Origin of the sequence: Paenibacillus sp. FSL R7-0204, from assembly GCF_038002225.1 — a bacterium.
In the GTDB taxonomy this organism is placed as follows: domain Bacteria; phylum Bacillota; class Bacilli; order Paenibacillales; family Paenibacillaceae; genus Paenibacillus_AQ.
Map to the genome: position 1 here is coordinate 4,033,432 of NZ_JBBOCA010000001.1, position 57,671 is coordinate 4,091,102.

At 52.9% G+C, this 57,671-nt stretch carries 53 protein-coding genes (2 of these 53 only partly in view); 8 read left to right on the plus strand and 45 right to left on the minus strand.

Going from position 1 to position 57,671, the window contains the following annotated elements; translation table 11 throughout:
• Positions 1 to 96, plus strand: partial view of a serine hydrolase domain-containing protein gene (locus tag MKX42_RS17775; protein WP_340753657.1) — the 3' portion only. The gene continues 1,080 nt to the left of window position 1, outside the view; only the last 96 of its 1,176 coding nucleotides appear in the window; its start codon lies beyond the left edge, outside the window; its stop codon occupies positions 94 to 96.
• A 341-nt stretch (positions 97 to 437) separates the two neighbouring features.
• Here MKX42_RS17775 and MKX42_RS17780 read toward each other — a convergent pair whose 3' ends face one another.
• From MKX42_RS17780 to aldA, 17 genes are all read right to left on the minus strand, one after another.
• Entirely contained in the window at positions 438 to 1,349 is a 912-nt protein-coding gene (locus MKX42_RS17780; RefSeq protein WP_340753658.1) for a glycerophosphodiester phosphodiesterase, read from the minus strand.
• A gap of 247 nt (positions 1,350 to 1,596) precedes the next feature.
• Entirely contained in the window at positions 1,597 to 2,367 is a 771-nt protein-coding gene (locus MKX42_RS17785) for an endonuclease/exonuclease/phosphatase family protein (RefSeq protein ID WP_340753659.1), read from the minus strand.
• Positions 2,368 to 2,567: 200 nt separating this feature from the next.
• Positions 2,568 to 3,659 carry a PRK06851 family protein gene (locus MKX42_RS17790; protein ID WP_340753660.1) on the minus strand — a complete coding sequence of 364 codons (1,092 nt, stop codon included), beginning with the start codon at positions 3,657 to 3,659 and terminating at the stop codon, positions 2,568 to 2,570.
• Between the two features lie 214 nt (positions 3,660 to 3,873).
• Positions 3,874 to 4,632, minus strand: coding sequence for an ABC transporter ATP-binding protein (locus MKX42_RS17795; protein ID WP_340753661.1), 759 nt, complete (start codon positions 4,630 to 4,632; stop codon positions 3,874 to 3,876).
• Between the two features lie 3 nt (positions 4,633 to 4,635).
• A complete protein-coding gene (locus MKX42_RS17800) occupies positions 4,636 to 6,966 on the minus strand; it encodes an ABC transporter permease (RefSeq protein WP_340753662.1) in 2,331 nt (776 codons plus the stop codon).
• Positions 6,967 to 6,999: 33 nt separating this feature from the next.
• Complete coding sequence (locus MKX42_RS17805; protein ID WP_340753663.1) at positions 7,000 to 8,118, minus strand: HAMP domain-containing sensor histidine kinase; 1,119 nt, start codon at positions 8,116 to 8,118, stop codon at positions 7,000 to 7,002.
• Positions 8,115 to 8,804 (minus strand): response regulator transcription factor, encoded by a 690-nt coding sequence (locus MKX42_RS17810; protein WP_340753664.1) that lies wholly within the window; start codon positions 8,802 to 8,804, stop codon positions 8,115 to 8,117. Before MKX42_RS17810 ends, MKX42_RS17805 begins: the two co-directional genes overlap by 4 nt.
• Positions 8,805 to 8,990: 186 nt before the next feature.
• Positions 8,991 to 9,701 (minus strand): Crp/Fnr family transcriptional regulator, encoded by a 711-nt coding sequence (locus MKX42_RS17815; protein WP_340753665.1) that lies wholly within the window; start codon positions 9,699 to 9,701, stop codon positions 8,991 to 8,993.
• 46 nt (positions 9,702 to 9,747) lie between these two features.
• Complete coding sequence (rd, locus tag MKX42_RS17820) at positions 9,748 to 9,930, minus strand: rubredoxin (protein ID WP_076075525.1); 183 nt, start codon at positions 9,928 to 9,930, stop codon at positions 9,748 to 9,750.
• A gap of 26 nt (positions 9,931 to 9,956) precedes the next feature.
• A complete protein-coding gene (locus MKX42_RS17825) occupies positions 9,957 to 11,171 on the minus strand; it encodes an NAD(P)/FAD-dependent oxidoreductase (protein WP_340753666.1) in 1,215 nt (404 codons plus the stop codon).
• A gap of 16 nt (positions 11,172 to 11,187) precedes the next feature.
• On the minus strand, positions 11,188 to 12,426 hold the full coding sequence (locus MKX42_RS17830; RefSeq protein ID WP_340753667.1) for an FprA family A-type flavoprotein: 1,239 nt from the start codon (positions 12,424 to 12,426) through the stop codon (positions 11,188 to 11,190).
• 503 nt (positions 12,427 to 12,929) lie between these two features.
• Entirely contained in the window at positions 12,930 to 13,634 is a 705-nt protein-coding gene (locus MKX42_RS17835; RefSeq protein ID WP_340753668.1) for a class I SAM-dependent methyltransferase, read from the minus strand.
• Positions 13,635 to 13,828: 194 nt separating this feature from the next.
• On the minus strand, positions 13,829 to 15,298 hold the full coding sequence (locus MKX42_RS17840) for a M56 family metallopeptidase (RefSeq protein WP_340753669.1): 1,470 nt from the start codon (positions 15,296 to 15,298) through the stop codon (positions 13,829 to 13,831).
• Positions 15,299 to 15,301: 3 nt separating this feature from the next.
• Positions 15,302 to 15,676 (minus strand): BlaI/MecI/CopY family transcriptional regulator, encoded by a 375-nt coding sequence (locus MKX42_RS17845; protein WP_340753670.1) that lies wholly within the window; start codon positions 15,674 to 15,676, stop codon positions 15,302 to 15,304.
• A gap of 89 nt (positions 15,677 to 15,765) precedes the next feature.
• Positions 15,766 to 16,656, minus strand: a complete 891-nt coding sequence (locus MKX42_RS17850; protein WP_340753671.1) for an alpha/beta fold hydrolase — start codon at positions 16,654 to 16,656, stop codon at positions 15,766 to 15,768.
• 16 nt (positions 16,657 to 16,672) lie between these two features.
• Positions 16,673 to 17,287, minus strand: coding sequence for a DUF2239 family protein (locus MKX42_RS17855; RefSeq protein WP_340753672.1), 615 nt, complete (start codon positions 17,285 to 17,287; stop codon positions 16,673 to 16,675).
• 208 nt (positions 17,288 to 17,495) lie between these two features.
• Positions 17,496 to 18,941 carry an aldehyde dehydrogenase gene (aldA, locus tag MKX42_RS17860; RefSeq protein WP_340753673.1) on the minus strand — a complete coding sequence of 482 codons (1,446 nt, stop codon included), beginning with the start codon at positions 18,939 to 18,941 and terminating at the stop codon, positions 17,496 to 17,498.
• A 191-nt stretch (positions 18,942 to 19,132) separates the two neighbouring features.
• Between aldA and MKX42_RS17865 the strand changes: the two genes are divergently transcribed.
• Genes MKX42_RS17865 through MKX42_RS17875 form a run of 3 tightly spaced genes read left to right on the plus strand, consistent with a single transcriptional unit; the run spans position 19,133 to position 21,983 of the window.
• Positions 19,133 to 19,882: a (Fe-S)-binding protein gene (locus tag MKX42_RS17865; protein WP_340753674.1), complete on the plus strand. Its 750-nt coding sequence runs from the start codon at positions 19,133 to 19,135 to the stop codon at positions 19,880 to 19,882.
• Positions 19,879 to 21,306, plus strand: coding sequence for a LutB/LldF family L-lactate oxidation iron-sulfur protein (locus MKX42_RS17870; RefSeq protein ID WP_340753675.1), 1,428 nt, complete (start codon positions 19,879 to 19,881; stop codon positions 21,304 to 21,306). The genes MKX42_RS17865 and MKX42_RS17870 overlap by 4 nt, the downstream gene beginning before the upstream one ends.
• Positions 21,303 to 21,983, plus strand: coding sequence for a LutC/YkgG family protein (locus MKX42_RS17875; protein ID WP_340753676.1), 681 nt, complete (start codon positions 21,303 to 21,305; stop codon positions 21,981 to 21,983). Before MKX42_RS17870 ends, MKX42_RS17875 begins: the two co-directional genes overlap by 4 nt.
• Before the next feature lie 38 nt (positions 21,984 to 22,021).
• Here the strand turns inward: MKX42_RS17875 and MKX42_RS17880 are convergent, their stop codons facing one another.
• From MKX42_RS17880 to MKX42_RS17890, 3 genes are read right to left on the minus strand one after another with little or no spacing between them, the layout of a single operon-like run.
• Positions 22,022 to 22,633 (minus strand): sugar O-acetyltransferase, encoded by a 612-nt coding sequence (locus tag MKX42_RS17880; RefSeq protein ID WP_340757724.1) that lies wholly within the window; start codon positions 22,631 to 22,633, stop codon positions 22,022 to 22,024.
• Positions 22,634 to 22,661: 28 nt separating this feature from the next.
• On the minus strand, positions 22,662 to 23,348 hold the full coding sequence (bshB2, locus tag MKX42_RS17885) for a bacillithiol biosynthesis deacetylase BshB2 (protein ID WP_340753677.1): 687 nt from the start codon (positions 23,346 to 23,348) through the stop codon (positions 22,662 to 22,664).
• Positions 23,349 to 23,370: 22 nt separating this feature from the next.
• Positions 23,371 to 24,243, minus strand: coding sequence for a LysR family transcriptional regulator (locus MKX42_RS17890; protein WP_340753678.1), 873 nt, complete (start codon positions 24,241 to 24,243; stop codon positions 23,371 to 23,373).
• A 110-nt stretch (positions 24,244 to 24,353) separates the two neighbouring features.
• On the opposite strand from MKX42_RS17890, the gene MKX42_RS17895 reads away from it, so the two are divergent.
• Positions 24,354 to 25,754, plus strand: a complete 1,401-nt coding sequence (locus MKX42_RS17895; protein WP_340753679.1) for an MFS transporter — start codon at positions 24,354 to 24,356, stop codon at positions 25,752 to 25,754.
• A 38-nt stretch (positions 25,755 to 25,792) separates the two neighbouring features.
• On the opposite strand, the gene MKX42_RS17900 is transcribed toward MKX42_RS17895, so the two are convergent.
• The 9 genes from MKX42_RS17900 to MKX42_RS17940 all read right to left on the minus strand — a co-directional run bounded on the left by MKX42_RS17900 (position 25,793) and on the right by MKX42_RS17940 (position 33,961).
• A complete protein-coding gene (locus MKX42_RS17900; protein ID WP_340753680.1) occupies positions 25,793 to 27,124 on the minus strand; it encodes a serine hydrolase domain-containing protein in 1,332 nt (443 codons plus the stop codon).
• Positions 27,125 to 27,219: 95 nt separating this feature from the next.
• A complete protein-coding gene (locus MKX42_RS17905; RefSeq protein WP_340753681.1) occupies positions 27,220 to 27,528 on the minus strand; it encodes a hypothetical protein in 309 nt (102 codons plus the stop codon).
• A 56-nt stretch (positions 27,529 to 27,584) separates the two neighbouring features.
• Entirely contained in the window at positions 27,585 to 28,127 is a 543-nt protein-coding gene (locus MKX42_RS17910) for a GNAT family N-acetyltransferase (protein ID WP_340753682.1), read from the minus strand.
• A 16-nt stretch (positions 28,128 to 28,143) separates the two neighbouring features.
• Positions 28,144 to 28,845 (minus strand): bacillithiol biosynthesis deacetylase BshB2, encoded by a 702-nt coding sequence (bshB2, locus tag MKX42_RS17915; RefSeq protein WP_340757725.1) that lies wholly within the window; start codon positions 28,843 to 28,845, stop codon positions 28,144 to 28,146.
• Between the two features lie 38 nt (positions 28,846 to 28,883).
• Positions 28,884 to 29,228, minus strand: coding sequence for a YojF family protein (locus MKX42_RS17920; protein WP_340753683.1), 345 nt, complete (start codon positions 29,226 to 29,228; stop codon positions 28,884 to 28,886).
• 188 nt (positions 29,229 to 29,416) lie between these two features.
• Positions 29,417 to 30,487: a hypothetical protein gene (locus tag MKX42_RS17925; protein WP_340753684.1), complete on the minus strand. Its 1,071-nt coding sequence runs from the start codon at positions 30,485 to 30,487 to the stop codon at positions 29,417 to 29,419.
• 98 nt (positions 30,488 to 30,585) lie between these two features.
• Positions 30,586 to 32,010, minus strand: a complete 1,425-nt coding sequence (locus MKX42_RS17930) for a sensor histidine kinase (RefSeq protein ID WP_340753685.1) — start codon at positions 32,008 to 32,010, stop codon at positions 30,586 to 30,588.
• Positions 31,988 to 32,695 (minus strand): response regulator transcription factor, encoded by a 708-nt coding sequence (locus MKX42_RS17935; protein ID WP_340753686.1) that lies wholly within the window; start codon positions 32,693 to 32,695, stop codon positions 31,988 to 31,990. The genes MKX42_RS17930 and MKX42_RS17935 overlap by 23 nt, the downstream gene beginning before the upstream one ends.
• Before the next feature lie 471 nt (positions 32,696 to 33,166).
• Positions 33,167 to 33,961 (minus strand): SDR family oxidoreductase, encoded by a 795-nt coding sequence (locus MKX42_RS17940; protein ID WP_340753687.1) that lies wholly within the window; start codon positions 33,959 to 33,961, stop codon positions 33,167 to 33,169.
• A gap of 156 nt (positions 33,962 to 34,117) precedes the next feature.
• On the opposite strand from MKX42_RS17940, the gene MKX42_RS17945 reads away from it, so the two are divergent.
• Positions 34,118 to 34,996: a LysR family transcriptional regulator gene (locus MKX42_RS17945; protein WP_340753688.1), complete on the plus strand. Its 879-nt coding sequence runs from the start codon at positions 34,118 to 34,120 to the stop codon at positions 34,994 to 34,996.
• Between the two features lie 52 nt (positions 34,997 to 35,048).
• Here the strand turns inward: MKX42_RS17945 and MKX42_RS17950 are convergent, their stop codons facing one another.
• Genes MKX42_RS17950 through MKX42_RS17960 form a run of 3 tightly spaced genes read right to left on the minus strand, consistent with a single transcriptional unit; the run spans position 35,049 to position 39,090 of the window.
• Positions 35,049 to 37,859 carry a glycoside hydrolase family 2 TIM barrel-domain containing protein gene (locus MKX42_RS17950; RefSeq protein WP_340753689.1) on the minus strand — a complete coding sequence of 937 codons (2,811 nt, stop codon included), beginning with the start codon at positions 37,857 to 37,859 and terminating at the stop codon, positions 35,049 to 35,051.
• A 29-nt stretch (positions 37,860 to 37,888) separates the two neighbouring features.
• The gene (locus MKX42_RS17955) at positions 37,889 to 38,113 is read right to left on the minus strand and encodes a hypothetical protein (protein ID WP_340753690.1); all 225 of its coding nucleotides are present in this window, start codon (positions 38,111 to 38,113) and stop codon (positions 37,889 to 37,891) included.
• Entirely contained in the window at positions 38,110 to 39,090 is a 981-nt protein-coding gene (locus tag MKX42_RS17960; protein ID WP_340753691.1) for an aldo/keto reductase, read from the minus strand. Before MKX42_RS17960 ends, MKX42_RS17955 begins: the two co-directional genes overlap by 4 nt.
• A 179-nt stretch (positions 39,091 to 39,269) precedes the next feature.
• Between MKX42_RS17960 and MKX42_RS17965 the strand changes: the two genes are divergently transcribed.
• On the plus strand, positions 39,270 to 40,187 hold the full coding sequence (locus tag MKX42_RS17965) for an AraC family transcriptional regulator (RefSeq protein ID WP_340753692.1): 918 nt from the start codon (positions 39,270 to 39,272) through the stop codon (positions 40,185 to 40,187).
• A gap of 7 nt (positions 40,188 to 40,194) precedes the next feature.
• Here the strand turns inward: MKX42_RS17965 and MKX42_RS17970 are convergent, their stop codons facing one another.
• The gene (locus MKX42_RS17970) at positions 40,195 to 41,676 is read right to left on the minus strand and encodes an Lsa family ABC-F type ribosomal protection protein (RefSeq protein ID WP_340753693.1); all 1,482 of its coding nucleotides are present in this window, start codon (positions 41,674 to 41,676) and stop codon (positions 40,195 to 40,197) included.
• A 299-nt stretch (positions 41,677 to 41,975) separates the two neighbouring features.
• Positions 41,976 to 42,827: an HAD family hydrolase gene (locus MKX42_RS17975; protein ID WP_340753694.1), complete on the minus strand. Its 852-nt coding sequence runs from the start codon at positions 42,825 to 42,827 to the stop codon at positions 41,976 to 41,978.
• Between the two features lie 294 nt (positions 42,828 to 43,121).
• Here MKX42_RS17975 and MKX42_RS17980 point away from each other — a divergent pair, with 294 nt between their 5' ends.
• The gene (locus tag MKX42_RS17980) at positions 43,122 to 44,054 is read left to right on the plus strand and encodes a hypothetical protein (protein WP_340753695.1); all 933 of its coding nucleotides are present in this window, start codon (positions 43,122 to 43,124) and stop codon (positions 44,052 to 44,054) included.
• Positions 44,055 to 44,363: 309 nt separating this feature from the next.
• Here MKX42_RS17980 and MKX42_RS17985 read toward each other — a convergent pair whose 3' ends face one another.
• The 11 genes from MKX42_RS17985 to MKX42_RS18035 form a co-directional block, all read right to left on the minus strand.
• Positions 44,364 to 45,515 (minus strand): amidohydrolase family protein, encoded by a 1,152-nt coding sequence (locus MKX42_RS17985; protein ID WP_340753696.1) that lies wholly within the window; start codon positions 45,513 to 45,515, stop codon positions 44,364 to 44,366.
• Entirely contained in the window at positions 45,512 to 46,576 is a 1,065-nt protein-coding gene (locus MKX42_RS17990) for a pyridoxal-phosphate-dependent aminotransferase family protein (protein ID WP_340753697.1), read from the minus strand. Before MKX42_RS17990 ends, MKX42_RS17985 begins: the two co-directional genes overlap by 4 nt.
• A 25-nt stretch (positions 46,577 to 46,601) precedes the next feature.
• Positions 46,602 to 47,354, minus strand: a complete 753-nt coding sequence (locus MKX42_RS17995; RefSeq protein ID WP_340753698.1) for an ABC transporter ATP-binding protein — start codon at positions 47,352 to 47,354, stop codon at positions 46,602 to 46,604.
• Positions 47,345 to 48,109: an ABC transporter ATP-binding protein gene (locus MKX42_RS18000; protein ID WP_340753699.1), complete on the minus strand. Its 765-nt coding sequence runs from the start codon at positions 48,107 to 48,109 to the stop codon at positions 47,345 to 47,347. Before MKX42_RS18000 ends, MKX42_RS17995 begins: the two co-directional genes overlap by 10 nt.
• The gene (locus MKX42_RS18005; RefSeq protein WP_340753700.1) at positions 48,106 to 48,975 is read right to left on the minus strand and encodes an ABC transporter permease; all 870 of its coding nucleotides are present in this window, start codon (positions 48,973 to 48,975) and stop codon (positions 48,106 to 48,108) included. The genes MKX42_RS18000 and MKX42_RS18005 overlap by 4 nt, the downstream gene beginning before the upstream one ends.
• Positions 48,972 to 49,961 carry an ABC transporter permease gene (locus MKX42_RS18010; protein WP_340753701.1) on the minus strand — a complete coding sequence of 330 codons (990 nt, stop codon included), beginning with the start codon at positions 49,959 to 49,961 and terminating at the stop codon, positions 48,972 to 48,974. The genes MKX42_RS18005 and MKX42_RS18010 overlap by 4 nt, the downstream gene beginning before the upstream one ends.
• Entirely contained in the window at positions 49,958 to 51,577 is a 1,620-nt protein-coding gene (locus MKX42_RS18015) for an ABC transporter substrate-binding protein (protein WP_340753702.1), read from the minus strand. The genes MKX42_RS18010 and MKX42_RS18015 overlap by 4 nt, the downstream gene beginning before the upstream one ends.
• Before the next feature lie 140 nt (positions 51,578 to 51,717).
• Positions 51,718 to 52,845, minus strand: a complete 1,128-nt coding sequence (locus MKX42_RS18020; RefSeq protein WP_340753703.1) for an NAD(P)/FAD-dependent oxidoreductase — start codon at positions 52,843 to 52,845, stop codon at positions 51,718 to 51,720.
• A gap of 36 nt (positions 52,846 to 52,881) precedes the next feature.
• Complete coding sequence (locus tag MKX42_RS18025) at positions 52,882 to 53,637, minus strand: alpha/beta fold hydrolase (protein WP_340753704.1); 756 nt, start codon at positions 53,635 to 53,637, stop codon at positions 52,882 to 52,884.
• Between the two features lie 540 nt (positions 53,638 to 54,177).
• Complete coding sequence (locus MKX42_RS18030; RefSeq protein ID WP_340753705.1) at positions 54,178 to 55,050, minus strand: amidohydrolase family protein; 873 nt, start codon at positions 55,048 to 55,050, stop codon at positions 54,178 to 54,180.
• Positions 55,051 to 55,070: 20 nt separating this feature from the next.
• Positions 55,071 to 57,671, minus strand: the 3' portion of a protein-coding gene (locus MKX42_RS18035; RefSeq protein ID WP_340753706.1) for a GNAT family N-acetyltransferase. The gene runs 519 nt beyond the window's last position; 2,601 of the gene's 3,120 nt are visible here — the last part of the coding sequence; the start codon falls outside the window, past its right edge; its stop codon occupies positions 55,071 to 55,073.

Genomic DNA, 57,671 nt, shown 5'->3' on the forward strand with positions numbered 1-57,671 from the left:
GAACGCCTGACCATCCTGTTCATGATCCAGAGAAAGGACTCCGGTACCCTGCCCATTACACGCAAGCTGCGTAATATTGTGTTGAGTGCATTTTAAGCACCATTAGGAACCGCACCAGAAATAGATGGATTTTCTCCACCTGCTCATGAACAGAACAGCCCTCTCCAGGGAACAGTTGGAAAAAGTGCACTTAATATACTACGGAGAGTTCAGAATAGAGGATAGGCACCAAATTAGATGGCATTTTTCCAACTATTGACCTCAGATGCTTTAAAACGTCCAAATTAAGATGCGTTTTTCCAACTAAATGTGATAGTGTATGATGTTCTAGAGTACAACATTAAGGGTCCAGTCTTTATCCGGGTATCGGACAAGAACTGGACCCTTTTTCTGGCCTTTTAGAGTAAATGAGCGGCCTGTTCCGCCCTCCTCCACTCCTACCATTTGGCATTTGCCCTGTTGGCGGCAATCACTTCAAGGAAGCGGTCGGGATAATTCGTATGCACTCCGTCTACTCCCCAGGAGTAGGCTTTATCCATATTGAGCTGGTAGTTCACTGTGTATGGGATGATCTTGAGCCCGGCCCTCTTCACCTGAGCTACATAAGCCGCGCTGATGCCCTGGAAATTCGGACTGATGCCTACGGCATAGGTCTTCACGGTATCCAGATAGGACTGCGTCACCCTCGTAGCCGCATAATCATTCCATACCAGCTGGTATAGCGGAATATCCGGGTTGATCGCATGAAGCTTCCGCAGACTGGCTGCACTGAAGGAGTGAACGGATACCCTTTTGGCGAGATCATATTTCAAAATCGTTTCATTCAGGATCGCTTCTATCCCTAATTCCGATGCAGGCTCCTTGATTTCGATCATATAGTTGATGTCCTTGCCGAATGTCTCGAATACTTCTTCAAGCGTTGGGACGGTAAGCCCTGTGTATAGATCTCTGGCGAACATCGGGTAGTCCTGATTGAACCAGGAGCCTGCATCGAGCTGCCTGATCTGCTCCAGGCTCATATTCTTCACAAAGCCCTTGCCACTCGTAGTACGGTTAACCGTCTCGTCATGAATTACGACAGGAATCAGGTCCTTGGTCAAATGGATATCGAGCTCAATCGAGTCGGCACCCATCTCACGTGCCAGCTCGAAGGCCGGTATCGTATTCTCGGGAGCATAACCGGACGCGCCGCGATGGGCAATCGTATAGACTTTGTCCGCCGGCTCGATAATCTCCTTCACCTTCACCCGGATGACCGGAGAATACGCGTACAGTGTGGAGAACAAGGAAATACACAATACAATATGCACTCCGATAAAATAACCCTTATGTCTGAATATCTTCGTCATGCTGTTGTCCCCATTTGTGTGTATTAATAAGATACTCTATTCAGATTGGGATAGCCGTGACTCCTCAGAGTGTTTGGGCTTCCATCTAAAAGCTTATCTATCGTATCAGACATTTATCGCCTTAACAATCCATTGTCTCCATCCCTCCATGTAACGCAAATAAACCAGCCCCCTTGAGGTCCGGTTTATTTGTGTTACGGGAACAGGCTCTGCCAGCGCCCGCGTTACTTCGCTGAGTTTCGCCCCGTTAGATTTCCAGAGTTGCTGTAACAGGATAATGATCCGAAGGGTATTTCCGGTCGAAGCTGTCGGTTACCGTCCGGGTCTTCAGTACCTTTACCTGCTTGTCCGTAAAAATATAATCGATCTCCTCAAGCTCATCCCACGGAATATCGTAGCGGAAACCGGTGAATGTACCCCAGGGGCCATAATGAGCATCAACCGCTCTGCGGGTATCGGTCAGGTGCGCTGTAATCTCCCGGTAGCATCTTTCGTCCGGTAAAGCATTGAAATCCCCTGTCAGTACAACCGGAAGATTCCCGCCCTGATTACGAATCCAGTCCAGAATCATCAGCGCACCGCGGTATCTGGCCTCCTCACTGATATGGTCCAAATGGGTATTCACAAAATGAATCCGGTTACCATTTCTTGTGTCCTGCAGCCTTACCCAGGTGCAGATCCGGTTGTAATCAGAGCCCCAGGACTTGGACGGAACCTCCGGCGTTTCCGACAGCCAGAAGGTGCCTCCGTCTTCTTTGGTGAATACCGACTTGTTATAAAAGACCGGGCAGTGCTCGCCATCAGGATCATGATCACGGCTGATGCCTTCCACCTCATAATCCTCAAGTGACGCCAGGTATTTCAGCTGATTGCCACGTGCCTCCTGTAGTCCGAAGACGTCCCAGCGGTAATGCCTAATTAGTCGCAGCATATGCTCCTTGCGGAACGCCCAGCGGTTCTCTCCGTCTGACGGAATATCGAGGCGGATATTAAAGGAAGCCATGGCGTAAGTACTCATCGCTGTTCTCTCCTCCCAAATTGTAGCCGTTATAATTTCTCACACTGTTACATATTGAAGTCTATAATTCTTCCGGACGCTGCGCAACCGGTATTCCGAGCAAAAGGCACCGCACCCTTTATAAGCCTTGGGGCTTACTCTACGGATGGCAAATACCTAAGCCGAGTACGCCCCAAAGCTGGTTCGGATCATTGTAACCGCTAAGCCCGCATACTTGCCAGTTCAGTGGAAATCCGGTTCCTGGCTGCATCCACCATGCTAAAATCCATTGCTGCGATATATATTTCCTTTAATTCATCCCGGTGCACCTTGGCCTCTGCCAGAGCGGCTATTGCCGTTTTCATTGTGGCCTTATATTGTGCGCTTATTTCCTCTAGCGGACCGGCGAGGCGCTCATCCGTTCCCGGTGCAACAACAGCTTCATACGTATCGATGATTACGTCTCCTTCCCGCTCCGGGTAATATTCATGCGGGCTGGTGCTGTCAAAGACCGCAAAATCAAGCTCACGCACAATAACCATATCCAGACTGTTAGGATCAAATCCGCAATGATAGATTTCCGTATCAAAGCCTCTCTTCTCTGCCTCAGCGGCGATTTTGCGGAGTATGGTTGATTTGCCTGTTCCCGCCCGGCCCTTGAGAAAGAAGCGTCTGGGCAGCCCTTCGGTCAAATTCGGTACAAAGTCAACCGACCCTGCCGGCGTAGCTGCGCCCAGAAACCGGTGCTTCAGGTAAGCATGCCTCTGAAGCTGCGCTTCGCCAAACAACTGTTCCAGCATTAAGACCGTTAATTGATCCGCCTGGCCGAAGTCCATATGCTCGAAGTAAATCTTTTCCCATTCGTCATGAATGTTCAGGGCCTCCGCAAATCTGCTGTACGCTGCCGCATAGGCCTCCGCAGCCTTCCGGTTCAGCTCCTCAATGCTCTCCCTTTGGCCGATAAGCGCTGCCGAGTCCCATGCTTCCCCCAGGTTCACATATTCCCGGGCCGCTCCGGGAGCCTTGGGCTCGATCACATGGGGCGCCGTCCCGTCAACAATGCCCACGCCAAGCGCCGGAATAATGACCCCGTCTATGGAATCCTTATCGGATGAACAATGGATCAGCTCAATAGGATATCCCCGCTCCGCCCATTCCGTGCCGATTGCTTTCATCAGCGAGGATTTGCCGGTACCGGGACCGCCTTTCAAGATGAATATCCGCCGAAGTCCTTGAAGATTTGATTCCAACAAACTGTAGAAGCCAAGAGCCGTATTCCCGTCTGCAAAATATCTTAAAATTCCCGCAGCCATACACCCACTTCCTTTCCCGTTGTCGCCTGATAGGCTTATAACCATACAATATGCGTCAGGTATTTGTAAGGTGCCTGGTGCGGGAATTCCGTCCAAATATATGAATTTATATGTTGCACACGATAAATTATCCTTCTATTTCTCGCTGAAACGGTACCGTCCTTTAAAAGGACGGCAATGCCGTTTCCACTTGATCCCACGTGAAGATGCTAAACTAAATGCCCACAGCCGCCATCCGGGCAAGCACCTTCTCCCCTCTAGCTTCCAGATCCCCGCCGCTGAACTTTGGAAGTATCAGCTCGGAAACGATGCTCCCGTCCATCGTGAACAGTACCCGCTCCGCCCTGGCGGCGACTCTCGCATCATGTGTCACAAGCATAATGGCTGTGCCCGCTTGATTGATAGCTGCCAGCAGTTCCATGATTTCCTCTGCGGTCTTCGAATTCAGTGCACCGGTTGGCTCATCGGCAAACAGAATCTCCGGCGTATTCATCAGCGCGCGGCAGATTCCGGCCCGTTGGAGCTGGCCGCCGGATACCTCCGTGGTATCCCTGTATTCCAGCCCGGCAATACCTGTCTGGATCATCAGGTGTCTCGCTTTTTGCGCGAGTTCCGCTGTGTTTCTCCTACCATCCTGCACAGCGGGAAGCATGATATTATCCAGCAGATTCAGGTTCCTCAGCATCGTAGGCTGCTGAAAAATAAACCCCATCCGGGTCCGGCGAAGATCCGCAAGTGCATTTTCCCGGAGACCGGGTAGTTCTGTATCGCCAAATTTGACCGATCCCTCTGTAATCTCATCCATGCCGCTGAGCACGAACAGCAATGTGGTTTTGCCTGAGCCTGAGGGTCCCATCACGGCAACAAATTCACCTTCTGTTATATTTACGTCTACTCCATTCAACACTGTGGCCTGTTCTATACCCTTACCGTAAGTTTTTACCATATGGGTACCTGTAATGATGCTTCTCATCTGCTAAGCCTCCTTGATATGCCCGGCGATTGGTAAGGTCTGGATGCCGGAAATGCCTAACTTGGTAGCGGCAACGACACAGCCTGCAATTAGCAGTGGCGAAATGAAATAGACAAACCACGGGTTTACCGCGAAACGGAAGGCTGCTGCACCGAAGGAAGACACGATTGCCACGCCAACAAGCTCTCCCAGCGTATTGGCCAAAAGCGTACCAGTGATGACACCCAGCACCAGCACGGTAATGGAACGCGAAAGATACTGCCTGCGAATATCCCTGCAAGTGAAGCCAATAGATTTCAATATCGCAATGAGATAACGGTCCTTCGTCACCAGCATCCTCATAAACAGCGTTGTTACCAGCAGTGTGAGCAGAGCAGTTGCCACAGTAGCGACAATGGATGCCTTTTGTATAGCCTTGCGCATAGGACCGAGCATCTGCCCGATGGTCTCGTCGATCCCGGTAATTTTGGCGGAGGGGAATTGTTCCCGGTACTGTAATATTGCCGCCTGAACACTCTGACGGTCACGGAACGTAACCGCAACCCCGATGCTAAGAATCTCCCCGTGTTGCATATTAAAATTTGCCTGTGCTGTACGCCCGCCGTTCGTAACATCGGAGTAAATCCCGCACACCTTCAGGTGCTTCTCCGTGCCGTCAACAATAACAATGAGTTCATCCCCAACATTCTGTTCAAGGTCTTCCGCATTCAGTACCGAGAGAGCGATCTCTGCTTCCGCTTGCGGCGCACGGCCTTTGGAGTACGTAATTGGAAAAGCGGCATAGTCCCCGAAAGTCACCCGCAGCTTCTCTAGCGTTCCTTCATCCGTTCTTCTCTCTAGCATCCGGCTGGTGAATAATCTATATTTCTCAACGTTCTTATCTTCATTAAGCCGAGCTGCAACCTCCTCCGCCTTCCCCTGAACATCCTCCACCTGTGTCCGCAGCACTCCGATATTCACGTCGCTGATGCCCATACCCATATTGGTGATGAAGCCGGGGGCAGAGATCGTACGGCTGATATTGTACGGCACAATCATAATGAATGAAGAGATGACCAGCACCATCGTCATGGTTACATACAGCTTTTTACGGGATAGCACATCCTTGATGCCTAAAAAGATATTTCGGGTAAACAGCCTGTTGTGACTCAGCCGGAAGCTTCTGCCCGGTTTCGAGGATTCGCGCGATGCGCCGAACCTCACCGCCTGCGCCGGGGAGATGTTACGGAAGCGCTGCAGCACACCATTCACATATAGCATGACCACCACGAAGATGAGCACTGCCCCCGCAAGCCCGCAGAGCAATCCGGGGAACCGGCTCCCGCTATCGCCCATGTACAGACGTATATTTTGCATAAAAGGCATTTGGAGCGGCAGAGAAGCCAGGAAGCCTAGCACACATGCCGCACCCGTGACCGCACCGTATTTCGCAAGGTAAAACTTCTTAATCTGTGATACCCGTATCCCGATGGCCTTCATTACGCCTATTTCCTTATAATCCTCTTCAATCGTTGCCAGTAGCGTAAAACGGATGCACAAGAATGCCACGATGATGACCAGAATGCCGATCAACACCAGCACAGCAATCATAATGCCGTCCGTAATGCCGTTAATCAGCTTCACTTGATTGTACGTGATAGCAGGCGGACCGTTGGCCGGGAGACCCGCATCCAGATACGCTGCCTCAAAAGCCGGATAGTTAACCCTCTCAGACAGCCGGAATTCAATCAGGTGCTCTAATTGTCCGAACTCACTGACCCTCTCGAAATCCGCCGGGCTCACAAGGAACCGCTTGGAGCTTACCAGCGCCGCGTTCATGGTCGAATCCCGCAAAAACCCCGCAACGTGGAAGGAAATACCATGGATCTTCACTGTATCTCCAAGTACTGCCTTTCCTTCCTGCCTGTAATAGACAGGGACATAGATTTCACCGTCAGCAGGATGGATCACCTTACCGTTTAAGTCCAGCAGGTAGTCGAATTTCTTGCCCTGTACGGAAAGACCGTTGTCCTGAATGCTTCCAGCAAGCGTATCGTTCCCGATCACAATCTCTGCACCCTCGATATTGAGGAACTCCAGCACCTGATATTCCTCAACACTTCCATTCGTGTCCGCGAAGTGCCGCAACTGGTCCATATCAACCTTGCCGGTGTGCATCTGCATGAAATGGAGTGCCTTCGCCGATCGAAGCATGTTATTCATCGCGCCGGACAGATTTACGGTCAGCGATGCGGCGAGCGAGGTTAGCATGGCGGCAACGAGGATGAATGCCATAATCGTGCCGGTGGTCAGCTTGCTTTTTCGCAGATCATTTTTGATAATTTGTAGATACATGTCACTCCTCCGTCTATTTGTGTCCTTACAGATTTAGCCTTTGGGAAAACTGAGGACGAACTCCTTGGTGTAAGGCGGAGCTGCGTCCAATACACTAACCCCGCCGGAATGCTGTTCCATCACCTTGTGCACAATAGACAGCCCGAGCCCGGTTCCACTGCTGGCGCTTCTTGAAGCGCTGCCGGATACAAACGGCTCGAACAGATTGCCGGCGATGGCCTCCGGGATCGCAGCTCCATTATCGGCAATATGGATTGTAGTCCGGTTAGGTTCATCCGTTAATCCCACATATAACAGGCTGCCTGAAGGGTTATGGCGGATTGCATTGGCCAGCAGATTGCCGATGGCCCGGCTTATTTCCAGCGGGTCTGCCATGTAAAATACTGACTGGTCCGGTAATTGCAGCTCTAAGCTCATCTGCTTGCTTTCGATTTCACCAAATAAAGCCGCGCAAGATACCCGAAGTAGCTCTACAAGGTCAACCTTCGCTAAGTTCAACTGGTAACCGGGCGCACCCAGTTTGGAGTAGGCCAGCAGTTGGTCAATCAACTGGTTCATCTGCCCCGATTTCGCTTGGATCGCCAGATGGTATTCCCGTTGTTTGTCAGGCTCCTCAACCAACCCGCCTGCCAAGGCCCCGGCATAGCCGGAGATTGTTGTCATGGGAGTTCTCAGATCATGGGCGATGTGTGAGAACAGCTGCATCCGCTCACTCTCCATGTTCATCCGCTGTTCTTCGGCATCCGTAAGCCTCTGCGCCATATAATTGAACGCATCCCGCATTTCTCCAAATTCCGTTTCCGTCTCAAAATCCAGCCTGGTATTCAAATGGCCCGAGGTCACCGCCTTGAACCCTTCTTCCATCTTCCTTACAGGCTCCATAAGCTTCCTGTTCATTCCGCGCCCGAACAAGGAAATCCCGATAAAATACACAGCAACGGTAATAAGAATCCAGATCACGGACAACGTAACCTGAAGCGATTCCGTTCCCTTGGCCAGCGGGGAAGAGGCCAGCTCCGCGAAGTTCATCCCATTCTTCCATGTCAACAGGCCAAACAATAGTTCCAGGACCAGCAGCGTCAGCGCTATGCCGAAGGTGTAGCCTATGAATCTGCGCATGATGACTCTTCTGAAGCTGCGCTTGTTCTTCATGGATGCACCTCCAGCCGATAGCCTAATCCCCGCACGGTTCCAATGGATACCCCGCTGCCGCCGGGAAGCTTGCCGCGCAGCTTACTGATAGCCACCATCACCGTATTGTCATCCACGATGGCCGTATCCTGCCATGCCGCTTCATACAGCTGCTGCTTGGTGTATACGCGACCCGGGCTTTGCATAAACAGCTTCATCATATTAAATTCGGTAGCGGTAAGGTGAATGGTCGCGTTGCCCCGGCTGAGACCGCAAGCAGAAACGTCCATACAGAGTTCCCCTACCATCAGCACCGGCGCTGCGGAATCTGTAGCACCGCCGCTATAGCGGCGTAATTGGGCTTTAATTCGCGCTAATATCTCCAATGGGTCAAACGGCTTAGTCACATAATCATCCGCGCCAAGGTCAAGCCCCAGAATTTTCTCGTGATTCTCTGTCTTGGCACTGACGACGATAATGGGAAGATTACTGTGCTCTCTCAAGCCCTTAATTAGCTGATAGCCGTCAAGCTCCGGCATCATAATGTCGATGACAGCCAGATCAACCCGTGCAGCTGCAGCCTGCTTCAGTGCTTCCCGACCGTTGCCGGCCTGGATCACGGTATATCCGTCCTTTTCAACATACAGGCGCAACAGCTCCCGGATCTCCTTCTCATCGTCCACAATCAGAATCGTTTGGTTCATCATTTCACCTCTCCTCCCGGCCATCCCGCAAGGCCGTAAGTTCATTATGTTAGCCCTACCTTTCAGTAAAACACGGGTTACCTTAACATTGCCTTAAGATTTATCATAGGAAGCGGCTGTCTAAGCCAAAAAGCGGCATTCCCCATCACCGGATGGTAGAAATGCCGCTTAGCCTATCTTTAACTCCCCTTATATTCCCATGAACCGCTCCACACCTGCCGGGTCCATGACGACCATCTGCTTGTTGCCGATCAGCTTGATCAGGCCGGAATCCTCGAATCGGGAGAACTTCCTGCTGATCGTCTCGCGGGTCACTCCGACATAACTGGCCAGCTCTTCGCGGGACAGCGGCAGGTCGATGTGTACGCGTCCGCCGTGCGGCTTGCCGTATTTCTCACTCAGTTCCATGATCATATAAGCGATCCGGATTTCCGGGTCCTTGGTCGCCAGGCTCTGCGCCAGATTCTCGGTGTGGGCGAGGCGTTTGGTTAAGCTTTTGAGCAGACGCAGGGAGATGTCGGGGTTCTCGGTCATTAACTGCTCCATATCGCTGCGGGTCAGCAGGCAGATATTGGTGTCTTTCAGCGCATACGCACTGAAGTTGCTAAGCTCATCGCTGTTGAAGATACTGAGTTCCCCGAAGAAATCCCCATTCGTCAGGATATGCAGAATCTGTTCCTTCCCTTCGGGTGTAATCTTGGATAACTTCACATGTCCCTGTTGAATAATGTACAGCGTATCGGACGGCGCTCCTTCGAGAATTAACGGCTGCCCCTTGGTGAATTTGCGGTGCTTAATCATTGCGCTGATCCGGGTAAGATCCTCATCGGTCAGCGCGGCAAAAATAGGTACCTTGCGTGTACAAGGTTCAGCGGCGTGCTGGCAGGAATGCTCTTTCATACCGTTCCCCCTGTAATGTGAAATGTGGAGCTTCATCCTTAATCCTCTAGTGGGCAATTGTGTTCTTCTCTTCAACCGGAACGAAGTGGCTGGTGTCCTCCCCGCAGACCGGGCAGACCCAGTCTTCAGGCAAATCTTCAAAGGCTGTGCCGGCTGCGACATCCTCATCGGGATCGCCTACTGCCGGATTATAGATGTAGCCGCAAGGGGTACAGATGTATTTTTTCATCGTTATCAGCTCCTAATAGGTTATGTTTAGTTCAATCTGAACTGGACTTCGGCCATAATATCTGTAATACTCCTGCCGTCAAGCTGAATCCCCGACAGAGAGGTTCCCTGCTCAATAGCAGCCTTGTAGGTCAAGGACGCAGCTGCTCCCTGCCAGGAGATCGCACCAGTAATAATGCTGTCTGTCACAAAGATACGTGTATAGGCACCGTTCTCTTCTCCGCATACCGTCCGGTCGCAGAACCGCTCATCTGTGCCGCCAATGGCGAATAGAGAACTCCCGAACGCGTTAAACAAAGTAACCGGAACGGCTCTGCGGTATACCGTCAGAGTGTCTGCCATATTGCTTCCGGCAATTTTGCCCTGTTCAATCGCTCCGCCCCACAGTCCTTCCACCAGCCCGCCATACTCGGCAACGTCACCGGCTGCATAAATGTTCGGATCACTGGTCTGCAGATGTTCATTGACAATAATGCCCTGGCCGACCTCAATATTCGAGCCGTTGACAAGGTCCGTATTCGGGACAATGCCGATGGAGTAGACCACATGATCGCAGGGGAAGCTGGAGCCGTCCTTCAGTGCTACCCCAGTAACAGAATCAGTTCCCTCTATAGAAGACACACCTGCTTGCAGCATCACCTTCACTCCCGATTGCTCAAGCGTCTGCTTCAGTCTGTCAGAAGAGTAACTGTCCAGTTGTCTGCCCATCAGGGAAGGCGCTGCTTCGACCACGGTCACTTGATGTCCCGCTTCGTGAAGCGCCCAGGCCGTCTCAATGCCCTGCACTCCACCGCCGATCACGGTCACGCGGCTGCCGTCCCTCAGGCTGTCTTTCAGCCGGTCTGCATCGGAGAGACCCCGGATCGTATGGACGTTGGCGAGTCCGGCACCTTCAATGGATAATGCGCGGTTCTTCGCTCCCATGCAGAGCAGCAGCTTATGATATTCCACGCACTGGCCGTCCTCTGTCTCTACCGTTTGCCGCTCCGGGTGGACAGACTGGATACGGGTTGAGGTCTTAACCGTTATGCGGTTATCGCGGTACCATTTCTCCTTCTTGATCAGTACCTTCTCGCTGTGCAGATCAGTGAACAGGCCTTTGGTCAGCTTAATCCGGTTGTAGGGAAGCCCGCTTTCCTCCCCGAGAATCGATATTTCGGATTCCGCGTCCTGATCGCGGATCGCTTTGGCGGCATGGACGGCGGTTACACCGCCCCCAACGATTACATAATGCTTCGTCATGTTCGCTTCCTCCTCCCTAGATTGAACTGAGCAGCAGATCCGAGACAAATTCGGTTGCATGCTTAATCTTCTGGACCTTCTCAGGCTCTCTTGGAGAGAATCTCACCCTGACGGGGAACTCCACATGGGTCATGCCGGTGGTTTTGATCACCTCAGAGGTGCTCTGTACAATCATATTCGTTCCGTTCAGGTAATCCTGAATGACTTCGATCGCTTCTCCGCTCCAGCCGTAGGAGCCAAACGCCGTAGCAAGCTTGCCTTCCAGATTCATCTCCTGCATACCCTTCAGCACTTCCTCCAGGTTCCCGATCATATCCGCATACTTTGTGGAGCTGCCGATGAAGACGGCGTCTGCCGACTCGATGCTGTGCAGGATGTCTACAGTGCTGCTTTTATCTGCGTTCCAGACTTCAGTCTCAATGTTGTTCTCCTTCAGGCAATTCTCAATGATCGCGGCCATCTTCTTCGTACTGTTCTTGATGGTGGTGTAGACAATGACAGCCTTCTTCCCCTGATTGGTCTCCCGGCTCATTGTGGCGTACAGCCCGATGAACTTAGGAATGTCCTCGCGGATCAGGAACCCGTGGGATGGCGCAATCATACGGATCTCCAGATCCTTCACTGCTTCCAGCAGCGTTCTTACATATCTTCTGTGCGGGTGGATAATCGCTGCATAATAGCCTTTGTAATCTTCGGTAATATCGAAGCCTGCTTCATCGCTGAACAGATTGTCCACCGCCACATGTGTGCTGAATATATCGCAAGGGAACAGAATCTTATCTTCCACACAGTACGTAATCATCGTTTCTGCCGTGTGGAGGTACGGCGTTTCTTTGAACAGCAGTGTTTTTCCTCCGATATCCAGCGTATCCCCGTCTTTGACAACCAGGAAGTTCCGGCTGTGCAGCTTGTACATTTCCTGTAGCTCCGGTACAGCAATTTCGGTACATACGATAGTAGCATTCAGCGCCTGCGCAGCCAGAGCCGCAAGTCCGCCGGAGTGATCAGGCTCCGTATGGTTAATGACGATGTAGTGAATATCCATAAGATCAATCATTTCGGCGAGACACTCGGCATATTCTCGGCCAAATTCCATATCCACGGTATCGATTACGGTCGGCTTGCCGGTTTTGAGGAGATAGGAATTATAGGTGGTGCCCTTGGCGAGAATCAGGCGGTGGAACGGAACTTCACGGTTGTCTATTTTGCCTACCCAGTGGATGCCCTCGGCGATTTGTCTGGTTTGTGTACTCATTTGTGTTAGCCTCCAATATTTAATTGATAATCCTTATCAGCAACCTCATTCTATTACGCCAGCTGCTTAAAAAGGAGGATTCAAATCAAATTCCGGAAGTTTGTGATAGCTTTCGTTTGGCCTACTCTTAATGTAGCCGATTCCGCAGAAGAAGGGGTGCGTGTGATCACAGGCGGAGAGAGAAATCTAATTTAAGTGGATTTGAGCAACTGCTATCTAGTTCGTACTTGTAGGTTTTCGGTTATGGGGACAGCCGTGACTCCAGAGAATGTTTGGCCCTCCGGCCGCTGTTGTCCCCAGATTTCTTGATTAAACCGCTAATCGCGGTAGAAATCCGGTGACAAAGGCGGACGCTACCGCTCCTACAGTTCCAAAATTCTCCTCCGCCACTTTTCTCTTTTTCGTATATTTTCAAGTTCAATTTATATAGTGTTTGCCTGACAAGGTTGGCATATTAAGTACCTTATCTCCATCGCTATCAAAAAAAGCCGATCTCTATAAGATCAGCTTTTCTTGGCGACAAAGGTTATGCAATCAGAGGTCAGCTTGACGGGCTGCCCGTTTCTGTTAATCTCAAATGCTAAGGGTTTTACGATCAGCTGCTCTATCTCCCATCCGGCAAACTGCTGTTTCAAAAGGTCAATCATTCTCTCAGTAGACAGATTCACTTCAAACATGGGATCCAGCTCTTGCTTATTCTCTAGAAGCATTTCCCGGATATTGGACGCGATAATAATGCAATTCGCCCCGCCCGCTCTTGTCCCGGCATTCATTTCACTCAGTTTCTGCTCCAGTACCTGTGCCGACCTCACATGTTCCAATGAAGATACGGCTACGATAATATCATATTCATTTGGCTCAATGGAGAAGTGTTCGATATCAGATAGAATGGGTATAATGTAAGGCTCGACACCGAACTGCTGACTGTAGCTCTTCAGCTTCGCTATGGCTGATTCCAGCAGGTCCACACATACAACTGTTCCATTCCTATGCTTAATAGATTCAGCAATGGGAATGCTGTTCCGGCCAACCCCGGCTCCCAGATCCAGTATGCTTATGTATTCTTGATCCTTATACTGATTAATAAGATTAATGACTGTAGTAACGGGTTTGTGCAGCCAGGAGCCTGGTTCGAATAATTTGCTGCTCTCATAACATTGGTCATGATAAATTTTCTCTTCGGATCTGATCCTTGATAACCTGTCCATTCCTTCGCCCCCAATACTTTAAATTATCCTCATTCTGAAACTCCACCCCAAAAAATTCAGAGGGGCGCGGCCGAGAGAAGTGTAACATATCTCTATAAATATAGTCAGTGTCCAATCGCAACGCAAAGAACAAGAGCCGCCCCACATGGAAGCCGCTCTTGTCATTGATAATATTCTACACAAGATATCTTATGTTACTTAGAAGGTGCTGGAACATCCTCAACAGATGCAGGAGCCGGCACCAGCTCGGGAAGCGCCTCTACAATGGCCTCTTTCTGGTCAGGGACTGGTGCAGGGGCAAGCCCGGAATCAGATTGGGCAGCGCTAACTTTCGGCACGGTTACGGGAGCGCTTTTAGCAGGAGCTGGTACAAGCTCATTGGCAGCGGCTGGTACCAGTTCAGGCAGCGGCTGGGCAGTGATCTCTGCTTGAGCAGCTCCGGGAGCCACTTCAGCGGGAACTGTTACAGAATCAGCAGATTCAGCAGGCCCGGCAACGAGTTGCCCTGCTTTATATTCCTGGGCGGGGATGGTGCTGCTCTCGGCAGGCTGGGTTCCAGAACCTTTGGCTGGCTCGGTTATTTTACCTTCGGGCACTGTAGAAGCTGCAATTTCGGAAGCGGCATTATCAGAAGAAGTATACTCCGAGTCGGCAACTACTTGCGGTGTCATCTTGGAGGCCAATGCCGCCGTAGAGGTGCCGATCCCTGCAATTAACAGGGCTGCGGTAACCGATAGGAAGAGGGTCTGTCTGTTTAGTTTTTTGACGTTAAGCATATGGGTTAATCTCCTTTGTAATTGTTTGCCGTCACCGGATAATGAGGCGTAGAAGGCTCCGGGTTGACTGGCTGGTCCTGCCATAACATTCAGAATCGTCCCGCCGTAACGTTTGCGGTCAGCATGAGACATCTCTTGCACCACCTCCTGGTCACAGGTCAGCTCGCTCCAGGTGTGAAGCTCATGACGGACCGTATGAACCAGCGGATTGTACCAGTGCAAGGTACGGACGAATAGCAATGCAGCCTTGATCCACAGATCCTTGCGCTTCAGATGAACCAATTCATGGCGCAGCACCATCTCCATATCCAGATTGCCCTGACTCTCTATAGGCAGATAGATCGCCGGTCTCCATATTCCTGCCAGAAAAGGACTGCGTGCGACAGAACTGTACGCGAGCTTCACGCTACATGTGAGGCCAAGCTCCTCCTTGATGCTCCTTAGCATCTTGGCTGGTTCACTATTCTCCGGTACCATGGTACGGTTACGCTTAAGTACTCTGGTAAACCTGCGGTACGCATACCCTTGCCAGGTGGCAAAAATGATGGCACCTGCTGCCCAAATGCCCAGCAGAATATAGGCGGTACTTGTTGTTAAAGTTAATGTTGCAGGCTGCAGAGATTCCGTTATATACCCGGTTAACCTCCCACTCTGGGGATTCTGTATACTTGTGGCTACGCGCGGCGCGCTTAGGTGTTGGGATAACCACGGCAGGATCAGAGCTATAGGGATCAAGTAAAAGACTAAGGCCAGCTTAATGAGTCCGTAACGCCATGGGGCCGGAAATTGTCCGGTCGATAACCTCCCCAGTGCGTAGATGCTGATGGTTACTACACTTCCGGCAACGGTTAGTGAAATCAGAAGATTCAGCAGAGTGTTCATCGTCATCACCTACTTTTCCGAGAACCATTGCTTCAGCTCGTCAATATCCTGGTCCGACAGCTTGTCGCCGTCATACATGGCAGAGATCAGGTTCTTGACCGAACCCTGATACAGCCCATCCAAGACATGCTGAGTCTCCACCAGCTTATAGTCCTCAGGCGAAATGCCGGGCACATATTTGTTCAGCCGCCCATGCCGGGTAGCGGTCAGAACCCCCTTATCTACTAACCGTGACAAAAAGGTAGAGATCGTCTGCGCCTTCCAATCCCTTCCCTTCTGCGTGAACTGGTTCAGCAGCTCCGTTGAAGTAACTGGCGGCGTACTCGCCCAAATGGCTTCCATTAACTCTAATTCTGTATCCGATAGCTTCTGAATCTTGTTCACTGTGAACACCTCTTAGATCTGTTATGCGTCCATAACATTATTACTACACTACGTAGTAGTTATAATCTACTACATAATGTAGTGGTTAGTCAACTGCGCTGAGCCGTCCAATCAATGGCATCGATAATTTGCTGATACAACTGGTGCGGCAGGTTATGTCCCATGCCTTCAACCAGCAGCAGCTCAGCGTCTGGGATGGAGGAAGCGGTGTCCTCCCCGCACGCCGGAACGAACAGGGGATCGTCCATCCCATGAATGACAAGGGCAGGGGCCTCTATGGCTGCCAGAAGCGGACGGCGGTCACCGGAGACCGCAATCGCGGCAACCTGCCGTCCCACGCTGCCTGGGTCATAGGCCCGCCGGACCTCCTCCGCAATGAGTGCCCGGTAAGCTTCTTCTTCAAACGGATAGCCGGTACCGGCAATACGCTTGGCAAAAGCCATACTGTGCGCCACAAATCCCGCCTCATCCTCAAACGGATTCGGTCCCGGGGCAGTCATCATCCCCATCACCTCCGGTGAAGCCTGCGGAAGAGTAGGGTTCCCGGAAGTAGACATGATAGAGGTGAGCGACAGGACCCGGTCCGGGTACTTACTGGCAACAAGCTGGGCGATCATTCCGCCCATGGACCGGCCAACGACATGTGCCCGTTCCATCCCCAAGGCGTCGAGCAATCCGATCACGTCACTGGCCATGTCATCGAGTGTGTATGGCATGTCCGGCCGTTGTCCCGACATAAGCGCAGCCGCCAAGGCATTGAAATCCATAGCCGGGTAATGGCTGTAATGGGTGGAGGAGCCCGTGTCCCGATTGTCAAAACGGATCACCCGGAAGCCCCGCACTGCCAGTTGTTCACAAAATGGAACGGTCCAGCGGATCATCTGGGTGCCCAGTCCGGCAATCAGGATGACCGCCTCGTCATTATCGTTGCCGAAGCTGTCATAAGCCAGCTCAATGCTGTTCGTTTGTATAATGTTCATAGTGGTCTGTTCTCCTTCAATTCTTCTTCTGTAATGCCTCTGCCGCTAACTGCTTCACATGGTTACGGATATCAGGTGCCCAGTCTTGGGTACATTGGTCGAAACGCTCCGCATCACCGGCATACAATGCGCGCAGAGCTTCTTCGTATTGGCTGAAATCCCCGGCCATAGCTGTCATAAAAGCATAAGCTGCTTCTTGTGACTTGCGGATGGTGCTCTGCTGTTCTCCGGCACGGCGGGCTTCATCAACCAGCTTGCGCAAGGTTACCGATGCCCCTCCAGGCTGGGCTTTGAGCCATTCCCACTGCCTTGGCAATAAAGTAACCTCACCGGATACGACCCCCAGCTTGGGCCGGCCGGCCCGGCGCGACGTTTGAGGATTCACTTCAGTAGCGGCTGGCTCACCTGAAGGTTCTGCTATCCGTGTAAGCACATCATCAGTTGTCCCGTGATGATCAACATCTATCGGCTTCCCCGTCGAGTTGTCAAAAATAAGCACCCGGGCCAGTTCACTGTCGCTTAGCGTCCCCTTCACTGTAGTAACCACATGTTGTAAGGAGCCGCTAGCAACGGTCTCCACTCCCAAAAAGGCTGTGCAGTAAGAATGCGTCTGTTCATTACTCGTACTCATGTTATGTGTTGACCTCCTTCTATTTTATTTGATTATACCCGGGTAAAAATATAATTGCAATATTACCCGGGTAAAATATCACTCAATGAGTTCGCTTTTCCGCCTACATCTGCTCCTCTAACCCCCGCGCCTCCCTCTCCGAAAAACGACAAAAAAACGGCCCCTAATAAGGGCCGCTATCTGCAAGCAGCAAACAATCTTTGCGTATTCAGTTAACCGACTTGTCATATTGCAAGTAGACGACATGTGTCTGGAGGTATTCGTTCAAGCCGTGCTTGCCGTCAGCGCCGCCGATGCCGGATTTTCTCCAGCCTGCATGGAAGCCCTGCATCGCTTCGAAATTCTCGCGGTTGATGTACGTCTCCCCGTATTTCAGCCGCTTGATTACTTTCATGGCGACATTCAGATTCTGGGTGTACAGCGATGAGGTTAAGCCGAATTCACTGTCATTGGCGAGTGCAATCGCCTCATCCAGGGTTGAGAATGAGATGACAGGAATAACCGGACCGAAAATTTCATCCTGCACAATCTCCATCTCATTCGTAGCGTCTGTGATCACTGTCGGCTCGAAGAAGCTGCCGGTTCCTGCTACTTTTTTACCGCCTAGGGCGATCTTAGCCCCTTCCTGAACGGCCCGGTCCACCTTCTGCTGTACCGATTCCTGCGCCGCCTTGTTGATGAGCGGTCCCATCTGGATGTCCGTGTCCTTGAGCGGGTCTCCGTACTTCACGGCCTTCATCGCTTCAACCAGCCGCGTGGTGAACTCCTCCTTGATCTCTTCATGGACATAGACACGCTCCGCACAGTTACAGACCTGGCCTGTATTAATGACCCGGGAAGCCACAATCGCCTGAACAGCCAGCTCCAGATCGGCATCCTTCATGACGATGGCAGGTGCTTTGCCGCCCAGCTCCAAGCTGACCTTGATGATATTCTCAGCGGCCGCCTCCATAACCTTTTGCCCCGCCGGTACGCTGCCGGTAAGACTAACCATGCCTACCTTGGCATTACTGGACAGCTCGTTGCCCACTTCCGCACCTCTGCCAGTAATAAGGTTGAATACCCCCTTAGGTAATCCAGCCTGATCCACGATCCGGCTGAACGCCATGGCATTGTTCGGGGATTCCGCGCTGGGCTTCACGACAATCGTGTTGCCGGTGATGAGCGCCGGGGCCATTTTTCTCGCGATCAGAAAGAACGGGAAGTTCCAGGGCAGAATGCCTGTGGTGACGCCAATCGCTCTTTTGAATACAAAAATATGCTCATTATCACGGTCGCTCTGCACGATCTCCCCCTCATAACGCCGTGCCCATTCCGCCATATAATCCAAATAATCCGCAGTGAAATGAACCTCTACGGCGGATAATTCCAGCGTCTTGCCGACTTCCTCCGAGATCAGTCTGGCGATGCTGTCCGCCTCTCCCCGGATACCGTCAGCAATCGCATGCAAATACTTGCCGCGCTCTACCGCCGGAGTCTCCTCCCACGCTGCCTGGGCCTGCTCTGCTGCATCAATGGCACGTATGACATCATTCCTTGTAGCCTTGGGAACCTGTGAGATCACTTCATCGGTTGCCGGATTGGTAACATCCATCCACTCTTTGCCTTCGGATTCCGTAAATTGGCCGTCGATATACATCAAATGCTTGGTCACTGTTCATCCCCCTCAAGGTAGATTATTCCATTGTATATTATTCCATTTCTCCAATTACCCACCCATAGTGTAAACGCTATCAATATTTATTGTCAATAAGTTTCACATTTTTTATTTGTTTTTGTGTTGTTTTTCATTGACTTGTTGAGTTAAGCTGTGAGTATAAGTTTTCATTGATGGGAGGGATGGGAGTGCGAGTCAGTATTTTTTCCACTTGTTTGGTAGACCTTATGAGCCCGAATGTCGGGATTGCCATGGTGGAGGTCTTGGAGCGGCTTGGCTGCGAGATCGATTACCCCGCTTCACAGGTCTGCTGCGGCCAGCCTAACTACAACAGCGGTTATCTGCAGGAATCCAAGCTTGCTATGCAGAACATGATGCTGGCCTTCGAGGCTTCGGATTATGTTGTAGGTCCCTCCGGCTCCTGCATCGCTATGTTTCATGAATATCCGAAGATCTTCAGCGGTGACCCGGACTGGGAATTGAAAGCGGTTGCGCTAAAAGAAAAATCGTATGAACTCACCCAGTTCATTGTAAAAGTGCTGGGTGTCACTGATGTCGGTGCCACGCTCGAAGGTACGGCCACCTACCACCGCTCCTGCCATATGACGAGGCTGCTGGGTGAGAAGGAGACGCCCTTCCAGCTGCTGGAGCAGGTGAAGGGACTGAAGGTTGCGCCGCTCAAGAACAGCGATAACTGCTGCGGGTTCGGTGGAACCTTTGCGGTGAAGATGCCTGACATCTCGGAGCAGATGGTGGATGAGAAATGCGGCTGTGTGCTGGATACCGGAGCTGACATCCTGATCAGTGCAGATATGGGCTGTCTGCTGAATATCGGGGGACGTCTGTCCCGTAAGGGTGAGCATGTACGGATCATGCACATTGCAGAGGTATTGAATCAACATCAGCCTGTGGTTAGCAAAGGGGGAAGCCGGACTTGAGCCTGCAAACGGATTCACGTAACTTCAGCGAGCGGACCTCGGAGGGCCTCGGGGATTCCTTCATGCGCAGTGCCGTGGGGTCGGCACAGGACAGCCTCAAGACTAGGCGGCTGACAGCCGCTACCGCACTGGGGGATTGGGAGAAGTGGCGGACGGTCGGCCAGCTTATCCGTCAGCATACGCTGGCGAATCTGGATTATTATCTGGAGCAGCTTGCCGGCAATATTGAGCGACAGGGCGGGCATATCTATTTTGCAGCGACCAAAGAAGAAGCCAGCACTTATATCCGGGATGTTATTGTGCGTAAACAAGCCACGAAGATCGTCAAATCGAAATCCATGGTCACGGAAGAAATAGAGCTGAACCGCGTTCTGCTTGAAGCAGGTTGTGAGCTGACGGAGACGGATCTCGGAGAGTATATCCTGCAGATGGATGACTGGGACCCTCCCTCCCATATCGTAGCCCCCGCCCTGCATAAAGACCGGGAGCAGATCAGGCGCGTCTTCGCAGACAAGCTCGGATACACCGGAGATGAGACGCCGGAGAAGCTGGCCGGGTTCGCCCGCAGCGTCCTGCGCCAGAAGTTTCTGGATGCGGAGGTCGGGATTACAGGCTGTAATTTCGCCATCGCCAACCTGGGAGCCATTAATCTCGTCACGAATGAAGGGAACGGCGACCTCACCGCCGCGATCCCCAAGACACATATCGCAGTTATGGGCATGGAACGGATTGTACCTACGATTGAGGAAATGGAGATTCTCGATAATCTGCTCTGCCGCAGTGCAGTCGGCCAGAAGCTGACCAGCTATATCACGGTCATGGGTCCCTCAGCGGCGGGTGAGACCGACGGACCGGAGGAATTCCATCTGGTGGTCGTCGATAACGGCCGCTCGGATATTCTGGGAAGTGAATTTGGCGAAGCCTTGCAATGTATCCGTTGCGGTGCCTGTCTGAATGTCTGTCCGGTCTACCGCCATATCGGCGGTCATGCTTACGGTTCCATCTATCCGGGTCCAATTGGTGCGGTCATTACGCCGCTGCTTGGCGGTTATGACGATTATAAGGAGCTGCCGTATGCCTCAAGCCTCTGCGGGGCGTGTACAGATGTCTGTCCGGTAAAAATCCCGCTGCATGAGCAGCTTATTATGCACCGCCAGAACATTGTGAAGCAGAAGAGAACCGGCGCTGCCGACCGATTCCAGATGAAGGCCGCCGCCAAACTGCTCTCCTCCCCCGCCCTGTTCGGCAAAACCCTCCGACTCGCCCATTCGGCCAGCCGGATCATGAGCAAGCACGGGCGTATTGTACGGGGACCGGCTATCATTCAGGGGTGGATTCATTCACGCGATTTGAAGCAGCCCGTCAAGCAGCATGACAGCTTCCGGGCATGGCTGGAGCAGCGCAAAGGAGGGGCAAAGCAATGACGGTATCCGCGAACACGAATAAGGAGGCTTTTCTGAATACCATTGCCGCCAAGCTGGGCCGGGCACGGAAATCAGAGGTTCAGCGTCCTGCGATCCAGGAGTTCATTCCTGACAGCTACGGGCCGCTTACCCAGGATGAGCTTGTAGAGATGCTTAAGGAGCAATGCTTCTTCATCCACACTCAGGTGATTGAAACGACGCGGGAGCTGCTGCAGAGAACGTTAGATGATCTGATAGAGGCAAATGGCGGCGGGAACGTGATGACTTCCGGTGATCCCCGGTTCAGGGAATACGGGCTGGCCTTCCCGGATGCTGCCGTATGGGAGGAAGCGGCGGGACGGGCGGAGAATATCAGGCGTGCTGAATCGGCGAATACAGCAATAGTCTTCGCCGACTGTGCACTTGCGGAATCTGGAACGGTTGTGGTGGAGAGCCGCCCCGGTCAGGGCCGGTCGCTCCATTTCCTGCCCGCCCATTATATTGCGGTGATTGAACGTGAGCGGCTGGTGCTTCGCTCAACGGAAGCAGCAGCTGCGCTGAACCGGAGAATCGAGGCCGGGGAGCCGGTGGGCTCCTCCATTAATTTCATCTCCGGTCCCTCCAATTCCGCGGATATTGAAATGAAGCTGGTGGTCGGGGTGCATGGGCCGCTGAGGGCAACTTATGTGCTTATTTAGAACGAATTCTGTCCGTTAAGGACGGTATAGCAGCGATTCTACACGTAGTCCGTAACGTCAAACTCGCGATCCTTATAGTAATATTTCCGGTCTTCTTCCGTGATCTCACGGATAATTCGGCACGGACTGCCTACGGCGATCACATTATCAGGGATATCCTTGGTCACTACGCTTCCAGCCCCAATGACTACATTGTTCCCGATGGTCACGCCCGGATTCACAATAACATTGCCGCCGATCCACACATTGTTGCCGATGGTGATGGCCATCCCGTATTCATAGCCTGAATTCCGGGAATCGGGATGGACGGGATGGCCTGCTGTATAGAGCGATACATTCGGAGCGAACATGACATTCTCGCCGATGACCACCTTGCCTACATCGAGAATCGTACAGTTGAAATTGGCATAGAAATTATTCCCTACAGTGATATTCGATCCATAATCGCAGCGGAAGGGAGTCTCAATATGCACAAGCTCCCCCGTTGCACCTAACAGCTTACGGATCAGCCCGTCTCTCTCCTCATGTGCGTCGGGAGAGAGCGAATTCAGCTGATGAACCAGCAGCCTGGCGGCCGTCCGTTCTTCGGTTAATCCGTCCAGCCATGCTTTATAAGGCAATCCTGCGAGCATTCTGTCTTTCTGATTCATAGGATTCATAAGGTATTCCTGCCTTCTCTTAGTGTTGTGTGTTCATGGGGTAGGTCCAGAAGACTTCCTGTCCGAAGCGGAGCTGAACCTCCTCAGCCGTCAGCACCTGATTGCCGACAAGCTCCGCCGCCTGGAATTGCGAACGGTGTGCCTGGATTGAGGCCATCTTCTTGTCCAGGAATGCGGTGACATTGACATGCACATCCGGGAGGCCGATATGCTTCTCATGGCCGATGGCGAAGGCGACGCAGTGGACAACCGGCTGCTCCGCAGCAGGCAGGCGGTGGACCGCCCGGATGACCGCAGCTCCGGTAGCATCGTGGTCAGGATGCACGCTGTAGCCGGGATAGAACGTAATCACGAGGGACGGAGTCAGCTCCCGGAGTAAGGTCAGCACCGTATCCTCCAGCAGGCGCGGGTCGTCGAACTCGATCATTTTATCGTGGAAGCCCAGCATTCTTAAGTCCTGTATCCCAATAGCTTGGCAGGAAGCACGCAGCTCTTCCTTGCGGATCTCCGGCAGCGTCACACGGCTCGCAAACGGCGGAATCCCCATATTTCGCCCCATCTCCCCCAGCGTCAGGCAGGCATAGGTCACTTCTGCGCCTTGCTCAATATACTTCGCAATGGTGCCAGCCGCTCCAAAAGCCTCATCGTCAGGATGCGGAAACACCACCAGTATGCGCTTATGTTCTATAGTCTGTGTATCATTCATAGGTTCATTCCTCCCGGTGACATTATAGCTTAGCGAAATACTCGATAACAACCTCGCGGAAAGTCTGGCCCGCCTGTGAAATATAGCGGTTCTTATGCCACAACAAGGCGATTTCCCTGACCAGCCCCTCATCTTCCAGCGGAATCAGACGAATATGATCCTGCGCATTCCTCGCCGTACCCGGTATGAAGGCTAAGCCGATTCCGGCTTCCACCAGATCAATCAAGCGGGCCGGTTCGTCTCCCTCATATACATAGCGTGGCATGAATCCTGAAGCCTGGCAGACGGAATCCACCAAATCACGTATCCCGTAACCTTGTTTGACACCCACAAACCACTCATTCTTAAGCTCTATCAAGCCCAGGCTCTTACGGTCTGCCAGAGGGTGGCCGGCTGGAACGGCAAGGTGAATGTGATCGTTACAGACCACCTGACATTCAAGCTCTTCCCCTCTGACCGGAGGAGAGGACAAGCAGAAATCAACTTCTCCCCTCTGAAGAAGGGGAAGCATCTCCTGCATGGGCAGCATTTGTACATGAAAATGGATGTCCGGGAGCTTGAGCCGAAACTCCCTGAGGATGCCGGGCAAGGTACTTGCGGTGGTTACCGCTAATTCAAGGGTGCTGGACTCCAGGCTGGACAGGTCCTTAAGCTCCTGTCTCCCCTGCTCCAATTCAAACAGCGCCTTCTCCGCACGCTGCAGAAATCTGCGTCCCGGCTCGTTCAACCGCAGCTTCCTCCCGCTCCGGTCGAACAATGGAACTCCGAGATCCTCCTCCAGCCGTTGAATAGTCTTGCTCAGTGAGGATTGGGTTACATGCAGCCTGTGTGCAGCCTCGGTCATATGCTCCAGGCGGGCAACCGCGATAAAATACTGCAATTGAAGAAGCTCCATATCCGCCTCCATTCATTCCTTCAAGTCTATGGAATCATACCATGAAATGCGTTGGAGTAAATAACTCTTATCCTGTACGATAACTGTACAGCACTTGAGGGGGAATAACAATGAATGCACGGAATTGGTGGTTAATGATATCCGTTGGGCTGGGGATGATGCTTAACCCGCTTAACTCTTCGATGGTGGCAGTAGCGATCCCCAGGCTGCAGCAAGCGTTCAAGCTTGAATTCACCGTGGTTTCCTGGATTATTTTTTCGTTCTATATCGGCAGTGCTATTGCCCAGCCTGTTATGGGGAGAGCGAGCGATATCTTCGGCCGCAGGAGAATTTTCCTCGCGGGACTTGTAATTGTCTTCACAGCCTCCCTGCTCACGCCTTTGTCTCCGGGCTTCGGGGGACTTATCGTTCTGCGGGTTGTCCAATCCATTGGAACCAGTATGGTGGTCGCGGTCGGGATGGCGATCATCCGGGTGAATATTACAGACAAGCAAGCCTCCGCGCTGTCGGTGCTGTCCATGTTCACATCGGGAGCAGCGGCGGTAGGACCTTTTATCGGCGGGATGTTGATCCATGTGTGGGGCTGGTCTTCCATCTTCTATATCAACGCTCCGTTTGTAACGGCCAGCTTCCTGCTAGCCTGGAGAACCATTCCGCAAGACAAGCCGTCCGCAGCCTTATTACCCAAGCCGTCCTTGCGGCAATGGATGAGCCGGATGGATGTGCCTGGAATCCTGCTGTTCACTGTGGGGCTGGTGGCTGTACTTGCGCAGATGCTGTCGGCCAAGTCCTCCGGTCATGTCTCCCTATTCAATGTAATCATCGGCCTGTCCGGGCTCATCCTGCTTGCGGTCTTCGTAAGGCATGAGTCAAGAACAGCCATGCCCTTCATTCCTCTGCGTACCTTCGCCGGGTATCCCGGGCTGATCCGTGTCAATGTCGAATTCATGCTGGTTAATCTATTATTTTATTCCGTCTTCTTCGGTCTTCCATCTTATTTGCAGCTCGTTCGTCAGGTCAGTGAATTCCACACAGGGCTGCTGATGTTAGGCCTGGGTCTAAGCTCGCTCGCAGTTTCTCCGCTGGCCGGAAGATGGGTCGAATCCTCCGGGCCACGTCCAGCGCAGACTATATCGGCCATCCTTATGACCATCGGGTCGGTATGGATCGTAATGCTCGATACGGTATCGCCTGTCATCAGTATCCTTTTGGCTCTGGCGGCCTTCGGAATCAGCAACGGGCTGAATAATGTCGCCATGCAAGCGGCCTTGTTCAACAATTCACCGAAAGAGCTAATTGGGGTTACCTCCGGCTTATTCAGTACGTCCAGATATTTCGGAACCATCCTGTCCTCTCTGCTGATCGGAATCGTTATAGGCAATCCGTTCAGCTTCAGAGGATTCCAGGTGCTGGGGATGATCCTTATAATGATTGCCCTGTGTCTGGTGTTCATGTCCCGGCGGCGTTCTCACCAATCCAAAGACTCCCTTCACAGTCTTGATGACCGCTAGGGAGTGCTTGGAAGACGGATCTAACCCCGCTGGAAAATCTAGGCTTCGTCCTGAAGCTGCTGCAGCTTGCCGGCAACGGTTTCACTGTCCGGGTATATAGTAGCTGCGCAGGTAAGAATACGGATCGCTTCCTCCCGGTGACCGCCATAACTTAAGGTATCAGCAATCCGCATAAATTCAAAATCCGCCTCATAAAACATATCCTGCTCTGAGTGCCGGATACGCTGGTATTCGCTAATGGCCTCCCCTGCGCCGCTGGTTACAACGGTCTTGGCAAGATGATGTACCATCGACTGCTTAAGCTGGCGGACCTCCATGCCCAGCAGCAGATCCAGAATAGGACGGGTGACACTGCCCAGCCACACATGGTCACAGTTGGTCATTACAGAGATGCCGAGATTATCATCCGGCAGCAAGACCAATTCGCTAAGGAATCCGGTATCCCAGCCGGAATGCGAGAGCATCCGGGAGCCATTATAGTGGCCCAGGAACCAGCCCAGACCCACAGCTTCATGCTCCGGCCCCCAGCCTGTAGCCATAGTAGGACTCCACATCTGTTCGTAGCTGCCGGGTTGTAGGGCATTATATCTGTCTTGAGCCTGCCCCTGCCCGAGGTGCATCAGCATATATTGGCACATCTCCTGTGTATTCGTATACAGCGTGGAGCTGGGAGCATGCGCTCTATTGTACGGGAACACTTCACTGACATAGGGTCCGTACCCTCTAGAGTTCCTCAGCACATGGGGCGCAGCCAGCACCTGTTCAACCTCCATTTTCAAAAATGAACTCGTGCTCATTCCAGCAGGCTCCAGAAGATGCTGCCGCATATACTCTTCGAAGCTAAGACCGCTAACCTTGGCAATCAGATCCCCTAGTATCTCATAACCGATATTACTGTAAGCAAATTGAGTACCCGGATCACTCATTAAGCTATGGCGGGTAATTCCTCTAACATACCGTTCGAGACTTCCTTCATCATATTCAGGCCGTTCCCAGCCGTAATCGTCCTCATCCGGCATCCCGGAGGTATGATTCAACAATTGTCTCACCGTAAGCTGATGATAGCGTTCATCGTTCATTTTGAAATACGGAAGATAGCTCACGATAGGTGAGTCCAGTTCTACCTGCCCACGCTCCGCCAATTGCATCACAGCCGTAACTACGAAGGTCTTGGAGACCGACGCCTGGTGAAAAAGAGTGCTGCTAACCACAGGCTCACCTGTAGACACATTAGCGCCGCCATACTCTCCTGTAAAAAGCACCTCGCCATCACTAACGATCCCCACCTGCAAGCCGGTAAACGGTCCATTCTCAATAAAGCGGGTCAACATCGCGTGCAGCTCTTGCACTCTGCTTTCGTATGTATTCATTCTGGTCCCCCCATTCTCCTATTCACTGGATCAATATAACATCCGGGGAGCGTACAGAATGGGTAAAAAACAGCTTAATCTGAACTCTACTCAGCCTACCCCTCAGCCACATCGGCCCGCAAGTCCGTGGCGATCTCCAGCATCACCGGGATGATGGCTTCGATGGAGAGAGCTACATACAGCTCGCCCATGTACAGCCGGAACGGGTACTCCGCGCCTTCATGACTCCACATGAAGAAGTCTCCGTCAATCGACATCGTGCTCTCTGGTCCCTTCACGATGAACACCTCGGAATATCTGAAGCCGGGCTTGCCGGCAAAATATTGCTTGCATTCCTCCAGAGTAATCGCTTGCTCTGCATTCTCTTCCTGCATGGAACGGGTAATACGTAAGCGCTGGCTCATCGGTGATCCTCCACAATTATAATATTTAAGCAAATTATCCATTAACGTTAACTCCGTTAACTAATATCCGCCGGGTTGATGATCGCGAGAATCTGGTGGTCCTTCCACACGCCGCGGATCTTCACGTTCAGCCGGGCAATGCCTTCCTTGTGGAAGCCTGCATTCTCCAGTACACGGATAGAACCGGGATTATCCGGTGAAGCTTCCCCTGTAATCCTGTGGAACTTCAGCTCCTCAAAGGCATAGCGCACGACCTGCTTCACAGCCTCTGTCATATAGCCTTTACCGTTATAATCCTTGTCCAGACTGTACCCGATCATACAGCTCTGTAGCGGTCCCCGCACCACAAAAGACAGACTGACACTGCCGATAATCCGGCGGTCAGCCTTGTGAATGACCAGGAAGTCGTATCTCTCATCTGCTGCCCTGAACTCTTCATACTGCGCAAGCTTGTCCCGCTGGTACTGCTCTGTATAGAAATCCTCGCTGATCTCCGGCGAATGCTCTTCAAAAAATTCACGGTTACGCAAGTACATCCCCATCAGCTCAGCGGCATCTCCCGCCTCAGGGTAGCGGATGTATACCCGTTGTTCTGTCATCTCTACGCCTCCATTCTTAATTGCAGCACAATGCCGCTTCCTCCGGCTGGTCCTTACATTCTGGGAACCGGTAGGTCCAGAAGCGTTCCGTACCATACTTGCCGCAGATTGCCGGATCGGCGGGTTTAAGGCCGCCAAGCACTTTCTCCGGCTGGAACTGGGTGCGGTGCGCCAGAATGGAGTTGATTTTGACAGTGATAAAAGGCGTTACATCGATGACTACATCGGCTGATCCAATCCTCTGCTGATGATTATTCGAGAAAGCCACACTATGTACAACCGGACGTTCCGCAGCGGGCAGCCGGGCAATCGTACGAATTACCGCAGCCCCAGTGGCATCATGATCCGGGTGTACACTGTAGCCGGGGTAGAACGTAATAACCAGCGACGGGGTAAGCTCCTTCACGAGCGATTCAATCCGGTGATCCAGGAGCGCCGGGTTTTCGAACTCAATCATTTTGTCATGGAAGCCCAGCATCCTCAAGTCTTGAATCCCAATGGCCTTACAGGAAGCCTCCAGCTCCGCTTGGCGGATGGCCGGCAGGGTCGTGCGGTTCGCAAGGAGCGGAATACCCATGTTCCGGCCCATCTCTCCCAATGTCAGACAGGCATAGGTCACCTCTGCACCTGCTGCGATATACTTCGCTAGTGTCCCGGATACGAAATAGGCCTCATCGTCGGGATGGGGGAGTACCACCAGGATTCTTGCGTGTTCCATAGATTTATTATTCACGGCTTATTGTTCCTCCAATTTCATTAAAAAGGGCTCCGGCTGAGCTGCAACGCCACAATCAGCTTGCCCTGACTGTCGTGACCGGCCAGAATCAGCCGCTCGTTATCCTGCTCATCCACATGGGTCAGGCCTTCTGCATAGATCCAGCCCTTCTCTGTCTTCAAGCCCACCCGGTAGGGTCCTGTCCCTGAGATGGAGCCGTTCGTGTAACGGATCTCGGCATTGCTGATGAACACCGAGCCCGGAGCACGGGAGCTGTCGAAATGGCTGGCATAGGCTCCGTTTGTAAGTTCAAGATGGATATATAGATCCTCCAAGGCGAATTGGTCGATTCGAGTCTGAATGGCCTGGGGTTGAATGAGCTGCATAATGTCCTCCTATAGTGTAAAAGAATAGCTGGTTCCAGTGCATTCATTATACATGAAATCCCCGAAGCTCAAAACCTGGAGAGTTGCACCGGCTAACTTGTTCAAGCAAAAGAAAACGGGCCTGCCCAAGGAATTCAATGAATTCCTTACGCAAGCCCGCTGACGGGAAGCCCTTTTTCCACGCTTAATTACAGATCAACTATAGAGAAGACCTTATCATTGATGAAATAGACGTATTGGTCGCCGTACACTACATACCCATCATAAACGTTGTCCGGATCTCCCCAGGAGAGCAGAAGCTCTGTGATCGTCATCCCGCTGACCGCCTGCTCTTCACGGATGGCTGACCACATCTTATCGCTGATCTTGAAGGCCGTTTGCGGGTTCTTGAAAAACAGGACATCTTCCACATAGTCACTATATTCATCGCGTGGTTCAATCTCGAGCGGAACCTCCTGTCCGTTAGCCCGGCGGATGATCATTTCTAAATTACCATTAGCTGGGTTTGAGCGGAAATTAGCGATGGTTGCTTTCTCAAAGTTCTTGAACGGACTATCGCTGATCATGGCGTTTCGGGTCCACACCGTTTGTCCATTATAGTAGTACTTCAGATAATCGATACTCTGGGTGGTGTACATGGTATTGTCCACAAAATCGTTCAAGTCCAGGACCCACTCGGTTCCAGCTTCATTTTGCATCACAAAGTTCTGGTTTTTATCATCAACGTACTGTACACTTTTCACCCAATGGCTTCCCGGATGTCCATATAAGTAGACCTTTTTGCCAAGCACAATGCCCATCGTTCCAGGCAGCTTGCTGATCGCGTAGAGCATACTGTTGCTCTTATTCTTGCCGTCCTCTGTGCTCCAGACGAACAACGCTATAGCGCTGGAGGCATATTTACCGTCGATCGCTCCGAGCTTGAGCAGGGTTTTGAAGGCCACATAGTTGGTGTTCTTATACAAAATGGAGTTGTCCTTGTTCAGCTTGGTGCTTCCTTTGCTGCCTGTGAGCGTTACGCCAGTGGCAGCTGCCGCCACAGTGAAACCCGGAATCTGCCCGGCCAGCTTAACCGGTACATAGGCAGAGCCATTCACAAGTACAGATTTGACTGGTGAAATAAGCAGGCTGCCTTCGACAAACGTAGCAATCTCCGTATACGCCGGTGCGGCTGCAGCCGCTGCCTGTCCGGCGCCTCCCGGATAGACCAGTCCGAGCGCAAGCAGCAGAGTGGTGAGCAATAATGCGAGTTTTTTCATAGATGTTCTAATTCCTTCCCCCGATGTAAGTTAGGTGCCCCGGCAAGGTGCCGGAATCTTCCAGATCAGTACATTCGACAAGAAGTTAATTATTTCCTCTATTTCGGGATACGGATCACAAATACCGTCGGCTCCCCTTCCCTGCTCTCCAGCAGCAAAGTGCCGCTCATCTTCTCCACATTCTTCTTGGCGATGGACAAGCCCAGACCGGTCCCCCCGCTTGCCGTTGTCCGGGATTCATCCCCCCGCACAAACGGATCAAAGATCGTAGTCCACAGCTCCTCCGGAATGCCGACTCCATTGTCCGCAATCTCGATCCTGATCTGTGTATCCTCGGGAATCACGGATACCCGGATGCGTGTCCCTTCGGGATTATAGGCCAGAGCATTAGATATTAGATTATTAATGACACTGGCGAACAGCTCGGGATCATAACGGGCATAGACCTCTTCTTCGGGCACCTGCAGGTGAAGCTCGAAGTCCTTTTGCTCAATCTCGCCGTAGGTGTCGGCAATAATCTCCCGCAGATGATCGCCCAGCTCAAGGCGTTCTATACGCAGGATGAAATCCGGTGAGTCCAGCTTAAGCAGATCCAGCATATGCGTAATGAGCTTCGTGACCTGCACGGACTTGGTGTAGATGTAATTCAAATATTTCGTCTGCCGCTCCGGGTCGGTAACGCGTCCTTCAATAAGGGCCTGCGCGTACCCCTGGATGCTGGTAATCGGGGTCTTCAGGTCATGCGACAGATCGACCATCAGCCGCTGCTTGCTTTTCTCGGCCAGACGCTTCTCCTCGGTGGTCTTCTCAATCACATCAGCCATATAGTTGAAGCTGTGGCCGATCCGCAGGAACTCCGTCTCTGCATAGAGAGCGATTCGGGTATTGTAATGCCCTTCCATCATACGGTTCAAGCCTAGATTCAGCACCCGCAGCGGCTTCTTGATCCGTCTGGAGACCCAATAGCTGTACACAAAAATCAGCAGCAGAATCAACCCGCTGACCAGGAATACATAAAAGAACACCGAATGATTCAGATAGGAGACCAGAAACTCGTTGTTAATAGAGATATTGATTACATCGCGGGGAAGCTTAAGCAACATCCAGGCTGCCCCGCTATCCTGCTCCGTAACACTCGTAATAGAATAATAAAAAGGCTGGTCGCTGCGGTTCTCCAGTCCCAAATACAGGCTGTCCTCGTCATAAACCTGAACCTCATCCTGCTTCTCGCCAATCACCTGGATGACCCGCTTGCCGGAATCGAGCAGCTCCAGCCAGCCTCCGCTCTTCAGCAGACGGTCACTCTCCGGCCCCCGGCCCAGCTCATCACTGTATGTCCCAGCCTCCACAGACAGATTGGGATCAGGCGTCATCCGCTCCCGGATAACCTCAGCAATATCCTTTTGTACGAATAGGTAGACCACTAACACCAGCATCAGCAGCATGCAGTTGAACAGCAGGAAGTCGATGGTCAGCGAGGTCTGCAGCGGGCGGTTATCTCTACTTTTCCACGGGTGCTTCAATTTTGTACCCCAATCCCCTGATCGTCTTCAGGTATTCCGGTCTCTTGGAATCTCGTTCGATCTTGTCGCGGATGTTGCTGATATGCACCATAATGCTATTGTCCTCGTAGACGTAGAAGTCTTCCCAGACGGTCTCATATATTTTTTTGCGTGTAAACACACGGCCCGGCTGCTGCATCAGCAGTTCCAGGATTTTGTATTCAGTAGAGGTCAGAGCAACGGCCTCCCCGGCCACCTCAACCTGACAGGTACTCCGGTCCAGTGTCAGCCTGCCGAGCACGATCTGCTCATTAGGCTTCTCCTCTTCCGCTGCCTTGGCATCGAACTGATGCACCCGCCGCAGCATGGCCCCGGCACGTGCGACAATCTCCAGCGGATTAAATGGCTTAGCGATATAGTCGTCCGCTCCAAGCTCCAGCCCCAGGATTTTATCATGATACTGGCTCTTGGCGGACAGGAACAGTACAGGGAAATGCTCATGCTCCCGAATCCGCTTCAGCAGCTGCAGCCCGTCCATCCCCGGCATCATAATGTCCAGTATCGCCAGGTCAATCTTGTTATTCTGCATCCGCTGGAGCGCTTCAATTCCGTTCTCAGCGGTCAAAATAGTATATTCCTTCTCCAGATACAGCTGCAGAAGCTCAACAATCTCCGATTCGTCATCGGCTATGAGAATGGTATACATGGTGAATCCCCCTCTATCTTGTCATGCAAGCCGCGCTCTTTGTAACTATAGCCTGCCATTCTTAATCCAGTCTAAACCAAATCTAAAGAAAAGATAAAGAATATATGAGGCGCACACAAGATTTAAACTTGAAGCTTCATCGTCACTGCGGTGAACATTTGGACTTCCGGCCGCTGTTGACTCCAGATTTCTTCTATTGGACCGCTGTGCGCGGTTGAAATCCGGAGTCAAAGGCGGTCGCTACCGCTCCTACAGTTCCAAATTTCCCCTCCGCTTCTTTTGCTTTTTGTTTATTTCTTTAGTGCTTTTTATACTGGACGGTCTTTTAGCTCAGCTTCGCTGCTAATAAGAAATAATAGTCCGAAACAAACAAAAAGAACAGCCCGCCCAGCCAATGAATGGCTTAACGGACTGTCTTATGAGGTATATGCTGGCTTATGCAGCTCTTACCGGTGAGGGTTACGCTTCAGCTCACACCGTAGGTACGGTTCCCCCGTCAATGACGTACTCGGCACCCGTAATGGATGCTGCGCGGTCGGAAGCGAGGAAGGCTACCAGCTCGCCCACCTCCTCAGGGAAGCCGGGACGTCCGATGGGTATACCGCCCAGCGCGTCCATTACTGACTGCAGCGCACTTTCCACGCTGCCGGTCACCTCCGAGATATTCTGCAAAAAGGCCTCGGCTGCTGTAGTCTGAATGAAGCCCGGCGCGACCCGGTTCACCCGGATGCCCTTCGGAGAGAATTCCTTAGATAAGCTCTTGCTGTAATTGCTTAACGCAGCTTTGGCGGCTGCATAGGGGATGGTCGATTCGATCAGCGGCAGCACTCTTTGAATGGAGGAGATATGGATGATGACTCCCTTGCCCTGTTCCAGCATGAGCGGGATCAGTCCCCGGTCCAGCCGCACAGCTGCCAGCAGGTTCAGATTTAGCGCATCCATCCAGTGTTCATCGCCTGCGGCCAAGAATCCTCCGGCAGGGGTAGCGCTGCCTCCGATGTTATTCACTACAATATCGATGCTGCCGAAACGTTCGTTGACTGCCGTAATTACTTTCTCCACGCCTTCTTGCTTGGACAGATCGGCCTGGACGAACCATCCCGAATCTGCCAAATCTTCCGGGACGGTGCGGGCGGTTGTCATCACGGTAGCGCCAGCCGCCTTGAATCTGTTTACGATCGCTTGCCCCATTCCCTTGGTACCGCCTGTGACCAGAATTTTTTTACCTTCGTATTCTGTCATTGGGTTTGCATAAGTTATAGCCATTGCTGCAGCCTCATTTCATTTGAAATTCCTCAGTCCAGCTGGAAGTCCCAGCCACTCAAGGTATATATGTATCTTAAGCTTGATTAAATTGCGCGTCTAATTTATTATTTTCATTAAATTCATTAATAATAGTAATATATAAAGGTGGCTGTCTGCATGGAGCTTACACAATTGGAGTATTTTCTGACCGTAGCCCGGCTTGAGCATATGACCTCTGCATCCAAAGCGCTGCGAATTACGCAGCCTGCCCTGAGTCATGCAATTTCCAAACTGGAAAGTGAGCTGGGGGTTCCTTTATTCGAGCGTAAGGGCCGCAATGTCCAGTTGAACCGCTACGGGGTGATGTTCAGTTCACGGGTCGAAGAAGCACTGCGCAATATCGGAAATGGGGTGCGGGAGATTGAGGAGTCGTCCAATGCGGAGAGTGGAACCGTTCATCTGTCTTATCTGAATATTCTTGGCGTAGACCTGATCCCATCGCTTATCAGAGACTATCAGACAGACCATCCGAACGTGCGGTTCGATCTGTATCAGGGGAATCACGGGGATATCGACGAAGCGCTGGATAACGGGACCTCGGATATGCTAATTACGTCCAGAGAGACTACGGCGGAGAATAAGGAATGGATGGTGTTTCGCAGATTACCGATTTATATTGTGGTCTCCAGTTCCCACCGGTTCGCATCGCGTTCCTCATTGAGTCTGTTCGAGCTGTCGGGTGAGCCGTTTGTAGGACTGAAGACGAATTGCGGACTCAGGGACACAATTACCTCCCTCTTCCAAAATACTAATTTCGAACTGGCTCCCACCTATTATGCAGAGGATCTGATTACTGTGGCCGGCTTCATCAAAGCCGGGCTCGGCGTCTCCGTGCTTCCGCAGACGCTGGGACTGATGCTTGACGGTCTGGTCTGGATTCCCATCCAGGAACCGGGCTGGGAATGGGAGGTGGGCCTGCAATGGCGGCGGGATCATTATTTGTCCCCCGCCTCCAGAAGGTTCATGGAGTATATTCAGCAGAGTAGAGAAGTGTAAAGAGCTGCCCCAAACCACCGCTTCACGGTAGGGGACAGCTCTACCCAGTCTTTTAACGAATTAATGCCTGAATCTCTTCAATCGTTGCTTGGTACTGCGGCTTGAAATGAGCAGAATTCATATAACCGCCTATGCTTGTCAAGAATTGTCTGCCTTCAAGAGTTCCGCTCACCTTAGCAGCATCCAGTGCACACAGCAGCAGGTTACCGTTGCCTGCACGGCACTCTGTAAGGAAACTTAACTTATGATTACGCTCGAAATTATCGATGGTCTGTACGATGGGATTCCAGCTGCGGTCCGCGTCGTCCATGATAAGCGATTTGGAATGCTGGGCGATGGTCCACCATGGGTAAGTGGAATGCGGCTCACTCGGGAAATCGCGCAGCACCGGATGCATGTTATCAATCAGCAGGCCCATCGTACCGATAGGAACCGGGCGGCTCATGCTCTCCGAGATCGTACGGAACATAGGGTAGCACCAGAAATCCGTGCAATAATAGCCTTCGATTCCGTTCTGAACCGACTCCGGCTCCGGCATCAGCAGCACGTTGCCGCCGTGCTCCAGCAGGGAGACTGCCTCCTCAGACAGCTCTGTGAACACATGGATGCCTTCAACTTCAAGCGGATTATCGCTCTGCTCAGGATAAATCCACAAGTCGTAGCTCTTACGGATATCAGTTCCTTGGACCCGGAGCGCCAGCTCCGCACGGCTCATCCGATCAACCGCCGGAAGCTCAATCGCCAGATCACAAATGTCAATGTAGTGGGTTCCGGCAGGAATAAAGGCTCCGGCTGAGCCCGTTGTCCGTACTCCCCCTTCTACCGCGAGCTCCCAGTGCAGCTCGATGGCATCCGGCATACCCCTGCGGAAGCAGCTTAGCTCCACATGGGCCTCGAAGGTTTCCCCGGCGGCGTAGTTATACTTAGGGAATCTTGCCAGCAGTACTGCATCATTACAGAAGGTCCGCCACTCTTCCGGGCTTATCAGCCCCTTGGAATCCATGAAGGCATCCAGAACACCTACCAATGCTGTACCTTGGCCGCTGAAGTCCTGGAGATCCAGAAGCTGGAACCCTGCAAGCCGGCGGGAACGGAAGGCAGCCTCAAGCTCTTCCTTGTAGCAAGCGACAGCGAGCTGGCCTGAGCTTTTGAAGTATGCATTGGCCAGATGGCCAAGCCCCTTACTCTCCAGCCGTTCCCGGAAAATGGCGAAGTTCCCGGCCTTCAGCGGGCCTGTGTACTTCCCGATTTCCTGGAAATCCGGAAACGTAGCATACTGGCCAATCTCATGCGAAATTACCGGAACCTGCGGTATCCATTCACCGGATTCACTGCCGGATTGTACGGCCTTGGCTTCGGTACCGTACTGGATCAGGATCTCGCCGCCTGCCTCAGCGGACACTGCTTCACCGCTCCCGAAGCCTGGTGGAACAATCTGGTCGTCGTAATCCTTCATTGTACCTGGCAGCGAAGTCTGGACATGGCCGAGCGGAGCATCGCACATGGCATAGGAGCCTCTGAACAATCTGTCCCGGGTGAAGCGCACGCCGCTGAAGAAATCATCATGCTCCAGCACTTCAGGCACCCATTGATGGTTATTGGAGCCTTGGGTGTAGAGCGGACGGTCATCGAATGCTTTATAATCTGCAAGGAACGAATCAATCCGCTCCTTGCTGCCCCACAGCTCGTTGCCCAGCGACATCATCACGAAGGATGGATGATTGCCGAACTCCCGCAGGATGGCATATCCTTCGCTGATCAGATAATCCTGCTCCGCCTGGTTATGCCCTTCGTCCGTCTCTACTGTAATCGTGCCCCAGAACGGCAGCTCCGGCTGCATATATATTCCGAGCAGATCCGCAGCGGTGAACGCTAATTCCGGGGGACAGCAGGTATGGAAGCGGTAGTGGTTAATGCCGTAAGACTTCGCAATGCCCAGAATCCGCACCCACTCTTCGGCGTCTGTAGGAGCATAGCCGGTAAGCGGAAAGATCAGGCCGTCATGCTTGCCGCGCAGAAAAGTCTTTTCCCCGTTAATGGTGAACTTGTCCCCCTCAGCCCGGAATGACTTAAGCCCAAAGATCACCTCCTGCCGGTCCACGGGAATTCCATCGCTGCCCTTGAGAACAAGGCTGACAGTATACAGATTGGGAGCGAATTCACTCCACAGCAGCGCATCGGGACCCAGTGCATAGTCTATAGTGAACCGACCCGGTGCGATGATATATTCCTGTTCCTCTGCGGAATGTGTTATCTCACTGTTAAAGCTATTGGCAGATACCGCGAGTGTAGCACCTTGCATGCTCTCCAGTGTTGCCGAGATCTGCACCGAACGTGCAGGCAGATCAGACTTCAGCCGGATGCCGCTAATCCGGGCTTCCCCATAGAACTGTAGCTCAATCCGGCCCGTAATCCCGTTCCAGTTGGTCTGGGTATCCGGCGAGGTCATATGCCCGCCTTTGGTCGGATAGCCGGTGTTGTCCACCCGGATAGTAAGCGTATGACTCCCGGGCTGCTGCTGCGGCAGGTCATATATATGCGCAGTGTTCAAGCTGTCACGGCTACCGATCTCCACACCGTCCACCCAGAGGGTGGTGCGCCTTGTCCGTTCCAGATATAAGCAGCAGTGCTTACCTGCCAGCTCTTCTGGAATCACAACCTCTCTGGAGTACCAGACCGGTCCTTCGAACAGATATTCATCCGTTAGTGCGCCTACGAGAATCTCGTTATTCTTCGGCCCTTTACGGGCATGGGACGTAGTTCCCGGCAACATCATTGCATCGGTAAAAGGTAATACCAGTCCCTTCCCCTTCTCTTCCAGCTGCAGCTTCCATTCGCCTTCAAGGCTGACCTTTGACAGCACAATTATCACTCCTAAACATGGTAATCTCTTTACTCTTGCAGCCAGATGCCGCCATGAATCCAGCAGTTCATCACTGTGCATCCAGCTTCCGGTCCAATCCTAATCAAACGCTCCGGCAGCACTTCCCGGCTTCCTGTTAGTTTCTCCTTAAGCAGGGCTGTTTCCTGCTCCAGCAAAAAGCGCATGCCGGATGATACCGGCACGCGCTCAATGGACGAAACAGATTCTTTTCTCTGCTGAATGGAGATTTTCAAAGCGCTCCAACGATGGCATGCGGGACGTAATGCTCTTCCAGCCGGGCAATCTCTTCAGTTGTCAGCTGAAGGGATAACGCTCCCACCGCATCGGTAATATGCGGCAGCTTCGTTGCCCCGATAATCGGCGCAGTGACCGGCTGTTTCTGCAGCAGCCAGGCTAGTGCAACATGGATACGCGGAACTCCCCGCTCCGCCGCAATGGCAGCTACCTGCTCGACAATCAGGCGGTCCTTATCGGCTGAAGCATCGTATTTGGATCTCTGTACCTGATCCGTTTCCGAGCGCAGCGTAGATTCCGCCCAGTCCCGGGTTAGCCGGCCGGAAGCCAGCGGGCTGTAGGGGATGACCGCAATGCCCTCTTCCTTACAAAGTGGCAGCATCTCACGTTCCTCTTCACGATAGATGAGATTCAGATGATTCTGCATGGAGACGAACCGGGTCCAGCCGTACTTGTCAGCAACATGCAGCGCCTTCTGGAACTGCCAGGCATACATGGCGGAAGCGCCAATGTAGCGGGCTTTTCCCGCCTTCACCACATCATGCAAGGCCTCCATCGTTTCTTCAATCGGCGTAGTATAATCCCAGCGGTGAATCTGGTACAGATCGACATAATCAGTGCCCAGCCGCTTCAGGCTGTGGTCGATCTCGCTCATAATCGCCTTGCGGGACAATCCCCCTCCGTTCGGTCCGGTTCGCATAGGGAAGAATACTTTGGTGGCAATCACCACCTCATCCCTCGCAGCCATGTCCTTCAAAGCCCGCCCGAGCATTTCTTCACTCGTGCCGTCAGAATAAACATTGGCCGTATCGAAGAAATTAATGCCCAGGTCCAGTGCGGTACGGATCATCTTCCGGCTCTGCTCTTCATCCAGCACCCAAGGGTGCACCCAGCGCTTGGCATCGCCAAAGCTCATACAGCCCAGGCACAGTCTGGAGACATCAAGGCCGGTGTTGCCCATTTTTATATATTCCATTCGCTTGTTCCCTGCTTTCCTGAGAATAGTGTATATATCAGTCTCTCTTATTGTGCAACAGATAATGGATTGGCGTTATCACAATAGTCGCGAATGATTGCCTAATCCTACCGTTCTCATTAACACTCCCGCCGGATATACCCTATAATGAAACCATATGAACCTAAGGAGGCTCTCAAGTGACTGAAGCTATCGTAACGCAAAAGCTGGAGCTGTGCCGGCTGATTGAGCTGCATACCGGCCGGGACGGCGCTCATGAAACGGCCGTGCCGGCACTGCAATTCATCCGTTACTCCCAGGCGAGTGAGCCTGCTTACCGGGTGTATAACCCGTGTTTCTGCTTCATTACCCAAGGCGTGAAGGAGATTATGCTGGCCCAGGAGCATTTTGTGTATACCTCTTCTGATTTCCTGGTGGCTTCAATGAACCTGCCGGTAGTAGGACAAGTGATTAAGGCGTCCCCGGAGGTTCCCTATTTAAGCTTCAAAATGGAATTTACGCAAAGCCAGATTCTGGAGGTCCTCCATGAATCGCAGCTGCAGATTCTCCCCCGGGAGAATGCCAGGCGTGCCTTATTCGTCGGACACATCGACACGGATCTGCTGGATGCGCTTCTCCGTCTGGCGCGGTTGCTCAATACTCCCAAAGACATCCCGTTCCTTGCCCCTCTATATACTAAGGAAATTCTGTATAAACTGCTGCAGGGACCATATGGAGTAACGCTGGCCCAGATTGCCATGGAAGGCAGCAGCACTTACCGGATCAGGGAAGCAATTGAGCAGATTGTCAGCCATAGCGAACTGGCTCTGCGGATCGACGAGCTGGCCGATATCGCCAATATGAGCGTCTCCGCATTCCACCGCAATTTCAAGGAAGTTACGGCTATGAGCCCGATCCAGTTCCAGAAGCAGCTGCGCCTGCAGGAGGCTCGCCGCCTGTTATTAGCCGAGTCTGCAGATGCAGCCGATGTTGCCTTCCGGGTCGGCTATGAGAGCGCCTCACAGTTCAGCCGGGAATATTCCCGTATGTTTGGCGCTCCCCCGCGGGCCGACATCAAGCGGTTGAAGGAACAATTTGAGCTTCCGGTACAGATTTGATACCTGCTTAGTCGAGTACAACCTGCTTCGTCGCGATATTCGCGCAGAATTCGCGGTCATGCTCCACGAACAGGATCGTCGGTGTATATTCCAGCAGCAGCTCCTCGATCTGCATCCGGGAGATGACATCGATGAAGTTCAGCGGCTCATCCCAGATGTGCAGATGCACCTGCTCGCTGAGGCTGGCGGCAATCAGCACCTTTTTCTTTTGCCCGCCGCTGTACGTGGACATATCCTTCTCGAATTGCAGCCGCGAGAAATCGAGCTTCCGCAGAATCGACTTGAACAGGCTCTCGTCGATTCCCTGCTCTCTCGCATATTCACTCAGGCTGCCCTTGAGCTGCGAAGTATCCTGGGATACATAAGAGATGGACAACTGGCTGTCCCGTGCGAAGTGGCCGGTATAGCTTATATCCTCCCCGCAGATCAGCTTCAGAATGCTTGATTTGCCTGAACCGTTGCTGCCGGAGAGGGAGATGCGGTCCCCCTGTTCGAGAGAGAAGCTTACGCCGGAGCATACTATTTTGTCCTCATAGCGGATCGAGAGCTCCTCCAGCTCCACCAATTGCTGCTTATGATAGGGAAGCTGTGCAATCTTCAAGCTGTCCGCGCTCTCCAGATTCCGCAGCAGCTTCGACTTCTCGGCGATGGCGGATTCCTGCCGCTGCTGAATCGACTTGGAACGCTTCATCATCTTGGCGGCCTTGTGGCCGACATAGCCTTTATCCAATTTGTTGCCGGAGCTCCGGGTGCCATTCTTGGATTTCTCGACTTCATGCGCCCAGCCGCCCGTTCTTTTGGCAGAGTCCGATAAGCGCTTGATGTCCTTCCGCAGCTTCTCATCCTCCGCCAGCTCGAACTGATCCTGCCTGGACTTGTTCTCCCACCAGCTGCTGAAGTTGCCCTTCTGGATCTCAATATTGGTCTTGTTGATCGACAGAATATGGTCCACACAGTTATCGAGAAAAGCACGGTCATGCGACACCAGAATGTACCCGCTCTTGGTGCGGAGATAGTCGCTGACCAGCTTACGGCCCTTCGCATCCAGATGGTTCGTTGGCTCGTCTATGAGCAGGAACTGGTTCTCGCGCACGAACAGAGCGGCCAGCAGCACCTTTGTCTGCTCCCCGTTCGACAGTGATTCAAACGGCCGGTACAGCGTATCCTCGGACACCCGCAGCAGCGACAGCTCGCGCATGAGCTTCCAGTGCTCCATCTCCGGGTCGATCTCCTGCATGACATCCACGGTCAGAGCCGCAGGGTCAGCAACGGCAAACGGGAAATACTCGAAGCCCACCTGCGCGGAGATCGTCCCGCTGTACTCATATTTGCCGAGCAGCAGGTTCAGGAAGGTTGTTTTGCCGCGGCCGTTGCGTCCGGTGAAGCCCAATTTCCAATCCGTATCCAGCTGGAAGCTCACATTCTCAAAAATATGTTCGTAAGTGCCCTCATAGGCAAAAGTCAGCTTGCTCACATTAATCAAAGACATACACGTATCCTCCTGTATTCACAAAAATAAAAGCTGCAAGAAGGTTCTCCTCCCGCAGCTCAAATAAACACAGCAAATCCTATCCCCGGACACTTACCTCCAGGCAGACTTGAATAAGGATATTTGGACCAGAGTGAAAAGAGGCAGACCCTTCCTGCATATAAACCATAAATTACGCGCCACAAATAACGCTTGTTTATTGGTCAAATTACGCAAGAAATGTCCGCACGATACTCTTCAACTCCAATCGCTTAATTAAGTGCATTCTAACATGAGTCTTCCCGGAGATCAACCCGTAATCAGATCAGTCCGTACTTCAGGAAGCAATTATACAGTCCATCGTTCTCAATCGAATCGGTAATATCATCAGCAATGGCTTGGAGCGGCTCGCGGGCATTGCCCATGGCAACCCCTACCTGGACATATTCCAGCATCTCCAGATCGTTAAGCCCGTCACCAATCGCCATACTGTTCTCCAGCGGGATATTCAAATGATGCAGGACATCAGCAATAGCCGCAGCCTTATGAACGCCAGGCATCATCAGTTCCCCGCTGTTCTCCCCGAAGATCGGGATGGAGCACTGAATCGCCGTGAACCGGTCCTGGAATTCCTCCTGAATCTGTTCAAAGGGCAGGCTGCTCTCCAAGAAGCATACCTTGTTGACATCATCCAGATATAACTCCTCGTCCCCATAAGTGAGTGTTGCGATATAGGGATGGGGCGACTGCCGTTTTCTCTCCTGTGCCTCCGGGTCATTCTGCAAGTCACCATAGATTCTGCGTTCCAGGTGAGGCTGTAAATGGCGGCTGCCGTGAAGCGCTGTATTGGATTCCAGAATGAAATCTACCCCGTTCGCGTTAAAATAATCGATCAAGTGTTTGGCATCCTCCGGGGTCACTTTTTTATGATAAAGCATTTCACCACCGCTCTCCACATATCCCCCTGCCGCTCCAATCAGCCCGTCGAACCCGATCTCCCAGATGTAATCATAGATTTCAGCCTTAGAGCGCCCGGTGCACAGGTACAGCAAATGCCCGTTCTCCCTTGCCTGCCTGCACGCCTGTATTGCCGATTCCGGGACAATTCCATTCTCCATGAGAAGCGTTCCGTCAATATCGATGAAAATAATCTTGCTGCTGGTCTGATTCATATCCTCTTCTCCCCTTTGTCTAGTCTTCCACTGAACTATAGGTTATGAAATGCGTTCCAAGTCAAGCGTTATTTCACTAGTGCCGCCCGATTCATCCCCTCCAGATCTGTCCAAATAGATAGGATAGATTGAACTAATGGGTTTTATGTTTTGGGATGTGCCGTGACTCCAGAGAAGTTTTGGACTTCCGGCCGCTGTTGTCAGCAGATTTTATGATTTATCCCGTTTTTAAATCCTTAAGTTCAATTTATATAGGCGTTGCAGAAAGCATCTTATCCCATTAGGAGGTACATAATGAGAACATTACCAGAAACCTTAGCAAAAACAGCAAGAGCGGTGCTGCTCGGTACAGCTCTGACTCTGGCAGGCGGCACAGTGTTTGCAGGGGCACAGCCGGTAGCTGCGGCATCCGTATCGGATGCCCAGGCGGTCTACAACCAGTACCGCAAATATGTCAGCAATCCCGCAAGCCTCGCACAGGCACGTAAATATCTTATGAACCATATCTCCAAAGTTGGCTCCTGGTACGGCACGGTAATGACCCTTCAATTGGAAAATGCCCAGAAGGCGGGGCTTGAGCGGTTCTCTGAGAAGCTATATACAGATGCTGTGCAAAAAGCGCTAATGGATGCCGAAATTAACAACGACATGACCTATACGGAGATCCTGAAGCGGGTTACAGCACCTGCGGTCCGCAAGCTGATGGAAGAAATCTGGGACAAAGGCTATAAGCTGGAGTCCAGCGAAGGCATGTATTATCCGGTTATGCATTATGAAGGCTTCAAGGTCTTCAAGCCCTATGTCAGCAAGGATATCGCCGCGTATATTGATATCATGGCAACGGAGAGCAACAAGCCTTCCACCTTCGATGCCGGTATCGTGATCACTTGGGACGAATTGATCGGCAGAGCGGCCATTATGAGTGATTATGTCCAGGATTATCCGAAGTCGAACCGGACCGCGGCCATCCGCAATGAAATGTCCTATACGGTTCCCCTAGTACTGCTAGGCTCGGATAACACCCCAGCCTACGATTATGACACGAATGAACTCGACCCCGAGCTGCGCCTGGCCTACGACCATGCCCTGATGGAGGGTGCAGATGATAACAAAGTGCTGAACATCCTGGTCAAGCTGGTAACGCTTCTGAATACTTTTGGTAATCAAAAGACGCCTGCGGTTGAATCCTACCTGGATCAAGTGGTTAAGCAGTATACCGAGTTGTGAATGGTTACGATTTGAATTGAATGATGCTGGCGGGAGAAAAGCTGGGAGGCTCAGCGGGGCACAATGTGATCGGTTTTTCGATTACATTTGGTCACATGCCTACGTAGCGCCCCAATGTGATCGGTTTTTCGATTACATTCGGCCATACGACTACGCAGCGCCCCAATGTGATCGGTTTTTCGATTACATTCGGCACACGTGCCCTCCAGCGCTCCATTGTAATCGGTTTTTCGCATACATTTGGCCTCGGGCCATCAGACCGCAAAAAGGCTGTCCTTCATCAGAAAGGACAGCCTCTTTGCACATCCGTTACAGCAAATCCTCTTCCTGCGCGCCGGTAATGACCGTAACAATGCTTGTGCGCAGTTGATCTGCATTCTTGGCCTGATAGGGATCGGCGGCGTAGATGACGGCATCGGCAATATAGCCTTCCGCAATCCGGCCCAGCTCATGGCCCTTTCCAAGTATCGCCGCTGCGTCTTCTGTAGCTGACCGCCAGACCTCCGCCCGGCTCAGGCCATAGTCCAGCAGGGTGTCGAATTCCTGCAGGTTGTAGCCATGCAGCGCAGGCGTGGCGTAATCGGTGCCGAAGCCCAGCCGCACCCCTGCCTCTCTGGCATATCCGAGTGCGATGGCGTGAGCATCGGCAGCCCGGGCTGCCCGTTCACAGATGAGCGGACTTAGCGCCAGCACTCCCTTCGGATCAGCGGCGATCCGGTAGATTGAAGTGGTCGGCACGTAAGCCACACCGGATTCGGCCAGTCTTCCGGCCTGATCCCAGGTCATGAACATCCCGTGCTCAATAGATTCCACACCGGCTTGGATCGACCAGTCAATCGTCACGCCGCCCCAGGTATGCACCAATACCTTCTTGCCGCTCGCATGGGCATGACGGACGATGAAGGCGAATTCCTCCCCGGAGAAGTTCGGCTCCGTAACCTTCTCGGTCTCGGCGCCAAGACCGCCGGTTGCCATGATTTTGACCCAGCCTGCCCCGGTTGCGTAGATCTCCGTCAGGCGGTTCTCCAGATGCTTGATCCCCTTGGCATCGGCAGCTCCCAGCATTTCACTGCTGGTCTCTACCCGCAGCGGCTGCTGGTAATACTTCACAAGATGCCGGATTGTCGCAGGCAGAATACCGCCGGCGTCGCGGGCTGTAGTTACCCCCGTCCGCAAGGTAGCGGCGAAGGCCTCCGCCTGCATCACCTCAATCTCGCGGGGGTCCCGGCGGAGCTGGTCGTCATGGTCGAAGTCGGTCCAGGCCAGATGAGTGTGCAGATCCAAAATGCCCGGACTGATCCATAGCTGCTGCCCTGAGCCTTGCGCCTGTTCCGGCTGTGGACCCGCTTCTGCCACGGCGGTGAACCGCCCGTTCGTAATCTCGATATCGAAGCGTTTCCCCTGGATACCTGCAATATGGATTCCAGTATATGCCTGAAATTGCGGCTGCTTAAGGATCATTCCGCTTCCCCCCAGACCTGGCGGACGGCCTGCACTGCCGGTTCAGCCTCCAGCTTCAGCAGTCTGGCCAGCGTCTGTACCCCCGCTTCCACACTCTCGCGGCTGGCGTTCGTTCCGAAATGGTTCATCCGCAGCAATTGACCGAATAACTCGCCGTCCCCGGGAGCTACGATACCGATAGGCTGCTTGATCAGCAGAAGCGGCTGCTCGTCAATCCGAATAGTCGTAGTCAGCGTAGAATAATGTCTGCTGTCCTTCTGCCAAGGCGCAAGCCCAAGCTCCGAGATTCCGGCGACAGCAGAAGCCGCCGCGAGTTCATGCCGCTGGATTACCTGTGACAGTCCCTCTTCGGCAACGGCCTCCAGGGCTTCGATCAGGGCTCTGGCTTCTAGAGCCGGGATATTCGGCGGGACGCGGAGCGGTGCGGCTCCATCCGGGGACGGCTGCAGATCCAGCAAGGACAGAATGGAATTACGCGGAGCCCGTTCGTTAGACTCCAGGAAGGCCCAGCCGCGGGGAGAAATACTGACCGCGCTGATTCCGTTAGGACCGGCGAGCGCTTTTTGCGCACCCATTACAGCGAAATCCACCGCCCACTCATCCACAGACAGCGCCTCTCCCCCGACAGCCGACACGGAATCCGTTACCGTAATCAGTTGATGCTTGCGGGCTAACTTGAAGATCTCCTCGGCAGGGTTAGAGCCGCCTGTAACCACCTCAGCCTGCACTAGAGAAATCGCAACTGGCTGATGCAGCTCAATCGCTGCGGCCACCTCCTCTACCGTAACCACCTGGTCGAAGGGAACCTTCACTTCCTTAACGGTGGCCCCGCCGCGCGTAAGCCACTCTCCGAACAAGCTTCCGTAAGGTCCGGTTACTACGTTCAGAATGGTACGTCCCGGCGCTGCTATCCCTGCTGCTACCGCCTCAATGCCTAGAATCGCCTCCCCCGGAATGATTACCGGAGGATGCTGTGTCCCTAATAACCGGGACAGCTGCTGTGTTAGTGTGTCCAGCTCAGATAACGTCAATGGTACGAATCCTGTAGTTTGACGGTTCATATAATCCTCCTGATGTGTTGAATGTTCAATAATGCGGCATTTTTGGTACCGCAGACAATAGCTCACGGCTGTATTCATGCTGGGGCCGGACGAAGAATTCATCCTTCGAATTCACCTCGACCAGCTGCCCCTGACGCATAACAGCGACGGTATCGCTGACGGCATGAATAACTCCCAGATCATGGGAGATGAACAGCATCGTAAGATTAAGCTCGGCTTGAAGCGTATGGAATAGCTCCAGCACGCTGCGCTGCACCGAGACATCCAGTGCGCTGGTGGGCTCATCGGCGATCAGCAGGCTAGGCTCCACGCTAAGCGCGCGGGCAATGGCAATCCGCTGGCGCTGGCCGCCGGAGAATTCATGCGGATATCTGTCCAGAGATTTGGCATCCAGCTGCACCCGGCTAAGCAGCTCCTTACTTCTGCGCTCAACCTGCGAACGCTCTACAATCCGGTGGAACAGCAAGGCTTCAGCCAGAATCTGCCGGACAGTATGCCTGGGATTCAGCGAAGAATCCGGGTTCTGAAAAATCATCTGAATCTGCTTATGCTGCGCCTTGCTCCGCTTCCTGCCTAACGGCTCCGCCCCCAGTAGAAGCTGTCCTTCATCCGGAGTGATCAGTCCGGCAATGACCCGGGCCAGCGTAGACTTCCCGGAGCCGGACTCACCGACAAGCCCCAGTGTGGTATGCCGCGCAAGCTCCAGCCGGATCTGATCGAGGGCGGTGAACCCGCCATAACGGACGGTTACATCCTGTACCTGTAGTGCTACTTCCATGAGACCCCGCCTCCTTCCAGCTCCGGCAGAGGGAGTACCGAATCCATTAACATCTGTGTATAAGCCTCAGCCGGATGCCGCAGCAGACTATGCGTCTCGCCTTGCTCAACGATCCGGCCCTGCTTCATTACAACCAGCCTGGAGCAGAGATTGGCGGCAATTGCCAGGTTGTGGGTCACAAAGACCATAGCGAAGCCCAGCTCTTGCTGCAGACTTGTAATCGTATCTATAATCTGGCGCTGAACCGTCACATCCAGCGCGGTAGTCGGCTCATCGCAGAGCAGAATGCCCGGCTTACAGGCCAGCGCCAGAGCAATAACCACACGCTGGCACTGGCCGCCGGAGAGCTGCCCCGGGTAGCGGTCTTTTGTCTTCAGCGACGCAGGAAGACCCAGCCGCTCAAGCAGCTCCAGGGCGATGCACCGCGCAGCCTTTAGACTGGTTCGCTGTCTGTAATAGACAACCTCGGTCAGCTGCTTCACTACCGGACAGAGCGGGTCCAGTGCTCCTCTGGGGTCCTGGAACACCATGGCACTGCTTACCTTGCTGCGGACCACTCCCCCGGTCTGCTCCACACCACGCGGAAGCAGGCCGAGAATGGCCCGCAGTGTGAGCGATTTGCCGGAGCCGGATTCTCCCACTAGTCCGAGGCTTTCGCCGCGTTCAAGGGAGAAGCTGACGCTGTTGACCAGGATTTCTGTGGAAGAGGCTGCGAGTGTCAGTTCTTCGAGTTCAAGTACAGGTTGTATTGTCATCCTTTTCTCCTCCAGATATCGGCCAGTCCGTCTCCCAGGAGAGACAGCGCAATTCCCGTATACACGACTGCGAAGCCGGGAACCGCCGACAGCCACCAGGCTGTGGTAATGAAGGGCTGTCCGTCTGCGATCATCGTTCCCCAATCCGGCGTAGGCGGGGCAATCCCGATGCCCAGATAACCCAGCGTAACAATGGCTACCAGGAGTCCGATCATATCCGTCATCAGCACGACAACGGCTTGCGGCAATACATTCGGCAGAAGATGGCGCAGAAGGATGCGGTGTCCGGGCAGACCAAGCGTCTGCGCCGAGGCAATCCATTCCTGCTTGCGGAAGGATGCGCTGAGTCCTCTGACCACACGGGCGAATACAATCCAGCCTACGAGAATGAAGGTAATATAGATTCCGCGCTCCCCTGCCCCGCTGGCGAAGGCCACGATAATAACGATCAGATAGAACGGGAAGGCAATAAAAGTGTCCGTGATCAGCGATATAATTCTATCGGTCCATTTGCCATAGTACCCCGAGATCATACCCAGCATGACGCCCGTGCAGAACGGAATAATCTCAGCCAGCACCATGATCGTCAGATCCGTCCGGGCGGCATAGATCAGTCTGGTGAACAAATCACGGCCAAGCTGGTCGGTACCGAGCCAGTGGGCTGCGGAAGGCGGCTGCAGGAAGGCGCTCAGATTCTGCTCCGTCGGATTGTAGGGACTTAAGTAAGGGATGAATATGGCGAGCAGTACAAGTATAGCGAACATAATGATCCCGATCAGCAGTGACGGGGTGTTAAGTACTCTTCGGAGTCCGCTTGCGGGCTTCCTGATTTCCGGTAAGGTTGAGTCTATCTGTGTAGTATTCATGATTTCCCCTTCGTTCTGGGATCAAGCCACCCGGAGATGATTTCGATCAGCAGACTGATGATCACAACAGCCAGCGCACAATAGAGCGCAATCCCCTGAATCACCGGAAAATCCCTGTTTGAGATGGATGTGAACAGCAGGCTGCCGATGCCCTTGATACCAAAAACCTGCTCCACAACGAGCGTTCCCCCGATCAGGTAGGACACATTCACTCCAAGCAGCATCAGGGTCGGCAATGCCGAATTGCGCAGCACATGCTTGAACAGGATCACCCTGGACGGGATTCCTGCTGCCCTGAGAGTGACAACGAATTCAGATTCGAGCACCTCCAGCATTTGCGCACGCAACGAGCGGACCAGCGTAGGAATCTGTGAAAAAGCAATCGTGACCGCAGGAAGCACCAGACTATGGAGCGTACCCGACCAGCCTTCGCCGATTCCCCCTACGGGGAACCAGCCCAGCCGCACGCTAAAGAACAGAATGAACAGAATGCCAACCCAGAAGACCGGCATCCCCAGGGTGATTGCTGGAATAATGCGGATGAGATGGTCGAGCAGCTTGTCCTTGTGGGTGGCAGCAACCGTTGCCAGCAGAAGGGCTACAATTATCGCAAGCACCGAAGCAATGACAATCAGCAGTAGTGTGACCGGAGCACGCTCAGCAATCAGTTCTCTGGTCGAGGTGCCGGCAATAATAGAGTTTCCGGTATCTCCCTGAGTGAACAGCAGCTTCACGAACCGGGTGAACTGATCCCATAAGGAGAGATCCAGTCCCAGTGTGTGGTGCATATTCTTAAGTGCTTCAGGTGTGCTGTATTCACCCAGAATCATTTTGGCAGGGTCTCCGGGTACTATTCGAATCAGGAAAAAGACCGCCGTCATTACGCAGAGGATAACAAGTAAGGCTCTTACAAGGGCTAAGGCCAGCCACTTGTAAGAACCGTTGTTTCCAGCTGCACCGCTTAGGGTCAGCTTGGATTTCATCATTTAGCTAGCCGGACATCTTCCAGACGGATGCTGCCGTTAGGCAGAACCACAAGTCCGTCAACAGAAGAACGGGCGCCGATCAGGATATCCGGATAGTACAGCGGAATGTACGGAACTTCATCTGCAAGCGTCTGTAAAAGCTCGGTGTAGATGGTAGCCCGTCCTTCACCGTCAGCTGTCTTCTGCCCTTCATACAGCAGCTTGGTTGCCTTATCATTCGTGTAATGTGTCCAGTACGATTTGCTGAAGCCTTCCGGGTCGGTCTGGAACGCCAGAATGGAGTTCGCTTCCGGGGAATCCGCCTGACCGCTATTCAGCATCGCCGCGAAATCATAAGCGAAGAAGCGTTCGCGGAAGGTGGCCAGCTCTACCGATTCAATCTCAATTTTGATCCCGATTGCCTGGCCGGCAGCCTGGATAATCTGGGCTTCCTGAGCCCGGGTGCTGTTACCGGAAGCCACCAGCAGCTTGGTGGAGAATCCGTCAGGGAAGGCCGATTTGGCCAGCTCTGCCTTGGCAGCCGCCGGATCGAAGCTCAGGGCCTTGATCTTATCATTGGCATTGTAAGGAATCGTTGTCGGCAACAGGGAAGTCGCCGTCTGTGCATAGCCGAAGGTCAGGGCCTTGGTCAGCCCGTCACGGTCAAGCGCCAGTGCCAGTGCCCGGCGGACATGCACATCGGAGAAGTGCTTATCCAGTGTGTTGAAGAAGAGCTGCTCTGTCACCCAGCTGCCGTTCGTTACTACTGTGGTGTCTGCACCGTCCTTGATTTCACCCGCATTCTGTAACGACAGGGCTTCAACTGCATTCACAGCCCCCGCCTTAAGCTGGTTGATGGCCTGGCTGTCATCCTGGATCAGCTTATATACAAGCTTGTCGATATAAGGCTGCCCTTCCTTCCAGTAGTTGGTGTTCTTGGTAAAGGTCACATCACCTGCCGGGTCCCATGTCTCGATCACGAATGGCCCGGTCCCTACCGGCTTCTTGAAGAATTCCTCTTCGGTCACTCCGCCGAAATTATTCGGGATGATCCCGTTCGAGAAGTTCGACAGCTCGGAGATGAACGGAGTGTAGGGTTCTTTTAGCGTGATTACAAGTGTCTTCTCATCCTGTGCCTTCACCGTGTCTACCTTGGCCGAGATGGCCAGCGGACCGCCAACCTTCAGATGCCGCTGGAGGGAGAATACCGCATCCTCTGCGGTTACCGGCGTACCGTTCGAGAACTTCAGGCCGTCACGCAGTACGAAGGTATAGGTCAAGCCGTCTTCGCTGATCGTATGCGAGGCGGCGAGCTGATCCGTAATTTCACCCTTGCTGTCAAAAGCAACCAGTGACTCAAACACTTTATCAATCGCGAATGCGTTATTCGATGTAATTTGGTTATGCAGATCAAACGAGGTTACAGAAGCCGGGCGGCCATACACGAAGGTGCCTCCGGCAGCAGGCTTTGCTGTGCTTGCACTTTCCGTTGCCGCTGGAGCCGTACTGGACGGAGCCACATTATTGGAATCCGCAGGATTGGCAGACCCGGAGCAGCCGGCAAGCAACGATACGAATAGTACCGCAAGTGTGCCCAGCCCTGCTGTTTTTCTCATAGAAGCTTTTAAATTAATCACGTGTGATCCACCCTTCCTATAAATCATATATGTTTAGTATGGATTGTATTATGGATCAGACTTTCACTTCTGTCAAACAAAAATTCATCCGGCAAGCCGAATTGAATCATAATGTTCCAAGGAAGGAAATGTATTCGTAATCATCCGCCCGTTATGGCTCTCTGAAGGCTATAATCGTCCAGCTCCAGATCAGGCTCTCTGCCGAGTGCCAGCTTCGCCAGCTGATAGCCGATATACGGCCCCATCGTAAGTCCTGAAGCGCCCAGGCCATTGGCGGCAAGGATTCCGCTCCACCCGGGGACAGTCCCTATGACCGGCAGAAACCCCGGAGTGAACGGACGGAAGCCGACCCTCACTTCACTATAAATACCGTCCGCCAATCCGGGTGCTACTTCCAGCCCCTTAGTCAGAATCTCCTGCATCCCGCCGGCGGTCACTCTGGTATTATATCCTTCTACGTCATTCTCATGAGTAGCTCCGATAACAATCTGCTGCCGGGCAAAAGCGAGCAGATACTGATCGCTTGGCGGGATCACCACCGGCCAGACTTCCGTATCTTGTTGGTCAGATACCTGCAAGTGCATGATCTGCCCCTTCTGGTAGCTCACCTTGAAGTTAATGCCCAGCGGGCTAAGCAGCGGGTTCGCCCATGCGCCTGCACAGATAATAACTTCATCCGCCGGATAAAAGTGTCCCCCTGCGTGGACTCCGGTGACCCGGCCCGGTTCAATAGCAAGCGCAGCGTCACCGGTAACCATGACTGCGCCCTGCTGCTGTGCAGAATGAAGCAGAGCGTCCCGCAAGGCGCGGCCATCCACTCTGGCAGCTCCGCTGATATGAACCGAGGCATATCCTTCCGCCAGCAGCGGGAACCGTTCGCGGGTCTGCTGTGCGCTAAGCCGCGTGATGACTCCGATCTCCGGGGCATCTGCCAGCCGCATCCGTGCCCGCTCTTCTATTTTGTCAAGCTTGCTCTCATCCTTATGTATACTAAGCGCTCCAACCCTGGCATAACCGGTATGCGCTTCGCCGCCTTCCTTAAGCTGACTAATCAACTCGGGATAGAAGCGCGCCCCCGCCTTGGCTAGACGGTACCAGGCCTGATTGCGCCGCTGCGACAGCCAGGGACAGATAATGCCTGCGGCTGCATCCGTAGCTTGTCCAGGGTCTTGACGGTCTATAATCAGTACCTCTGCGCCCATCACTGCCAGCTGATAGGCTGCCGAGGCACCGAGAATACCTGCTCCAATCACGATGACTTTCTTCATCTGTACGTCCTTTCTGAATGTGTATTTCTCCTTGTGCTAGTGGATACGGTTGTGTGCAAGGAATTCAAGAATCGTATCGTTCACCAGGATGGGCTGTTCCCTTAGCATATGCGGGCGGTGACCCGCTCCCTGAACGATTAGTGTCCTTGCATCCGTAAGGAGGGAAGCGAGCTTCGCCGTTCTATCCTCTCCCGCGAACGGGTCATGCTCACCTGTAATGAGCAGTGCCGGGCAACTAATACTGCTCAATTCTTCCTCCGTGAGATCCGGGTATCTGATCCAGTCCTGCACCGTTTGCTGCAGATAGTATTGCCAATTCCCCTGATGAGCCTCCTGATGCCTCTCCATCATCTGATCTATGAAGGCTTGCTGCTGATTCGCCAGCAACTGTTCAGGCTCGTATTCCCCGGCTCCAGCCGGTTCACAGAATCCGCTGGTTCCAATCGTAGTAAGCGTAGCAATCCGTCCCGGATGATTCACCGCCAGGTACAGCCCTACGCCCGCGCCCATACTGTATCCAATAAGATGTGCCCGTTCAATGTTCATCCTTTCCATGAATCCGGCGACATCCTCAGCTATTCGTGGAGTAGACCAATCCAGATCCCGGCAGCGGGTCCTGCCATGCCCTCTAAGATCAGGGAAGTAACAACTATAATGGTTCTGGAAGTCCAGAACCTGGCTGCTGAAGGCCAGCATGCTGCGGGAATAATGACTGTGCAGGAAGATTACCGGTTCCCCGGTGCCCATCTGTTCATAGAACATTTCAAGATCGTGTACCTGTATGTATGGCATAAGACTCCTCCCTTTGTGTATATGACCATTACCGGACCCTAACGAGCCACCTTCTCATTCACACAGCAGTCATTCGGATGCTGTAGGCACTTGAACGATAGTAATTGCATTTTGTACAATAGATTGCTGTAAAAAAGGCTTCGAAATAGCATCTATTGTATTCAGTACAATTGAATATTGAAAAAAGTCCATTTTTCACCCAAAACACAGCATTCCACTGTATGAAATACAATAGAATCTCATTTTGCGGTCTGCTTTGCCTTTTCTATTGCAGGAACTACAATCAGCTACTTTGAATTTAAGAATAGAAGTCGGCAACGGGTTTCAGGGTGCAGGATCAGCCTAATATCAGCTCAATGTTCATGCTCAGACTTTAACAACCCTGAGGTTCACTCTTACAGTTTTCAAGGTGCTTTTGAACTACTCTCAGCTTAACACAGCTTACCACAGGTCGTTCGTCAGAAGAAATAGCCCGCCCCGCATCATTGCACAACAAAGCAAAAACCCCCGGAACACCATTCCGGGGGAAGCTTACAAGCCTTACAGATTCAGTTCTCTAATCCGCTCCGCAAGCTTAGGGAACACGCGAAGTGCGTTGTTGTAAAAGACATCCTCATGACAGGCTTCAGGCACCAGGTGCTTCACGAAGGTAATATAAGCGTCCAGCGGGACCAGCGGCCAGTCGGTGCCGAAGACCAGCCGGTCGTATTTCTCGGCGAACACCAGCGCCCGGCGGAAATGGTCGGTATAGGTCTGCTCGGTCAGCAGCCGGTCCACCTTGGCCTGATCGCCGACAATCCAGCCGGACAAATCCGTGTAGAGGTTAGGGTTCTTCTCCAGCAGGGCTGCGGTGTCCATCACCCAAGGATCGCCCAGGTGGCAGAGCATGAAGGTAATCTCCCGGTGCTTCAGGAAGGTCTCCTCCATGGACAGCGGGTGGGAATATTTCAGCAGCCCCTGGTCCGCATAAGTCAATCCGCCATGAATGACTACCGGGAGACCGTAAGCGGCAGCCAGCTTATATACCGGATCATAAATTTCATCCCCCACATTGAAGTGGTAATACCCGGCGTACAGCTTGATGCCAACGATATCGGAGCGCTGCAGCGATTGCTCCAGGGCTTCAAGCTGCCCTTCCAGATGAAGGGTAAGCGGGTTAATCCCCACGCAGGTGAACAGATTGTCCGGCAGCGTCTCGCTCAGGTCAAGCAGCATTGGGTTGAGCGCAGCGGAATCAGGAAAAGCTCCGGCAACCGTCTCGGTCACTCCCATGCCTACTCCGGCAACGACACCGCTGCGGCGGAACTCCTCCAGGAGTCCCTCGCCGGAATAATCGATATGCGCCAAGGTCTGCGCCGTTTCGTGGAAAGCTGCAATATTGGAATAATGCACATGTGCGTCAATGATTTTCATAGAAGCTTCCTTTCTCTGGCTCACTTCTTGAACCGGATCGACAGCAGATCGCCATAAGCCTCTTCAGGTACCTGGAGATCCGAGATCAGATAGAATTGCGGCTTGCTGAATTGCTCCTTGCCATCCTGCAAATGCAGGTACTCATCCGCATAAGACGTCAACGCGACAGAATTGACTAACAAGGAAGGTGACGGATGCTTAAATGATGTAACTAATGACAGACGCTGCTTGCGTTCCTTGGAACCCACTTGCAGAATCCCGTTATGGCTGGCATCCTCTGCCTGTCCCCGGCCTGCCTTGTAGGTAAGCTCTTGACCTCTGCTGTTCTTAAGATACCCTCTGCCATCCTTCATATCGGAGGCGGCAGTATAGAAGGCTGAAGTCTCAAGCTTCAATGGGCATAGCGGGCCGCCTGTATTTTGCTCCACATGTACCGTAGAGACAAGCACCGGAACGCCCGGCAGCAGCATGAAATACTGATGCAGTACGAGTCCTTTGTATTTATCATTCTTCTGAATGGTGACGCTCATCCGTATACCCGACCAGCGGTTTCCTTTATTATCGGTCAGTTCGGCGAAATCAGCTGTTAACGGCTCATCCATGAAGCTGCGCAAGGCAATGTCACCCACACTGGTTACGATACCGCCCACCCATGGATTCCACCAGGACTTCGCGATCGGCTGCGGAAAAGAAGATTCCAGCCATTCCTCGCCCTGATGGGTAACCGAGAACAATCCCGGCGCAAAATCAGGGCTGGCCTGTATCCGCAGAATCCCGTTGTCCACAGCCAGTACCTGTGCCCCTTCTGCTGTGAGTCTCTCCTGCCGGACAAGTTCATCCGCGACCGGCAAGACCAGGAAAGATTGATCCTGTACATAACTGTCCATATCCAGATGCAGGGTCAGCACATCCGGGGCTGCTCCTGCAGGAACTGTCAGCGGCAGAGCCGCTTCTCTGAGCTTCTCTTCCTCTTGTACCGTTAGCCGGGCATCCTCCACACTGCCTGCTTCGGAAGAAATCCGAATCTCACCCGCCAGATAGCTCTTCTTCTGCTCCTGAAGGAGAAGCTTAGCCTCTCCGCTTATGAACGGATTCCCGTTATTCAGGCTCAGCTCCAGCTGCCCTGTAGTGGTCAGTTCCTCAGTATTGCTGTTGCCGCTTTGCAGCGCATAGGCACGGAAATCCTGCCAATGGTCCCAGGTGCCCAGAGCGATCCGCAGCGGCAGCGTCTCCTTCTGCCCGCCGGCGGGAATCCGTCCCAGGGAATGCTCAACAGCATGCATCCACGACTCCTGGATCAACTGCAGCTCAGACGGCCAGCTAATCCCTCTGGAGAAGCCTTCATCCGCAGCGAACATCCAGTTCTCCGTGAAATCCTGCGCTTCCCAGTAATCCATGCCGGAGGCTTCAGCCCCTGCACTCAGATCTATATATTTGCCGCGGTAAGGGATGACGCCGCCGTGCAGACCGAAGCGGAAGCTCTCCTTCAGGAACAGCTCTTCCTCCTGAACGGTAGTCTGAGGATTGTCGATTCGGAAATAACGGGAGACAATCCCGTTACTGAACAGCTTCACAACCATCGTCAGCAGCAGGCCTTCCCTGATGCCGGCCTCATAGGTGGCCTCAAGCACGATAGCCTCTTGATCCCTGAAGATCTTCACATCCAGCGCCGAGAATTTATTGAATTCATTCGTATAAGGCAGGCCAAGCTTCGGATAAGGCAGGTTCATCAGATATTTACGGTTCTCAAAAAAGGTAAGCCAGTGGTTTGTTTTGTTCAGAACGGCCGAATAGCGGCCATTGCTGATGATCCAGTCCTTATCGGTCGGGCCGCCGAAGGCCGTCTCTGCTCCGGTGAAGACGAGGCTCAGCTCCTGTTCCAGTATAGCTGAATCGGCTCCTTCTTCTGCACTGCGGATGCTCACCGTATGATGCCAAATGCCGTACCCGAGCAGCCGGGCTGCTGCGGTGAAGGTTCTCCGGCTCTTCGCCGGAACCTCTACGGTGTAACGCTTTTGACTGAACGACAGAATCTCGTCCTCCGGCAGCTCAAAGCTGAACACCGTGTCTGTGCTGTACTCATTCTCCACCGTTACATCCAGCTCTACCTCTTCGCCCGCGAAAAGCGTTCTGTCAGGTACCTGGAGCTTCACCTTGACCGGGAATTTCGGCTTAATGCCTAGCTTGAATACGGCAGGGAGGCCGTTAATGAGCAGTTCAGCCTCCACTACAGGGTGAGTCTGATAGAGATCCTGTTCCTCCTTCACCGGATGGATGAAGAAGCGGCCTTCGATCCGCGCCTCGGTTTCGATATCCTGAGCAGCGTCCAGCTCCAAGCGGATTTGTGCATTGCTTTTACCGTTAATCTGGAGTGACAGGGGTTTCCCACTTTTATTAAAGGCTTCATAAACGACGGGGTATTCCGCTCCAAACGGCAGCTCATGCTGCGCAGGAATCGTTACCTGTATCCGGTAATCCTCCGTCTCAATCAGCCGCAGGCCGCGGCCGGTCCGCTCATATTCCATCTTCAGCGACAGACCGTCCTTCAGCCATTTATATGTAAAATAGTCAAAGCCATTTTCCCCATAACCGTCAGGCTCCACCTTGATCTCGCGGATGCT

Excerpts from the sequence above, each read along its gene's own strand:
- MKX42_RS17780 (WP_340753658.1), bottom strand. The coding sequence starts at position 1,349 with ATGACGAAGATATTCAGACATAAGGGTTATTTTATCGGAGTGCATATT.
- MKX42_RS17785 (WP_340753659.1), bottom strand. The coding sequence starts at position 2,367 with ATGAGTACTTACGCCATGGCTTCCTTTAATATCCGCCTCGATATTCCG.
- MKX42_RS17790 (WP_340753660.1), bottom strand. The coding sequence starts at position 3,659 with ATGGCTGCGGGAATTTTAAGATATTTTGCAGACGGGAATACGGCTCTT.
- MKX42_RS17795 (WP_340753661.1), bottom strand. The coding sequence starts at position 4,632 with ATGAGAAGCATCATTACAGGTACCCATATGGTAAAAACTTACGGTAAG.
- MKX42_RS17800 (WP_340753662.1), bottom strand. The coding sequence starts at position 6,966 with ATGTATCTACAAATTATCAAAAATGATCTGCGAAAAAGCAAGCTGACC.
- MKX42_RS17805 (WP_340753663.1), bottom strand. The coding sequence starts at position 8,118 with ATGAAGAACAAGCGCAGCTTCAGAAGAGTCATCATGCGCAGATTCATA.
- MKX42_RS17810 (WP_340753664.1), bottom strand. The coding sequence starts at position 8,804 with ATGATGAACCAAACGATTCTGATTGTGGACGATGAGAAGGAGATCCGG.
- MKX42_RS17815 (WP_340753665.1), bottom strand. The coding sequence starts at position 9,701 with ATGAAAGAGCATTCCTGCCAGCACGCCGCTGAACCTTGTACACGCAAG.
- rd (WP_076075525.1), bottom strand. The coding sequence starts at position 9,930 with ATGAAAAAATACATCTGTACCCCTTGCGGCTACATCTATAATCCGGCA.
- MKX42_RS17825 (WP_340753666.1), bottom strand. The coding sequence starts at position 11,171 with ATGACGAAGCATTATGTAATCGTTGGGGGCGGTGTAACCGCCGTCCAT.
- MKX42_RS17830 (WP_340753667.1), bottom strand. The coding sequence starts at position 12,426 with ATGAGTACACAAACCAGACAAATCGCCGAGGGCATCCACTGGGTAGGC.
- MKX42_RS17835 (WP_340753668.1), bottom strand. The coding sequence starts at position 13,634 with ATGGACAGGTTATCAAGGATCAGATCCGAAGAGAAAATTTATCATGAC.
- MKX42_RS17840 (WP_340753669.1), bottom strand. The coding sequence starts at position 15,298 with ATGACGATGAACACTCTGCTGAATCTTCTGATTTCACTAACCGTTGCC.
- MKX42_RS17850 (WP_340753671.1), bottom strand. The coding sequence starts at position 16,656 with ATGAACATTATACAAACGAACAGCATTGAGCTGGCTTATGACAGCTTC.
- MKX42_RS17855 (WP_340753672.1), bottom strand. The coding sequence starts at position 17,287 with ATGAGTACGAGTAATGAACAGACGCATTCTTACTGCACAGCCTTTTTG.
- MKX42_RS17875 (WP_340753676.1), top strand. The coding sequence starts at position 21,303 with ATGACGGTATCCGCGAACACGAATAAGGAGGCTTTTCTGAATACCATT.
- MKX42_RS17880 (WP_340757724.1), bottom strand. The coding sequence starts at position 22,633 with ATGAATCAGAAAGACAGAATGCTCGCAGGATTGCCTTATAAAGCATGG.
- bshB2 (WP_340753677.1), bottom strand. The coding sequence starts at position 23,348 with ATGAATGATACACAGACTATAGAACATAAGCGCATACTGGTGGTGTTT.
- MKX42_RS17890 (WP_340753678.1), bottom strand. The coding sequence starts at position 24,243 with ATGGAGCTTCTTCAATTGCAGTATTTTATCGCGGTTGCCCGCCTGGAG.
- MKX42_RS17895 (WP_340753679.1), top strand. The coding sequence starts at position 24,354 with ATGAATGCACGGAATTGGTGGTTAATGATATCCGTTGGGCTGGGGATG.
- MKX42_RS17900 (WP_340753680.1), bottom strand. The coding sequence starts at position 27,124 with ATGAATACATACGAAAGCAGAGTGCAAGAGCTGCACGCGATGTTGACC.
- MKX42_RS17905 (WP_340753681.1), bottom strand. The coding sequence starts at position 27,528 with ATGAGCCAGCGCTTACGTATTACCCGTTCCATGCAGGAAGAGAATGCA.
- MKX42_RS17910 (WP_340753682.1), bottom strand. The coding sequence starts at position 28,127 with ATGACAGAACAACGGGTATACATCCGCTACCCTGAGGCGGGAGATGCC.
- bshB2 (WP_340757725.1), bottom strand. The coding sequence starts at position 28,845 with ATGGAACACGCAAGAATCCTGGTGGTACTCCCCCATCCCGACGATGAG.
- MKX42_RS17920 (WP_340753683.1), bottom strand. The coding sequence starts at position 29,228 with ATGCAGCTCATTCAACCCCAGGCCATTCAGACTCGAATCGACCAATTC.
- MKX42_RS17925 (WP_340753684.1), bottom strand. The coding sequence starts at position 30,487 with ATGAAAAAACTCGCATTATTGCTCACCACTCTGCTGCTTGCGCTCGGA.
- MKX42_RS17935 (WP_340753686.1), bottom strand. The coding sequence starts at position 32,695 with ATGTATACCATTCTCATAGCCGATGACGAATCGGAGATTGTTGAGCTT.
- MKX42_RS17940 (WP_340753687.1), bottom strand. The coding sequence starts at position 33,961 with ATGGCTATAACTTATGCAAACCCAATGACAGAATACGAAGGTAAAAAA.
- MKX42_RS17945 (WP_340753688.1), top strand. The coding sequence starts at position 34,118 with ATGGAGCTTACACAATTGGAGTATTTTCTGACCGTAGCCCGGCTTGAG.
- MKX42_RS17960 (WP_340753691.1), bottom strand. The coding sequence starts at position 39,090 with ATGGAATATATAAAAATGGGCAACACCGGCCTTGATGTCTCCAGACTG.
- MKX42_RS17970 (WP_340753693.1), bottom strand. The coding sequence starts at position 41,676 with ATGTCTTTGATTAATGTGAGCAAGCTGACTTTTGCCTATGAGGGCACT.
- MKX42_RS17975 (WP_340753694.1), bottom strand. The coding sequence starts at position 42,827 with ATGAATCAGACCAGCAGCAAGATTATTTTCATCGATATTGACGGAACG.
- MKX42_RS17980 (WP_340753695.1), top strand. The coding sequence starts at position 43,122 with ATGAGAACATTACCAGAAACCTTAGCAAAAACAGCAAGAGCGGTGCTG.
- MKX42_RS17985 (WP_340753696.1), bottom strand. The coding sequence starts at position 45,515 with ATGATCCTTAAGCAGCCGCAATTTCAGGCATATACTGGAATCCATATT.
- MKX42_RS17990 (WP_340753697.1), bottom strand. The coding sequence starts at position 46,576 with ATGAACCGTCAAACTACAGGATTCGTACCATTGACGTTATCTGAGCTG.
- MKX42_RS17995 (WP_340753698.1), bottom strand. The coding sequence starts at position 47,354 with ATGGAAGTAGCACTACAGGTACAGGATGTAACCGTCCGTTATGGCGGG.
- MKX42_RS18000 (WP_340753699.1), bottom strand. The coding sequence starts at position 48,109 with ATGACAATACAACCTGTACTTGAACTCGAAGAACTGACACTCGCAGCC.
- MKX42_RS18005 (WP_340753700.1), bottom strand. The coding sequence starts at position 48,975 with ATGAATACTACACAGATAGACTCAACCTTACCGGAAATCAGGAAGCCC.
- MKX42_RS18010 (WP_340753701.1), bottom strand. The coding sequence starts at position 49,961 with ATGATGAAATCCAAGCTGACCCTAAGCGGTGCAGCTGGAAACAACGGT.
- MKX42_RS18020 (WP_340753703.1), bottom strand. The coding sequence starts at position 52,845 with ATGAAGAAAGTCATCGTGATTGGAGCAGGTATTCTCGGTGCCTCGGCA.
- MKX42_RS18025 (WP_340753704.1), bottom strand. The coding sequence starts at position 53,637 with ATGCCATACATACAGGTACACGATCTTGAAATGTTCTATGAACAGATG.
- MKX42_RS18030 (WP_340753705.1), bottom strand. The coding sequence starts at position 55,050 with ATGAAAATCATTGACGCACATGTGCATTATTCCAATATTGCAGCTTTC.